The following is a 57,671-nucleotide window of genomic DNA, read 5'->3' as shown; positions in this document are numbered from 1 at the left end:
AATTAGGTCGTGAGTCTGATCGTATTGACGGTATGCGTGTGACCGATGAAGCCACTATGGAAGTGGTCGAAATGGTATTGGGCGGTAGCGTAAATAAATCGATTGTTAATTTAATTAATAAGCATGGTGGACGTGCGATTGGTTTAACTGGTCAAGATGGCAACCTATTACGTGCCCGTAAATTATTAATGGAAAAACAAGAAGAAGACGGTTCGATCAGACATATTGACTTAGGTATGGTCGGTGAAGTGACTGGAGTAAAAACAGATGTATTAGAGATGTTTACTCAAAGTGATTTTATTCCTGTTATCGCACCATTAGGTGTTGATGAAAAAGGCAATACCTACAACATTAATGCTGACTTAGTTGCTGGTAAAGTTGCGGAGGCATTAGGTGCGGAAAAATTAATTCTGCTGACTAATATTACTGGTGTGCTTGATGAAAACAAAAATCTTTTAACAGGTTTAAGCACCCAAGAAGTTGACCGTTTAATTGAAACTGGCGTGATTTATGGTGGAATGATTCCTAAAGTCGGTTGTGCGCTTGATGCAGTGAAAGGTGGTGTTGTCAGTGCTCATATTGTAGATGGCCGTGTACCACACGCGACATTACTTGAGATTTTTACAGATCACGGTGTAGGTACGCTTATCTCTAATCGTACAAATGCTTCTCACTAAAGTGAGTATTTTTATGAAAAGATCACGCTAAGTGGTCTTTTTTTATGTCATTTAATTTTGGTCATTTTTTTGTCATGAGCTTTGACTAGTGTAAGGGGTGTCACTAGGAGCGTTCATTATGCTGGAAAAATTTAATCAATATCGCCAAACCTGGACTTTACCTCTAAATCGTCATAAGACTACCAATCAAACACAATTTCGCTTTGAATGGGTTGATAATTTAAAAGAATTACAAGATGTACAACGGTTCCGTGCACAACAGTTTAGTAAGCAATTTGGCATTCATTTTGAAGATAATTTAGATCAAGATATTTACGATTTTAGTTGTGAGCATGCAGTATTACGTGAGAAATGGACGGGAGAGATCGTGGCTTATACACGACTTAAACTCTTCCAAGGCCATGAAATTGGACAAAGCTATAGTGCCCATGAGTTTGATATTGTTCCTCAGTTATCACACTTGCCAAACGTATTGGAAATAGGGCGTACCTGTGTGCATCCGCGCTTTCGTAATGGTAAGGCACTTTCTACGCTTTGGATGAACCTTGCACCTAAAGTGTTGTGGTCAATGCGTGCTAAATACTTGATGGGATGCGTGAGTATTCACCTTCAGGATAATTTGGCTAGAGCGTACTATACGCACCGCCAGATCCAGCAATTACCAGAAGCTAAAACCATCGATATTCGTTCTAAAAAGATTTATGAACCTGAATATCCAGAGTTTAGTTTTCCCCAAGACGAGCGCATGCCAAAACTGTTCCAAATGTATTTGAGTATGCAATCTAAACTGTCTAAAGAAGCTTTTTTCGATGATAAATTTAATTGTCTGGACTACTTTGTATTCTTAGAAGTGAATAAAATTGCTACTTCATTTGTAATGAACAAAATGGCTCAACGATAAAGATATCTTATATTTTGTAATAGCGAGCGCATATTGGGATTTACAAGCTATTTTACTCTCATGCACAATAGTGTGTATGGGGTAATGAAGCGAAAAGTTTAGAACAATATGTGCCAGCTATTAGGAATGAATTGTGCAACACCAACGGATATCACTTTTTCTTTCCGTGGTTTTTCACAGCGCGCAGGAATTACCTCTGACCATAGTGATGGCTTTGGTATCGCTTTTTTTGAAGACAAGGCATGCCGCTTATTTGTAGATAACCAGTCTGCGGTTGAATCGCCAATTGCCGACCTTATTCGTAATTATCCCATCAAATCACGCAATGTGATTGCGCATATTCGTAAGGCGACCCAAGGTAAAATTACACTGGAAAACTCACATCCATTTATTCGAGAGCTATGGGGACGTCATTGGATTTTTGCTCATAATGGCGATTTACATGATTTTGATCCACCTTTGAGCGGACGTTTTACACCTGTAGGTAATACAGATAGCGAAAGAGCATTTTGTTATTTATTAGACCAACTGGTAGAAGTATTTGGTTATGAAGAGCCAAGTCTTGAGCAAATATTTGAAGTATTAGAAAAGATTTCTCCGCAAATTGCAGAATATGGCACCTTTAATTTCTGTTTATCTAATGGTAAAGCTTTATTTAGTTATGCAATTACTAAATTGCATTGGTTAGTCCGAGAATATCCATTTAACAATGCGCATTTAATTGATTTAGATGTTGAAGTTGATTTTAGTCAAGTGACTACTCCAGAAGACCGAGTGGCAGTTATTACTACTGAGCCTTTAACCCATAATGAAAACTGGACAGCTTATCAACCGGGTGAAATGATTTTATTCCAAAATGGAATGCCTATAAAAAAAGCAATAACACATGTTGAAAGATTAATACGTGAAGAGAAAAATCCGGAACTTAAGCGTATTACTCGTGCAGATCAATATTAATTTTAACTAAAATAAATATAATTCTTTTAAAAACATATATTTTTATTTACTTAGCGATAAAGTATTTTGATTAAAAAATACTTTATCGTTTTAGTTGGTTAATATTAATTAATTTTATGTAAATCAATACCTTGGGGTTTAATTCATTTTTATTATATAAAGCCGACAAAATAGGTTTGTTTTTATTTATCCCCTTTAACTATAAAATGCGACTTATGCAACAGTCATTGAACATCATTGGGGGTGGTGTATGAAAATGAAATGGGCTTTAGAATATAATACCGGTATTGAAGTTATTGATGAGCAACATAAACGAATACTTGATTATATTAATCAGATTGATGATGTAAAAGATGATGAAGATAGACGTCGTATTAAAGATGTTTTAGATAATATTATCGATTATACGCAGTCTCATTTTACTTTTGAAGAAAGTTTACAAGAAGAAGCCGATTATAAATATAGAGTACCTCATAAACGTGTACATGATTTATTTATTAAAAAAATTGAGCTATATCGTGAACGTTTTGAAATGGGTCATACCATTGAAGCCGAATTACAAGAAATTTTGGCTAAATGGCTCATTAATCATATTCAACATGATGATGCCGATTATGTAGGAGCAGTAAAAGAAAATATGATGGGAATCATTAGAGAAAAGGAAAAGAAGAAAGGAAAAAACTGGTTCGCTCGTTTTTTCTCATAACTTTAACTAGAAAAACTCTAAATTATCGTTAGCGCGGCAAACTATCGTTTCGGTGGTTTGCTTTTTTTATGGCGCAAACTTTGATTTTCATGCATGAGACGGGCAAAATATCTATAGACTTTTTCAAGGAATGCATAATGCAGGACATACCTATGTCACGTTGGTTATCGCCTCTTATGGCGTTTTGCTTATCTTTTGTCATCATGGCTACTTTGGCCCCAACTATGGGCATCCAGATTGATCGTCAGCTCGATTTCTGGTTATTGTGGTTTGGTACAATGTTGTTATTGGCATTACCAGTTTGTTATTTGGAAATTGCTTTAGCAAAACGATCTAAAACGACCGCTTTACATGCGCTATCGAGTCTAACTCGTGAAGCAGATAGTTCATCTAAATGGCGTGTGGTTGGCTGGCTTGCTGTTGTTTTTATTCCTTTCTTAGCTGGTAATGTTTTGAGCACTGCAAGCAATATATTAGTTGCACAATTTGCTCCAAGTATTTCTGGGCAAATTATTTTTGCAGGCCTTGCTGTTGCTGCCTTAGTACTATCTTTTATTCCACGTCAAATTCTTATTTTATTAATGACTGTTGGAGTAATTGCTTCTATTGTGTTGGCAAACATGATGGGAACGACTTTACAACCTTGGCATTGGACCAATGTTGAGTTCAAAGAGTGGGGTAATGCAACTGTACTTGCTCTTGTAGCGAGCGGTTTGGGTTTAGGACTTTACTGGCAAAATACAGTGGGTACAGTTAAAGCAGAAGAAGGTGCAACTAAAACTGTGCTGCCAATTTGGTTGGCCCAGCTCATTGCTGTAATTGCTTTTGGCTTTTTTTCGCTTCAAGCTCAATTACCAGTCCTTACATGGATATTTACAGGTGTGATGACTTCTGCGCTATTTGTGCAATTGGCGCGAGAACAATTAGCTCAGCGTCAGCTCATGATTGTTTTACAATGGGTAATTCTTGTTGTTGCCATTGCAATTTGGGCAGTGCCTGAACTTCATCACTTATTTACGCTAATTCTTATGCTTTGGGGCTTACTCATTAGTTTGATCTATGCCATTTTTGCTGGCTGGATTATGAAAATTAGCCATTTGCGTAAATCAATGAATTTCAGCAACGAGCTTTTCTATAATTTATGGCGTATTGCTGTACGAATTGTTTTACCACTTTCAATTGTTCTGGCAATGGTTGCCGTAATTGGACAAAGTCTTTAATGGAACGTACTCAGCAAGTTTGGGTGGCTTTTGCCGCACCAGAACAACAGTTTCTCATTTCTATTCCATTTGTAGAGGGCATGAGTGCTTTGCAGGCAGTACAAGCAAGTGGTTTGTTAAATCAAGTTGAATTGCCAGAACCTCTTCAGCTCGGTGTTTTTGGAGTAAAAGTAGAAGCGGATACAGCATTACATGCGGGTGATCGAGTTGAGGTTTATAGACCTTTAACCATTAATCCAAAAGACATTCGCCGTAATCGTGCAGCGAAGAACCCTGTAGGCCGCTACATTAAAAGTAATCGCTTTAAGCAATCAGCTCAATAAGCAAAACCCCTCAAGTTTTTTCACTTGAGGGGTTTCTTTTTATTAGAAAAAACGATTATAGTGGCGGGGCAGTTAAAATCGCTTCTTTAGAAGCTGGTAAACCTGGTTGCGATTCTGGAATAGTCTCTAAACCTTCAATTTTAGTTACAGTTCCAGTACTATCAAAGTAAATTTTTAAATGCTGACCATGTGCTGCGGGGATTTTCGCTTTTTTAGCATATGTTCCCGGGATATAGTTGTAGATATAGTCCCAACGTTGTGGATTGAGAGGATCAGTCACTGTTGGGCTACCAAGCAAAAAGCGCACTTGCTGGAAATTCATGCCGACTTGTACTTGAGAGGCTTGAGCTTTAGTCAATGGAGTCCCTTGAGGAATATCAACCTTATATACACCAAAGATTGAACAACCAGCTAGGAGTGAAGTGACGAATAACGTCAGCACGAGTTTTTGCATTTTGCTACACTATCCCAATAAATTATGATGCATTTGATCAAAGGATAGATCATACTTCATCTAAATTCTATTGCCTATTCCAACTTGAGATTTGTTGAGAGACCTTTTTTCATGCCTATTTCCAATCAAGATTTGCGCAAAGCTGGACTTAAAGTTACCCTTCCACGAATTAAGATTTTGGAATTATTAGAAAATTCAAAACAACATCATCTTAGCGCTGAAGATATTTATAAGACTTTGTTAGAGCAAGGGGAAGATGTCGGCCTTGCGACAGTTTACCGTGTGTTAACACAATTTGAAGCTGCGGGCATTATTCAACGTCATCATTTTGAAAATAATCATTCTGTTTTCGAAATTATGCAAGAAGATCACCACGATCACTTAGTTTGCCAAAACTGTAACAAAGTTATTGAATTTACTAATGATGTTATCGAGAAAGAACAGCATGCTGTAGCAGACCAACATGGGTTTACCTTAACAGGTCACTCGTTAAATCTCTATGGTTACTGTAATGAACCTGAATGTAAGGATGCATTGCGCAAGAAATAATCGTTTTCACATAAAGAAAACAAATAAAAAAGGAAGGTTACGTTTAACCTTCCTTTTTTTATGAAGAAATTACTGGCGGTCAAAAGTCAAATGCTGTTTTTCTTCTGCAATTTGATCTGGACCTTCATTTGCAAGCTTAATCGTCAAACGTAAATCGTTTGGTGAGTCGGCATGTTTAAGCGCATCTTTATAAGTAATTTGACCTGTTTTATATAAGTCAAATAAAGCCTGATCAAAGGTTTGCATACCGAGTTCACGTGAGCGTTTCATTAAATCCTTAATTTCATGAATTTCACCTTTACGGATGTAGTCTGAAATTAATGGTGAGTTAATTAAAATCTCAATCGCCGCACGGCGTGAATTTCCATCTGGCGTTGGAATAAGCTGCTGTGCAATCATAGCTTTTAAATTAAGTGATAAGTCCATGTAGAGCTGGCTATGACGGTCACTTTCAAAGAAGTGAATAATACGGTCGAGTGCTTGGTTAGCGTTGTTGGCGTGCATTGTGGCTAATACAAGGTGACCTGTTTCAGCAAAGCCAATTGCGTAGTCCATTACTTCACGAGAGCGGATCTCACCAATTAAGATGACATCGGGTGCTTGTCTTAAAGTATTTTTCAAAGCAATTTCGAACGAGTCAGTATCAATACCGACCTCACGCTGAGTAATAATACAGCCCGCATGTTCGTGAATAAACTCAATCGGGTCTTCAATAGTAATGATATGACCTTTAGAGTTATGGTTACGATGGCTGATCATTGAAGCCAACGAAGTCGATTTACCAGTACCTGTTGCGCCTACAAAAATAATAATGCCGCGTTTGGTCATTGATAAATCTTTAAGCACAGAGGGTAACTGTAAGTCATCAATCGAAGGAATTTTCGTTTCAATTCGACGTAGAACCATGCCCGGCATGTCACGTTGCTGAAAAGCACTCACACGAAAACGTGCCGTTTTATCGCGGTTCATGATGGCAAAGTTACATTCACGAGTGTCCGCAAATTCTTTACGCTGCTTCTCACTCATAATCGAATGTAAGAGCTGTCCAATCACTTCGCCAGAAAGGCTATTCTTTGAAATGGGAACAATTTGACCATTAATTTTCATAGATGGTGCAACGCCATCTGTAATAAAAAGATCCGATGATTTTTTTTCAACCATCAGGTTGAGCAAGTCATTAAAATCCATAATTGTACTCTCGCTATTTTGTTATTTTTATAGGAATGATTCAGGCTGTTTTGCCGCAGTACGTGCAGTTTGTGTGCTAATTACACCACGTGACACTAGACCTTTTAAGCTTTGATCAAGCGTTGTCATGCCATAGTTAGCACCAGTTTGAATAGCTGAATACATTTGTGCGACTTTGTTTTCACGGATTAAGTTACGAATGGCAGGAATACCAATCATGATTTCATGTGCTGCCACACGACCGCCGCCGTTCTTTTTAAGCAGAGTTTGCGAAATAACGGCTTGCAAAGATTCAGACAGCATGGCACGTACCATGTCTTTTTCTTCGGCAGGGAATACGTCAATCACACGGTCAATGGTTTTAGCGGCAGATGTGGTGTGAAGTGTACCAAATACTAAGTGACCTGTTTCGGCAGCTGTAAGAGCTAAACGAATCGTTTCAAGGTCACGCATCTCACCGACCAAAATAATATCAGGGTCTTCACGCAGTGCTGAGCGAAGTGCTTCATTAAAGCCATGTGTATCACGATGTACTTCGCGTTGGTTAATGAGGCATTTTTTTGACTGGTGCACAAATTCGATAGGGTCTTCAACCGTTAAAATATGGTCATAACGGTTTTCATTAATGTAGTCCATCATCGCTGCAAGCGTGGTTGATTTACCTGAACCTGTTGGACCTGTTACCAGTACAATCCCGCGAGGATAGTCGCAAATGTCTTTAAAGATTTGACCTAAGCCTAAATCTTCCATGGTGAGTACTTTAGATGGAATGGTACGAAATACTGCGCCAGCACCACGGTTCTGGTTAAATGCGTTCACACGGAAACGTGCAACATTAGGTACTTCAAAAGAAAAGTCAGTTTCAAGCTTTTCTTCATAGTCACGGCGCTGTTTATCGTTCATGATGTCATAAACAAGGCGATGTACATCTTTATGTTCTAAGGCTGGTAAGTTAATACGACGAACTTCACCATCGACACGAATCATTGGTGGCATGCCAGCAGATAAATGCAAATCGGAAGCGCCATTTTTCACAGAGAAAGCGAGTAGCTCTGTAATATCCATAATTTCCCCAAGTAAATCAAAATATGTCATTATTTTGTAGAATAATATACGGCTTTCACCGAGGCTTACCAACACCTCGCTTTAGGTGAAAAGCAAAAAAGTTTTTTGAAAATGAGAACCTTGTCAATGAATTACCTGCAAGATGCGCGGCAGCACGTATTACAGCAAATTAAAACTGCTTGTGAGCATGCTCAGCGTGCGCCTGAAACTGTGCAACTTTTAGCCGTATCAAAAACACATCCAAGTGAAAGATTGCGTGAAATGTATGCAGCTGGGCAAAAGGCATTTGGCGAAAATTATTTACAAGAAGCTTTGGACAAAATTGAAGCTCTGCATGACTTAGATATTGAATGGCATTTTATTGGTCATGTTCAACGCAACAAAACTAAGCATTTGGCTGAAAAGTTTGATTGGGTGCATGGTGTAGATCGTTTGATTATTGCGGAGCGTTTGTCTAACCAGCGTGGTGATGAGCAAACTGCACTTAATATTTGTTTGCAAGTGAATATTGATGGGCAAGACAGTAAAGATGGCTGCGCACCAGAAGAAGTTGCTGAATTGGTTGCTCAAATTAGCCAATTACCAAAAATCAAACTACGTGGCTTAATGGTCATTCCGGCACCGGACAATACCGCTGCTTTTGCAGATGCTAAAAAGCTATTTGATGAGGTGAAAGGGCAACATGTTCATGCGCAAGACTGGGATACATTAAGCATGGGAATGTCGGGCGATTTAGACGCTGCAATTGCAGCAGGTTCAACCATGGTCCGTGTAGGTACAGCTTTGTTTGGTAAGCGTGACCCGATTGAGAAAAAATAACTTTTAAGCGTTAGTTAAATATTTTGTGGTGGAACTGTAATCAATTAATTTAAATTTAATTTTCCTCGCTTATAACCCAAATATTTTATATTTGAGTGCGTAATGTATGGATTTATTGCATGTTTTCATTCTGGCAATCATTCAGGGTTTTGCTGAATTATTGCCAGTCTCTAGTTCCGCACACGTTATTTTAGCTGAAAAGCTCATGGGGTATGATCCATCTGCACCTGATATGACTTTCTTACTTGTAATGTTACATACAGGTACGATGTTTGCAGTGATCGTCTACTTTTGGAAATCTTGGAAAAAGACCTATTTTTCTTCTTGGGAAAGTTTTAAAAAACAAGCCTTCTATATTATTTTGGCAACGCTTATTACAGGCGTGCTTGGTTTAGCGCTTCAATCTTTGATTAAACATGTGTTCTTCGGCGGTGCGAGCAGCTTCGAAATTGAGCACTTGTTTAGTAACTCTAAACTCATGGCGGCTGCGCTGATTTCGGCAGGTATCCTGATTATTTTATCTTCGCGTTTAGATCGCGGTCAGCAAGGTGAAATTAGTTTGCGGAGTGCTTCTATTATTGGGGCAGTGCAGGCGTTATGTTTACCTTTCCGTGGCTTTTCACGTTCTGGTGCAACCATTTCTACTGGTCTATTTTTAGGGGTATCACGTCAAAAGGCTGAAGAGTTCAGTTTTGCTTTGGCTGTGGTATTAACACCAGCAGTAATTTTAAAAGAATTATATCGTTTAGTTCACGCTCAAGGCTTACAAACTGTAGCTCATGGACAAGTGTTCCATTCGATGGTTCCAAGTTTATTGGGCATGTGCTTTAGCTTTGGTGCTGGCCTTTTAGCGCTAAAATGGTTGTCTTCATGGTTAGAACATGGCCGTTGGCATTTATTCGGTCTGTACTGTATTGGTTTCGCGATTGTCGTACTCTGTGTGAATTAATTTTTGATGTTTTAAAAATAAAAAATTAGTACAGGACAATACAAGAAAAAAGGGGCGTAAATAATACGCCCCTTTGTTATATAAGATTTATTAAATTTCAGATAGGAAATCTTGGTAAGTTAACCCACGACTTCAATGGTGCTCGCACCAGCACCAAGTGGTTTCACTTGTATTTGTACTGGAATACGCTCATGCATTTCTTGAATGTGTGAAATAAGAATGACCTGACGACCCTGATTTTGCAATTGGTCTAAAGCATTCATGACCATGTGCAAAGATGAGGCATCCAAAGTACCAAAACCTTCATCAATAAACAGTGATTCAATTTTCATTGAACCCGATGCCATATTGGCGATCGCCAATGATAAGGCCAGTGCAGTTAAGAATGACTCACCACCAGATAAAGAGGCAACTGAGCGAGTTTCCCCATCCATGTCGTGATCAATAATCGCAAGGCTTAAAGACTGATCTAGACGTTTAAGTGTATAGCGTTGAGAGAGCATGGACAGTTGCTGGTTGGCATGTTCAACTAAAATATCTAGGTGATATTGCTGAGCGTAGTCGCGGAACTCTTTACCTTTGGCATCACCGATCAAGCCTGAAATTTTGCTCCAGCGATGTTCTTCTTGCTGAATATTTTGAATTTGCTCGGCGTATTGTTGCTGTTTTGCAAGGTTTTGTTGGTGCACTTCAAGCTTAAGCTTCAGTCGATCACGTACTTCAAGCTGTGCTTTAAGCTCTGCAATATTGTCTTGAATGAGGCTAACAAGCTTTTCATGTTCAATATCTGGCTGAGTTTGTAAATGCTCGTTCAATTGCTCTTGCATGGTCTTAAGGGCAGATGAGGCTTCACTTAATAAACGCTCGGCATGATTAAGTCGGTTACGAATGTCTTGCTCTTGGGCTGAATTAATTTGCATGAGCGCTGTAAGATCAGATGCTTGAAAATCAGCATGGGCCTTTAACCAGTTTTGAATTTGCTCATCAACCTGCTGCTGATGTTGCGAGGTGTGTTGATGTTGATGCTTAAGCTGATCGAGCGCCTGTTTTTGCTGTTCAAAGTGCTGTCTGGTTTGTTCGAAACGCTGTTTAGCTTCATGATACGCGGTTTGTTGCTGCTGACGTTTAGCGTCGTGCTCAATTAACCATTCGTGCGGTTTAATATCAAAGCGACCTGTCATTTGTTGAATGAGTGATACCGCTTTTTCATTATTTTGTTGGCCTTTAAGCGTAATCTCTTTGAGATTTTGATCGATCTCATCAATTTGCTTGGTCATTTGTTCAAGGTTGGCAACTAACATTTTAAGGTCTTGTTGCTGTTGTTCAAAACGCTGTGAAAGCTGTTCTTGTTGTTCAAGTTGCTTGGCGCGTGCATCAAGAATAGTCCAAGTCTGCTTAGCCGTTTGGCTACTCGACTGCTGCCATGCGTGTTGTTCAGCTTCCGATAAACAATCAACAATATGCTGAACTTGTTGTTGCCATTGCTGCGCCGTATTAAGCAAACTTTCATTACGTTGAATCGTTTGAACGAGCTGATTATGTTGTTTAATGGCTTGGGTTAAACGTACGTTTTCTGAGTCAAATGAATTGACAGTAGTTTGCGCGGCTTGTCTGAGTTCATTAAGCGTTTGCAAGATTTGTTCAGGAGCTTGATTAAGCTCAATGTGTAATTGATTGAGGTTAAATGCTTGCTCAAGCTCTTGCTGCAAGCTTGATTGTTTGGCTGTAAGTTGAGTTAAGTACTTCTGAACTTGTTCAAGCTCGGCACTGCACTGGGTGAGGGCATGTTGCTGAGTTTGCCATGCATTAAATTTAGTTTGCTCTAGCGCTACTGCCTGTTGCTCTTGTTGTTGTTGCAAGTCGAATAAAGCTTTAGAGACTGCACTGTCATGAACACGATAGGGATGCTGTGTGCTTCCACACACTAAGCAAGCTTCGCCGTCTTTAAGATTGGCACGTAACTGCTCAATATTTTCTGTATGTAATAAACGCTGCTGTTGTAAAACGTGCTGTAACTTTTCACGTTCAGTTTTTGCTGTTTGGTACTCTTGCTCAGCTAACTGGCAAAGGGTTTTAAGTTGCTGCTCTTGCGCAGAGGTTTGAGTATGTTTTTCAGTGAATTGCTGAAGCTCAGCATAGAGCTCATGATAAATTTTTATTTTTTGCTGAATTAGATCTAACTGCATGATTTGGGCAAGTTTCTGATCTTTATCTTTACGCTGTTGCTCAAGTTTTAAATCAATTTGTTCAACTGTGCCTAGTAAGGCTGTCAGTTGTTCGAGTTCACTTTTAGCTTCCGATAGCTTTTGACGAGCAAGAGTAGGGTTTCCAAGCTGTTGTTCAACTGCTTCATAATTTTGAATAAATTGTCCAAGCTGATGTAGATGTGCTGAAAGGCCTTTATCCAATACAGCATATTGCTGAGTCTGAGTAAGCTGCTGTTGTAAATAAATTTTGTTCTGCTCAAGCTGTGCAATCTGCTGTTGCACAATGTTTTGCTGTTGTTGCAGTGGACTGAGTTTCTGCTCAAGTACATTTTTCTTTTCTTTGCACTTTTTATATTCATCGGCAATAAATGCGCGTTCTTGAATGGACTGTCGAACTTGATTTAAAGCTTGTTGATGCTGTTGCTCAAAATCGAGCGTGTGTTTGAGCTGTTTTTCTGCAAGTTGATATTGTTTTTGTTCCGTTTCAAAAACTTGTAGCAGGTCATTAAATTTGGTCTGAGCTTGCTGAATTTGTGGCTCAAGTTGTTGTAACGTTTGTAAGTTTTGAGCTTGCTGAAAAACTTGTGGGCGTATTTCAGAGAAAACTTCGAGTCGTTTTAATTGCTCGCGTTCACTAGTCAGTTGTTGATATTGATTTTGCTGAGTTTGAAACTGTTGCTGTTTAGCTTGAACTTCTTGCTCAAGTTTGGCTTTACGCTCAAACCATTGTTGTTGTTTGTCTAAGACATTTTTTTGTTGTTCTAACTGTTGATGGTTTTGCTCGGCTTGCTGATATTGCTCGGTAAATGCAGCAATCTCTTCATCAGACAAAATTTCAATGTGGCCTAAGAACTCTTCAAGCTGTTTACGCTGCTTTGCAATATCTGCTGTTTTACGAAAAGCCAGTTCACCAATTTTAGCAAAAATACTGGAGTTGGTTAGGTACTCAAGTAATTCACCACGTTCGCTATCTCGTGCTTTTAAAAATGCAGTGACTTCGGACTGCGCAAGTAATACGGCACGAGTAAACTGTTCAAATGAAAGCTGGGTAATTTGTTTAACTTTTTCATCAACTGCTTTGGCTTTGTCGGCAAGCACCACACCATCGGTTAGGCATTTTAAGTGGCGTTGTACGCTTTGTAATTTACCATTTGGGTTCTCGCGTGCACGTTTAATTTCCCAACGTGCCAAATAGCGTTTTTGATCTTGTGCGATAAAGCAAAGCTCAGCAAAACCATGTCCTGTACCACGGCGTAAGATAGTCAAAGGTGAGTTAGTGAGTAACTCAGAGCCATCAACATCTTTTAATTTGCCATCACTGTCTTTCAAGCGAGGTACCCGATTAAACAAAGCCAGACACATAGCATCTAAAATAGTCGACTTACCAGCCCCAGTTTTTCCCACAATCGCAATGAGACCTGCATGGGCCAGAGGTGCGCTTTCAAAATCAATAAAGTGTTCATCAGAAAGAGATGCCAGATTTTTTATTCGAATGGATAAAATTTTCATGACATATCCTTAAGGTGTTGCATCATTTTCAAGATTTTTTTGTGCTTCTTGTACCAGACTGAGAAAATCTTTTAAGACCGCATCATCGGCGCTGTAACCTTGTTTTTCCCAGATATTTTGAAAGAGTTTTTCTGGTGTTGGCGGTTCAAGAGCGATTTGCTGAGTGGTATTTGAATCGGTGGTGTCTTTATTCACATATTGACGTGAAATACGCACTAAGCGGTAGCGGTCAGGCGGTAGAGCCGCTTCAAACTGCTGACGTAGATTAGGTTGTGGCGGCGTTAAACTATAATATTCAATATCCACATATTCACGGTGGTCAATATTCTCAATCACGCCGCTTGGTAAGGCTTTGAGTTGTTGCAGCACTTCATTTAATTCACCACGAAGGCGGTGCAATTGTATACAACGTGGAATTTCTACAGCTTCAAATTGTAAACGGCTGTCTGTGTCTTGAGTCGGGTCAATTTTGACCTCAACCACTTGATGCTTATAGTTAATTTCACTAAAGGAAAGTGGAATGGGTGAACCGCTATAACGAATGTGCGGCTGACCTACTTTTTGTGGTTTATGTAAGTGCCCTAAAGCGACATAGTCAACAGCATCTTCAAATAATGTCGTTGAAAGCGCTTCTTCATTACCAATAATAATTGGGCGTTCAGAGTCGGACGTTTCCCCACCTTGCATATGGGCATGCGACATCAAAATAAGCGCTTGCTCTGGTGTCTTACGACGTTTGGCTTCGGCAATGAGTTGCTGGTGCAAATAGGCAATCGCATTTTTGCTGTTGGTGGTATGTTCGTTAAAGCCCGTAATTTCGGCCGAGCGTAAAAAAGGCAAGGCAAGGCACCACGCCACAATATCTTGATTTTTATTGTAAATAGGCAAAAGTAGTCGATCGAGATCTAGGGTTTTATCTTCATTCCAGCGAACCACGCCCACGGTTTTTGCATTGTATTTTTCTAAAAGTGGTTCGACCTGTTCAATACGGTAGCCTGAGTCATGGTTACCCGCAATCATGAGCGTTTGCATGTGCGGTGCAATGCGATGTGCATCTGCTAAAAATTGGTAGAGTTGCTTTTGTGCCTGAGAACCTGGGTTAATGACATCAAAAATATCGCCAGCAATGAGCAGGGCATGCGGTTGTTTTTCGTGAATTTGAGTGAGTAACCAGCTTAAAAATTGTTGGTGTTCGTAGTGGCGTGAATGATTATAAAAAAACTGCCCCAAATGCCAGTCAGAAGTATGTAGAAAATGTACGGACATAGAAACAGACATCAACCCAAAATAAACACAGATACGTTAGCATAAATTGGCAGAAGATTTTATCAAGACATTTTAAAGTGCTCGTTATTTAAGCCAGCCGTAAAACCTGAATTAAATTGTTCCTTTTAAACCCTGCTTTGTTACTATCAGGTCAAACCATGAACTTTGAGAATAAAATGACCATTCATGAATACCAAGTAAAAATACAGTGGGAAGGTAATACAGGTACAGGCACTTCATCTTATCGTTCATATAAACGAGACTTTAGTATTCAACATCCTCAAAAGGTCACGATTCAAGGTTCATCAGACCCTGCCTATTTAGGCGATGTGACTAGATGGAACCCCGAAGATTTATTGGTTGCTTCCGCCTCAGCTTGTCATAAGCTTTGGTATTTACACCTATGTGCAGTCAATCATATTCACGTACTGAGTTATGTCGATCATGCACTTGGATTTATGGAAGATACAGATCCAGTTAAACGTGGTCACTTTACCCAAATTACTTTAAGACCAGAGATTGTTTTAGAAAAAGGTGCTGACCAAGAGTTGGCTGCGAAACTGCATGAAGAAGCACATCATGAATGCATGATCGCCAATTCGGTAAATTTCCCAATTACATGTGAAGCCACTTTTAGCTTTGACGAATAATTAATATGAAATAGCCACCGATAAAAAAAGCGGTGGCTATACATTAAAAATAAATAGAGTTGTTAGATAAAATCTTTAAGCTGCATTTTCATCGGCTTGAAAAATACCAAAAACGTTGTGGTCTAAATCGACAAAGTAACCATGCCAAGCGCGACCAGGAATGGCGAATTTATCCATTGCGACAATACCGCCTTGGGCTAAAATTTTTTCAGCAACTTCATCGAAGTTTTCCACATGAATTGAACAGGTAAATGCATTGGTGCCATATTCCATTGGAGGCGTTTGAGCGGGACGTTTTAAAAGGCCGCCCATAATTGAAGGGGTTTCGATACGGTAGTATTCAATTGGTAAGTTTGGATCTAATTTAAATTGCCAGCCGAACACAGCTTGATAAAACTGCGAGTCGCGAGCAGGGTTTGAAGACTGGATTTCAAAATAGGCAATATTGTTCATATTATTTAAAACATATTTTTATGGTGTAAAAAGTATACGCATGGCTTTCATGGCTATGAAATAACGATTGTGTATGTTGAGCGTAAAATGAACGTGCTAGAAAATAAAAACCGACGATTCGAGTGATGAGAGAATCGTCGGTCAAAGACTTCATCAAGGGTTTGGCTGCTAACAAAACCTAATCTGAAGGAAGAAAGAGTCGTAATGAAAGGTCACCGAAACAATTTTGCGGATGCCGTGCAAAGGAAGTATTCGGTTGCTGCGACCTTGTTACTCTATATAACGTCAAGAGATTCGGATTGGTTGACAGAAAAATGAAAAAAAATCGAAAAAAATTTATAATTATTTTTTGAACCCATAAATTAGGCAAAAATATGACCAAATTACGTTCTTACTTTCTCTGGTTTTTTGCTATATGCATCATACTTACCTTAATTGTAGGCGTTGTTGCAGCACTATTGCCAGCGAGTGTAGGTGGTATTTTAACAGCCGTTCCATATTTAGGCGCAATGATTTTTGTCTTATTTAGATTTTTAAAGAAAGAACGCCGTGCTCCGACTGTACAAGAAAAAAAGAAATTTACTTTAGGCTTTACCCTGATTTTTTGGGGCTATAACTTATGCGGTGTTTTATTTGGTTTGTTTTTATTTTCAAGACAAGACCCTGAAATTTTGCAAAACTTTATGCTTTACCTCAAGCAGCCTCAGTTCTTAAGTATTATGGTCATTATGATTTTAATGCTGGCTATTCCGCTTTATTTAATTACCTACTGGTTTTATGGCAAACAGGCACAACGCATGGCTGACAAAATGTTGAATGTGCAATAGATCACTACAAAAACAGCTACGATTAAATATAAATGAGTTTTATATAATGAAATAAAACAGTTGTCCTCAGCTTAGGAGGAAATATGAATAAGAATGTATTAATCACGGGTGCTAGTGGTTTTATCGGAACGCACTTAATTAAGTTCCTATTACAAAAAAATTATAATGTGATTGCTGTTACACGGCAGGCTGGAAAGGAATCTGACCATCCTGCCTTGCAGTGGGTACAAAAGTTCGAAGATATTACGACCCGTCAAATTGACTATGTGGTGAATTTGGCTGGTGCAAATATTGGTGAGAAACGCTGGACCGAGTCACGTAAAAAACAACTCATCGAAAGCCGTGTAAACACGACCCGAAAATTGTATGCATGGCTCAAGCAATCTCAAATTTTTCCTGAAGTAATTGTTTCAGGTTCAGCGATTGGCTACTACGGTATAGACGATCAAGAAAAGTGGGCAGAGGCGTGCACTGAACAAAGTGCACCACAGGCTATTTTTATGTCCAAGCTTTGCCAAGAGTGGGAACAAGCAGCTTTAGCAGATACTCAGCAAAACACTAAAATTATTCGTTTAGGCGTAGTGTTTGGGCAGGGTGGTGGCATTTTGCCTAAAATGTTATTTCCGATTCGACTCAATTTAGTCGGTCAAATTGGTCATGGCCGTCAACCTGTGGTTTGGGTACACATTGAAGATGTGTTAAATGCCATCGAGTTTATATTTAAGCATCCTCAATCTGCTCAAACTCATAATGTGGTGGCACCAGAAAACGTGACTCAAAAGGTATTTGTTGAACAAGCAGCAGAGGTTTTAAATAAGAAACCAATATTATCAACACCAAGCACGGTTTTTCGCTGTTTGTTAGGGGAACAATCGCAATTGATCTTAAATGGGCAATACGTCAAACCCGCTGCCTTACAAGCAGAGGAATTTGAGTTTGCTTATCCTCAATTAAAAGCAGCTTTAGAGAATATACTCGCCTCAGGCTAAGATTTTATTTTGTAGGCGCTCTGGCGAATATGCTTTAGCATCAACTAATGTCGGTTGACCTAGCATAAGTTGACGGAGCAATTGTGCAGAGCCTGCGCCCATACAGAGACCATTTCTAAAATGACCAAAGTTTGCCCAGAGGTTATCCATTTCAGGCATTTTGCCAATATAGGGAACGCCATTTGGTGAGCTTGGTCTTAGGCCTGCCCAGCGCTGTACGATCGGGAAATCGGCCAGTTCAGGCACCATTTCTAAACACGCTTCTAAAATATTGTGCTGAGTCGTTTCGTCGGTAGAAGTGTCAAAGCCACGATGTGCCATGCTAGACCCACACACAATATGCCCGTCCATACGTGGAATCAAATACATGACTCGATTCATACACATGGTCGGTAGCCAGTGAGCAGGGGTTTTAAATAACAGCATTTGACCTTGAACAGGTTCGACTGGAATGTCGAGTTGCAATTGAGAGTTCCAGTAATGGCTCCAAGCGCCCGAAGTTATTACAAAATGGTCTGCTGTATATTTGCGACCATCTTCGGTTTGGAGCACCTGTATCACATCACCTTGTTGAATTAGTTTTTTAACAGCAGCGTGTTCAAAAAACTCAACATTTGGATGTTGTTTTAAATAACTAATGAGAGACTGTAATACGCGAGGGTTACGGATATTAGACAGTTCGGGGAAATAAATCGCTTCTTGAAACTGATCGGAAATATGTGGATTAACTTGTTCTAGGGCATCGCGCTGTAAATATTCACAGCGTTGCATCGGTTCTTGATGCTGCTCGGCGTAGGAAAGCCCCACGTCAAAATCTTCTTCATCAAAAATGAGCATGCCTGTGTCATGAATTTCAAAATCAATGCCTGTAACAGGGTAGAGTTTTTGGTTCCATGCTTGATAAGAGGCTTTGCCAAATTGAGCAAGTTGGTTCACTGCATGCACATAACGCCACGGGTACATCGGAGAAAGAATACCTCCGCCAGCCCAAGAGGCTGCTTGTCCCGCTTGTTGTTGATCAAAAATGCTGACTTTACAGCCTTGTTCAACCAACTCCAGCGCAGACATTAATCCACTTATGCCCGCGCCAATGATTGCAATATGCATGCAGTGTTATCCTTTCTTTCTCTGCGAACTTAGTTCATTTCCTTGAGTTTTTCAGCAGCGGTTTCTGCAAAGTAAGTCCAGATTCCGTCTGCACCAGCGCGGCGGCAGCACATGAGTGATTCTAAAATCACTGAATCTGATAACCAGCCATTTTGAATTGCGCCCGCTAACATGGCGTATTCGCCACTCACTTGATAAATAAATGTCGGAACACCAAAGGTATCTTTCACTTCACGTACTACATCCAGATATGGCATGCCCGGTTTTACAATCACCATGTCTGCGCCTTCTTGAATATCAAGCGCGATTTCATGTAATGCTTCGGCACGGTTGGCAAAGTCCATCTGGTAGTTATATTTATTACCACCTTTTAGGTTGGATGCAGAGCCAACAGCATCACGGAACGGGCCATAGAAGCTAGATGCATACTTTGCAGAGTAGGCCATGATGTTGGTGTAGATGTGACCATTGGCTTCTAAAGCCTGACGAATTGCGCCAATACGGCCATCCATCATGTCACTTGGTGCAATCACTTCGGCACCAGCTTCTGCGTGACTTAAGGCTTGTTTAATCAAGCATTCTACAGTCTCGTCATTGAGCACATAGCCTGTCTCATCAATAATGCCGTCTTGACCATGCGTGGTATATGGGTCGAGGGCACCATCGGTAATTAAAACCATTTCTGGTAATTCTTTTTTAAGCAAACGGCAAGTAGTTTGTACTAAACCATCTTCATGCCATGCAGCTTCTGCGGTCAGGCTTTTATCTTCTTGCGGGGTAACTGGAAAAAGAGCCAGTTTTGATACGCCCAATTCCAGAAGTCTTTCAGCTTTTTTCAGTAACAAATCTGCCGACAAACGCTGAATGTTTGGCATACTTGGAATATCTTGGGTCTGATTTTGTCCCGGTAATACAAATACTGGATAAATCAAGTGATTGGTAGTGAGCTGTGTTTCGCTGACCATCGCACGCAACTGGTCATTTTTACGGATACGGCGCATGCGAGTGGCTGGAAATGCAGGACGATTGAACGTATAAGTCATAACAATCTCGATGTTCGGTATTACACTAGGATAGGTTGGCGGATATTCCATTACTGTCAACCGACTGCTGTATTGTAGCCCCATAATGCTGGATTTGTACAAAATTATGGGTGTTTATCATGCTTTTAAATTTAGGCAATGTATGAGTGATGAAAAGAAAAATTGGACTGGGAACATCCATTTAGGTGCAAAAACTGATCTGACTGTGGTGCTCAACCAATTATGTAAGGCGTTTAATAGCTCTCCTTTTTTTAAGCATAGTGGAATGATTATGCGTGTGGTAGATGGCCACATTGAAGGCTATATCGAGATGCAACCCAACCTGATTGGTAATCTGGCATTTCAGATTTTGCATGGCGGCGTTGCTGCAACTTTGCTCGATAGTATTGGTGGAATTGTGGCAATGGAACATCTCTATCGCCGTTCGACTCCAGAAACTTTAACCGAAACCATTAAGCAAGTATCACGCTTGGCAACTGTCGATATGCGGGTAGATTATTTGGCTCCAGGACGCGGTAAGTATTTTATTGCACGTGCGGAAGTGTTACGTTTAGGTCGTAAGGGCTGCACTATGCGCATGACGATGGTCAATGATGAAGATAAAGCCATCGCAGCAGGGATTGCTTCATATGCCTATTAGTAGGCGATGAATTGAACCATTTTAAAGCGCCATGTGCGCTTTTTTTAGTGCTTAAAAAGCTGGAATTTTCATAAAAACTTTGAGATAAACATTAATTTAATTAGAACGAACGCATGAGTTATATTTTTTTATTCTCGTATTGTGAGGTTTTAGCGTTAAAATTGACTGCTTTGACAATGCGATATGTCTTGTTTATAGAAAAATAAAAACTCTATAACAAGGTGTAGTGCGAGATTGATGGCAAAGCCAACTCATCTTTAGGAACATACCATGACTGATGCACAAAGCAATGTACAAGAAACAGTGCCAACAACATCTGCCTCGGATGACAACAACCAAAACAAGCGCAAAAAATTTCTTGGTTTTTTTGCGCTCATTTTATTGATCGCCGCTATTTTGTATGCAATTTGGGCATTATTTTTAAATCACTCTGTAAGTACAGATAATGCCTATGTCGGTGCAGAAACCGCGCAAATTACCTCAATGGTGAGCGGTCAGGTCGCTCAGGTTTTGGTAAATGATACTCAAACAGTTCATCGGGGTGATGTGCTGGTTCGTATTGATGAACGTGATGCCAAAATTGCATTGGCTCAAGCTGAGGCAGAACTTGCTAAAGCAAAACGCCAATACAAACAGACTGCGGCAAACAGTAGTTCTTTAAACTCCCAAGTTGTGGTTCGTGCTGACGAAATTAACAGTGCCAAAGCACAAGTTGCACAAGCACAGGCCGACTACGATAAAGCTGCTTTAGAACTCAACCGCCGTACGCAGCTTGCTGCCTCTGGAGCGGTATCTAAAGAAGAACTCACCAAGGCACAAAGTGCGGTTGAAACAGCTAAAGCAGGGCTAGAGCTTGCTAAAGCTGGTTTAGCACAAGCGTCTTCAAGCCGTAAAGCTGCTGAAAGTACTTTAGCTGCTAACGAAGCATTAATTCAGGGTGTAAGCGAAACATCGACTCCGGATGTACAAGTTGCGCAGGCCCATGTTGAACAAGCACAGCTTGATTTAGAGCGTACCGTCATTCGTGCGCCAGTTGATGGTGTTATTACGCGCCGCAATATTCAAGTTGGTCAACGTGTTGCACCGGGTACGAGCATGATGATGATTGTGCCGCTGAACGAGTTATATGTAGATGCGAACTTTAAAGAAAGTCAGTTGAAAAAAGTCCGTCCGGGTCAACCAGTGACACTGACTTCAGATTTATACGGTGATGACGTTGAATACCACGGCAAAGTGGTAGGCTTCTCTGGTGGTACAGGCTCTGCCTTTGCCTTAATTCCGGCTCAAAACGCAACAGGTAACTGGATTAAAGTAGTTCAACGCTTACCGGTTCGTATTGCACTTGACCCGAAAGAACTTGCTGAACACCCACTGCGTGTTGGCTTGTCGATGGAAGCAAAAGTCGACTTATCTGCGAAGTAAACGCTTATGAAAACGCAAACACCTTTTGCCGAGTTAAGCGGTGGTCGTTTACTACTGGCAGCGTTTGTTATTGCCTTGTCGAACTTTATGGTCGTGCTTGATACGACCATTGCCAACGTATCTGTACCACATATTACCGGTAATCTTGCTGTTTCAAGTACACAAGGGACATGGGTTGTTACGTCCTATGCAGTTGCAGAAGCGATTTGTGTACCTTTAACGGGCTGGCTGGCAGGCCGCTTTGGAACGGTGCGGGTCTTTATCTTTGGTTTAATTGGCTTTACGGTCTTTTCTTTCCTATGCGGTTTGGCAACATCGTTAGAAATGTTGGTGTTTTTCCGTATTGGGCAGGGCCTTTGTGGTGGTCCACTTATGCCACTCAGCCAAACCTTGCTTATGCGTATTTTCCCTCAAGAAAAGCATGCGCAGGCAATGGGCCTATGGGCAATGACCACAGTCGTTGGGCCAATTTTAGGACCAATTTTGGGTGGTCTGATTAGTGACAACCTGTCTTGGCACTGGATTTTCTTTATTAATTTACCTGTCGGTATTGTCTGTGTATTAGCAGCAATGCGCTTGTTAAGAGTAGCCGAAACAGAAACCATTTCTTTAAAAATTGATACGGTTGGTTTAGGACTGTTGGTACTTTGGATTGGTGCGCTACAACTCATGCTCGACTTAGGGCACGAACGCGACTGGTTTAATAGTACCAGCATTGTGGTGTTAGGCTTAGCTGCCGCCATTGGCTTTGTGGTGTTCCTGATATGGGAACTCACCGACAAGCACCCCGTGGTGGATGTCAAAGTCTTTAGGCATAGGGGCTTTGCCATATCGGTACTGGCCTTGTCACTCGGCTTTGGTGCGTTCTTTGGCAGTATTGTATTGATACCGCAGTGGCTGCAAATGAACCTTTCTTACACCGCCACGTGGGCCGGATATTTAACCGCAACCATGGGCTTTGGTAGTTTGACCATGTCACCGATTGTGGCAAAGCTTTCGACCAAACATGACCCACGCGCACTGGCAAGTTTCGGTTTGATTTTGCTGGGTATAGTGACCTTGATGCGGGCATTCTGGACCACAGATGCCGACTTTATGTCACTGGCTTGGCCCCAAATCTTGCAAGGTTTTGCTGTACCGTTCTTCTTTATTCCACTCTCCAACATTGCGCTTGGTTCAGTACTCCAGCAAGAAATTGCATCTGCTGCGGGTCTCATGAACTTCTTAAGAACCATGGCAGGGGCGATTGGTGCTTCAATTGCAGTGACAGTCTGGGACGACCACGCTAAAGTTGCTCGTAGTGAAATGGTATCAAACCTGAACCCAACTGAAGTACAAAACAACCTTCTGCAAAATGGTTTTACGACTGACTCGACCTTAGGAATCATTTCTAACCTTGTCGATAAAGAAGCCATTACCATGTCGGCAAACCATGTATTTTTGCTGTTTGCGATCGTGTTTGTTTTTGCGGGATTAGTGATTTGGCTGTGTCCAAAACCCAAACAGGTCAGCGGCATGCCTTCTCACTAAACATAAAAAAGCATCTCTTCGGAGGTGCTTTTTTTAGGCTTACTAAAAAATGAGTGAATTTATAAATAGCAGATTTCGTTTACATTTAAAGAAATAAAACATGCCAGAATTGGGCAAATCAGTTATAAAAGAATGTGATATCAAGCAAGGAGGCACAACACAGGGCACAGCGTAAATAGCCTTAATCATTTAATATTATTAAAATCTTATTTTTATCAAAGATTAAAAAAACTTAATACCTGAAAACAAAGAAGCTTGCATGGCAATTGCATGGATAGGCAGGCGTATATATTGGAGTTATCACGTGAATAAAAGATATTCATTTTTGTTCAGTAGTTTATTAGCAGTCGGTTTATTACAAGGATGTGGAGATGACTCCTCGTCAGATCAGCCCAAGGATGATTCAAATACAACCCCACCCAATTTAATTGTTGATAATGACCCGACCAGTTGTAGCAAACTAGCCCAAGACGGTTCAAGCGTAGTGGTCGGTTCAAACCAAAATGGTGACCCCGCCGCGCCAGAAGGTGCATCGGGTTATAGACTCGGTAACACTGTTAAATACGTAGATAAATATATGGTGGTGGCAAATACACCACTCGCGGTAAAAGCTGGCTGTGATGTTTTAAGAGCAGGTGGTAGTGCAGTCGATGCAGCCGTAGCGGTACAAGCGGTGTTAGGTTTAGTCGAGCCACAATCGAGTACCATTGCTGGTAGTGGCTTTATGATGTATTACGATGCCAAAACCAAACAAGTCACGGCTTATGATGGCCGCGAAACCGCACCTGCCGCAGCCAACGAATATTATTTAATTCGCCAAGATATATATGATCCAAATTCACCAGCACCTGTGCCAAGTGCGCGCCGTAGTGGTCGCTCGATTGGCGTGCCGGGTGTGATGCGTTTGCTTGAACAAGCACAAAAAGAACATGGCAAACTCAAATGGAACCAGCTTTTTGGTGAAGCGATTGGATTGGCTGACAACGGATTCCGTATTCCGGGCCGCTTGGCAGATGCAATTGCAAGTAATGCAAGCAGCTTAGCACTCGATGCAAATGCAATGGCAACCTATTTCTACCCAGATGGTTCACCACGTAAAGTCGGTGAGACCATGACCAATAAAGCCTATGCAAAAACCCTAGAAGCCCTTGCCACGCAAGGCGCAAATGCACTGCATACTGGCCCGATTGCCCAAGCCATTGTGGCAAAAGCAGGCCAAACACTAGGGGACGATCCAGCAAGAACTCCAATTACCCCAAGTTTAATGACTTTGCAGGATTTATCGAACTATCAGGTTAAAAAACGCGACCCGATTTGTACGACGTATCGTGAGCGTTACTATGTTTGTACCATGCCGCCTCCATCTTCGGGAGGGATTGCGGTTGCGCAAACGCTGGGTATTTTAGAAAACTTTGATATGTCGCTTTACCCACCTAAAAACCCTGAAAATGAAGGCGGTGTGCCCGATGTGATGGGCGTGCATTTAGTGTCTGAGGCAGAGCGTTTGGCCTACGCTGACCGCGATAAATATGTGGCAGATACCGACTTTGTCGCTTTACCAGCGCAGGGTATTGCAAGCTTTATTGATAAAAACTACCTGAAACAACGTGCAGCACTGATTAACCCGAACCAAAGTATGGGCGTTGCACCAGCGGGTAATTTCAATCCAGCTTCGGGAGTTGACACCACTGTTGAACACGGTACAACTCAGTTCACGATTGTAGATGCCTATGGCAATGTGGTTTCAATGACATCGACTGTTGAATCGAGCATGGGCTCATTCCATATGGTCGATGGTTTCTTGCTGTCGAACCAGTTAACTGACTTTAGTGCGAACCCTTATGACAGCACTGGGGCACTGGTTGCTAACCGTGTAGAAGGAGGCAAACGCCCACGGAGTACCATGGCGCCAACAATAGTGTTTAAAGGCACTACGCCAGATGAGTTTTATATGACAACAGGTTCACCAGGTGGCGGTACGATCATTCAATATGTGGTTAAAACTTTGGTGGGTGCGCTGGACTGGAACTTAAATGCACAGCAGGCTACCTCGCTTGTTAACTTTGGTGCGACCAATAGTAAAAACACCAATGTAGACAGCTCAAATGTACAGCTTTCTTTAGTTGATCTGATTGAAGGCTTAAAAGCAAAAGGGCATGGCATTTCTAACACTGCGCAAACCAGCGGTATTTCAACGATTATGAAAGTAAATATAAATAATCAAAGTAAATATGCAGGTGGGGTAGACCCACGCCGTGAAGGTATTGTGTTAGGCAATGGAGCCTTATAGACCACACTTTAAAAAAGCTGTCATTTTTGGCAGCTTTTTTTATATGGCCCTTGAAAAAAACAAAAGACACTCAATTATGTAAATATGTTCATCAGTAGCAGACTGTTGATAAAATGCACAGTATTTTATTTTAGTTATGCTATGATGTTCAGACATTCATGGGGATGTTATTGGCTTCGACGCTGGTGATGAAACTCATAGATGCATGCCGAGAGCGCATTTTCTCTCGTAAATCAAATTTGCATATTTTAGTCGCAAACGACGAAACTTACGCTCTAGCTGCCTAAGGGCAGTTTGTCCGCTTCCTAGAATACTTGTGGTTTAGGAACCCGACCGTAGCGCACGCACACAAGTCCGTATAGAGTCAAGCCTCGGGGCTTTATACCAAACTTAGAGGATCGCAACTTGTACCCTGTTCGTCGGGTCACAAGGTGTTAAAACAATAGACGATATCTAAGCATGTAGTATTCTCGAGCGTAGTGCTGGCGGACGCGGGTTCAACTCCCGCCATCTCCACCAAGATTCGTGAAAAGCCCTGAAACGTAAGTTTCGGGGCTTTTTATTGATTGTTTTATTAGTTATGGGCTTAAAATATAGAATTATCCAGCTTGGATTAGATTTATTCATCCCAATTTAATATGGAAAAAAGTACATTTAGCATTGTATGCACATACGAACTCATCTGATAAAAATGAAGGTGATGTAATACGGTGACGTACAATGAAGCAATCTATTAAAGAAAAATTTACAGATGGTTTGCCAGTAAATTCTTACTGAATCATCCAAACGATATCGTCAGTTTCTTAAAAGTTTATTTTTCTTGGAGTAAACCATAGGGAAGGGCAGTTCGTGGTAATAGATAGAGTCCCTTTTAGTAACATGAGCCCTATGATAAGCCAACCAATGTTTTCTCATGATCGTAGCAGTATAGTTTGTCAAAATATTTAGAGAATTTTAACTCTATTTAAAACATTAAATTAATTCTAAAAGCTATGTTTTAAACCGAAGACTATCTATTACAATGATCTCAATTCTTAAATTTTATTGACCTGCTTTATAGTCTGAAGCAAGTTAAAATTTCACTTGTAGGTAAAAAATGCCACTAACTTTGAGCCAATTAGAAAACCATCTTTTTAAAGCCGCAGATATTTTGCGTGGAAAGATGGATGCTTCTGAATTTAAAGAATATATTTTTGGTATGTTGTTTATTAAACGCTGTTCAGATGTTTTTGAAGAAAGTAGAGAGCGTTTGATCAGAGAGTTTATTGAAGCGGGTCATTCTGAAGAGGAGGCTCAAGAAGCGGCTAAACTTAAGGAATTTTATAAAGAAGAAGGATCTTTTTGGGTGCCTGAAGAGTCACGTTATGATTTTCTCGTAAAACATGCGCATAACAACGTTGGCGATTATCTCAACAAAGCCCTCGGTGGTCTTGAGGTGAATAATGTAAGTCTAGAAGATGTTTTAGAACATATCGACTTCAATAGAAAAATCGGTAAAAGCCGAATTAAGGACATCAATTTACGACAGCTTATTTCACACTTTGCGACGTATCGTCTAAGAAATGAAGACTTTGAATTCCCTGATTTACTCGGGGCGGCATACGAATACCTGATTGGTGAGTTCGCAGATTCTGCAGGTAAAAAGGGCGGTGAATTCTATACACCTCGTTCAGTTGTTCGATTGATGGTACGGATGATGCGTCCTCAACAACATCATCATGTTTATGATCCATGTTGCGGTTCTGGCGGGATGCTCATTCATGCAAAAGAGTATATGGATGAACATGGTCAGGATGGACGTAAAGCGAATCTGTATGGACAAGAGGCCAATGGTACAGTTTGGTCTATTGCTAAAATGAATATGCTGTTACATGGTATTAGTTCAGCAGACTTGCAAAATGATGACACACTTGAACATCCTCGCCACTTAAAAAATGGTGAACTACGTCGTTTTGACCGGATTTTGACTAACCCCCCATTTTCGATCCCATGGGGCAGTAAAGATAAAAATGAAAAAGGGGAAATTGCTTGGAAGCCTGATTTTTCAGATGTACGTTTCCCTTATGGTGAGGTGAAATTAGGCTCTAAAAAGGCGGATTTAATGTTTGTGCAGCACATGTTGGCTGTTTGTGCAGATGAAGGGTTAGTTGCTACCGTTTTGCCACACGGGGTGTTATTCCGTATTGGCGAAGAAAAGACGATTCGTCAGGGCATTATTGATGATGATTTATTAGAAGCTGTCATCGGTATTGCACCAAACTTGTTTTATGGTACAGGTATTCCAGCATGTATCTTAATTTTACGTCAGCGTAAAAATGATGCGTCTGAGCGTATTAGTGGAAAACCGCAAAATCGACAAGGCAAAGTATTATTTATTAATGCTGATCGTGAATATTTTGAAGGCCGTGCTCAAAACTATCTTTTACCTGAACATATCGAAAAAATTGCTTCAACTTATGAAAATTTCTCTGAGTTGGATAACTTCTCTAAAATTGTTGATTATCAAGAGATTGTAGATAATGACTACAACCTTAATATTCGTCGCTATGTGGATAACACGCCTGAACCAGAGCCTCAGGATGTTCGAGCACATTTAGCCGGTGGAATTCCTAAGCGTGAAGTTTCAAATAAAGCGCCTTTATTCCAAGCACATGGTCTATATGCATCGGCTTTGTTTGTTGAACGTGATGAAAAGTACTATGACTTTTTATCTGAGATGCAATCAAAAGCAGAGTTTAAATCTTTAATCTCGCAACAAGCTTCAGTCTTGGCGAGAGAAGCAGAAATTAAAGCATCATTTGAAAAGTGGTGGTCAGAAAACGCAAGCTCCATCACAACATTGGTTGGTGAGAAAAGCTTTGTAAATGTCCGTCAGCAATTACTTGAAAGTTTTAGTCAAACTTTGAATCAAGTAGGTATGCTCGATAACTTCCAAGTTAAAGGGATGATTGCAGGTTTTTGGTATCAAGCAAAATATGATTTCTTGACCTTAATGGCACGAGGTTCAAGTGGCGTAGTGGATGCTTGGCGTACAGGTATCGTGACTGCACTTAAGGACAAGACTCGTAAAGAAAGTCCACTTGAGCATAAGCTAGTAAAATTCCTAATGGGGGATTTTGTTGATGACTTAGAACAGTTGAATGCGAAGAAGACTGAGCTTGAAGGTCAGTTAGCTGCTTTAGAAGGTACAGAGTCAGATGAGGAAGAAAGTGAGTTTGATCAAGTTTCGATTAAAGACTTGAAAGAGCAGAAGAAGACAAAAGAGGCTCAAATTAAGCCACTCAAGCAATCTGTGAGAGCCCTTGAAAAAGAGCGTAAAGCTTTAAACGTACAATTGAAAAAACTGCAAAAAGATGCATTGCTAAATCAGGATATAATTGCAAGCATTGATGCACAAATTCAAGCGATTGATAATCAGGCAAGCAAATTGCATAGTCAAATCCAAGTGATTGAAAATGAGCTTAAACCAGTCTATGACGCCTTAGAAGCTTATGCTGCTGTTGAAGCTGAGTTAAAAGAAGCAAAACAAGCTGTGTCTGAAAAAGAAGCACAATTTGTCGAGCACTTAAATCAAGCAGTTGATGGTTTAGATGAGGATCAAGCAGCAACTTTAATTTTGAATATTTTGCATAACGATATGACTCAAATTTTAAATCGTTATATCAATATTCAACGTCAGGCTGTGGTGCAATGTTTTGAAATTTGGTGGGATAAATACAAAGTTACCTTAAATGAAATTGAACAAGAGCGAGAGAAAGTCGCATCTGAATTATCAGGTTTTTTAAAGGAGCTTGGTTATGTTTGATCAATTTCCCAAGGTGAAACTCTCAGAAATTTGTTCCATTAATATTGGTGGCACACCTGCTAGAGAAGTTGCTAAGTTTTGGGCTGAGTCCCATGATGGTGTGGCATGGGTTTCTATTGCGGATATGAAACAGAAATATATATCTAAAACCAAAGAGTATATTTCTAAGACCGGAGCTCTTAGCAGTAATGTTAAATTAATTCCTGCGGGCTCATTATTAATGAGCTTTAAACTTACCGTTGGCAAAGTAGCGATAAATACAGTAGACCTCTACTGTAATGAAGCGATTGCTTTTTTTAAACCATTAAATGATTCAGTTTCATTGGAGTGGCTTTTACATGTTTTGCCATTAGTTACTGCTAATACAGTAACTGATACTGCGGTGAAAGGTGCAACGCTTAATAAAGAGAAGATTAATAATCTAGATATTCCTTTGCCTGAAATCGCTGTTCAAAGAAAAATAGTAAAAGTTCTAGATACTTTAGATTTAGAGATAGAGCAGACCAAGGGTGTAATTGGCAAGTTAGAAAATTCTAAAGCAGGTCTTTTAAAAGACTTGCTAACTCGTGGTGTAGACTCACATGGAAAACTTCGCCCAAGTTATGAAGATGCACCGGATCTTTATCAAGAGACCGAATTAGGATTTATTCCGAAAGAGTGGGGTATTGTTAAATTAGAGGACATCGCTGACGTTAGTCGTGGTAAGTTTACACATAGGCCTAGAAATGATCCGGCATTCTTTAATGGAGCTTATCCATTTATCCAAACAGGCGATGTTTCTAGAGCGAAAGGGGGGATTGTTGAAACATATTCGCAAACCTTGAGTTACAAGGGAACAAAAGTTAGTCAGGAGTTTCCAAAAGGTACAATCGCTGTGACTATTGCAGCAAATATTGCTGATACCGCTATATTAGGTAGAGCTATGTATTTCCCTGACAGTGTTGTTGGTGTTGTTCCTTTTGACATGAGCGTATCCCGATTTATTGAACTCTGCATACGATCTAACAAAAAAAGTCTTGATGCAAAAGCTCCTCAAAGTGCTCAAAAAAATATTAACTTGCAGGATCTAAGACCATTACTTATTGTTAATCCGCCTAAAGAGGAACAACTGAATATAATCAATATTTATGAGGCTTTAGAAAATAGGCTTAACAATGATTCACATTCGTTAAATAAATTATTAATGCAAAAAGTAGGGCTACTAAAAGATTTACTTCAAAATTAAAGTATGGAATGAATAAGTGAGCAGAGAATATTTAGATGTAGAGCTTCCATTGATTGATCAGTTAAGAGGGTTAGGCTGGTCACATTATATTAATGGTAGTGTAGAAGATCCAAAAGTAACATTACGTAAGAATTTTACTGAAGTTTATCTTAAACCAATCTTGCGTACAAAATTACGTGAAATTAATCTGCGTGATGGCAAAGAATGGCTAGATAAAGAGCGGATTGATGACACGGTTAAAGCTTTACAGCTAAATGCTAAAAACAAACTTTTAGAACTCAACAAACAGGTAACTGAAAATTTGTTACTGAAGGGACATGAAGTTGATGGATTAGATGGATGGAATGGTGGGCGTAGCCAAATCATTCAGTTCTTTGATTGGGAAAATATTAACAACAACCAATTCACAATTGTTCGCCAATTCCGAGTAGATTGTCCACCAGGATACGATAAGGGTAAAGGTTATATCATTCCTGATATTGTTCTATTTGTGAATGGTCTGCCATTAGTCGTGATTGAGTGTAAATCCCCTACTGTTCAAGAGCCTATCATTCAAGCGATTGATCAATTAAGACGCTATACCAATCAACGGTTTGAATCGGGTGAAGTGCATGATAAAGAAGGTAATGAAAATCTTTTTATTACCAATCAATTACTCATCGCTACAAGCTTTGATGAAGCTAGAGTGTCTACAATCGGTGGGGTAGCTGAGCATTACTTGCCTTGGAAAACCACCTATCCAGAAAAAGAAGAAGCGATCTGTGAAAAAATAGGTGTTACGCAATTAAGTGAACAGCAACGCTTAGTGCAAGGAATTCTTGAGCCGAAAAATTTACTCGACCTTGTTCGACACTTTGTCATTAATCAAACTGAAAACGGTCGATTAATTAAAATTGCACCTCGTTATCAGCAATACAGAGCAGTGAATAAAGCCGTAGAAAGATTAAAAAATGGTGATACAAGAGCAATTGATGGCGAGCATGATAAACGTGGTGGCATTATTTGGCATACGCAGGGTTCAGGTAAGTCTTTAACCATGGTTTTTTTGGTGCGCAAAATGCGTTCCGATTACCATTTACAGACGTTTAAAATTGTCATGGTCACAGATCGTAAGCAATTGCAAAAGCAATTAGCTGCGACCTCTATTTTAACGGGTGAAAAAGTTTATGTAGCTAAAGATGCTAAAACAGTGAATAAGCTGATTGAGAGTACAACGCCAGATATTGTCTTTGCAATGATTCAAAAATATCAGGATCAAGATCCGAAAGTTGATGAAAAAATGGCTTTAAATCAATTGACCAGTACGACGAAGCAATCATCAAGAGTTAGAAATGCCAATGAAAATATTCTTATTTTGATTGATGAGGCGCATCGAACTCAAGCAGGTGATTTACATGCCAATCTCATGGCTGCTTTACCAAATGCAGCGAGAATTGGTTTTACAGGTACGCCTATTATCATGGGTAAAAAGAAATATACATATGATATTTTTGGTGAGTTCATTGACCGTTATACAATTAAAGAAGCAGAAGAAGATGGTGCGATTGTGCCAATCCTCTATGAGGGGCGTACTGCAAAAGGTACATTAAAAGACGGTGCAACTTTAGATGAGCTTTTCGAAGACCTTTTTGCTGAGAAGTCAAAAGAAGAGCTAGAAGAGATCAAAAAGAAATACGCAACAAAAGGGGATATCAGTGAAGCGCCATTGCTTATTGAAGATAAAGCTTACGATATGCTGTGTCATTACTTGACGCATATTATGTCGAATGGTCTAAAAGCACAGGTTGTGGTATACAGTCGCTTGGCAGCAATCCGTTATGTTGAAGCACTAAATAAAGCAAAAGCAAAACTACTTAAACAATCTAGTTTAATCTCGGAAGCAGATAAGAAAATTTCTGATGAAGAGTTAGTACAAAAACCATTGAAAAAGCAGGCATTAATTCAAGCTTATCGCCAAAAAGATTTACTAGAAAAAATCGATTTTGCTGCTATTATTTCTGCTGATAATAATGATGATCCAGCGTGGAAAGAGTGGACTGATCATAAGGCGCAAGAAACAAGAATTGAAAATTTTAAAAAACCACTGATTCATTCAAATCCTGAGAAAGTTCATCATTTGAGTTTCATTATAGTCAAGTCAATGCTACTGACTGGTTTTGATGCCCCAATTGAAGGTGTACTTTATTTAGATCGTTCGATTCAGGAAGCTGAACTACTTCAAGCCGTGGCACGTGTTAACAGGACTGGCTTCGGTAAAAAAGCAGGTTTAGTTGTGGACTATTATGGCGTTGCTGAACATTTAAAAGAAGCTTTATCACAATATAGCCAAACGGATATTGAAGGAGCATTAACAAGTATTAAAGACATCTTGCCAAGTTTAAGAGATGCTTATGCTCGTGTGATGAAATGTTTCACGACACATGGTTTAGATATTTACAGTGATTTAAACGAATGTATACATTTACTAGAGAATGAAAAACTTAGGGCTGAATTTACGGTTAAGCTAAAGAAAATGTTAGCTTTACTTGATATTGTTTTACCACGACCTGAGGGCTTAGAGTTTGTAAAAGGAGCAAAACAGCTTGCTTATATCTATGCTCGAGCACGTAATCAATACCAAATGAACAGTACGCCAATTGGTAAAGATGTAGGTGCGAAGGTAAGACAATTAATTGATGATCATGTCATTGGTATGGGTGTAGATCCAAAGATACCACCAATAACATTATTAGATGCTGGCTTTAGTGACTATCTAGAGCAAATTGAAAAGCAAGCAGGTAAGCGAGCGAAAGCATCTGCAATGCAACATGCGGTGCGTGCTCATGCAACTCAAAATATGGATAAAGATCCTGTTAAATATGCAAAATTAAGTGAGTATGTTGAAGAAATTCTAAAAAATATGCACGAGCATTGGGAAGAGCAAATCAAGGTATTCCAAAAAATTATGGATCAAGAAATTACACAGCAAGCTTTTGATTTTGAAGATGAAAATCAGCCTGAAATGTCTGAAGAATACAAGCCATTTTATAATGTGGTTGTGGATGAACTATTTAAAGATATTAAGTTAACTGAAGAACAGCAATCTCAGATCTGTGGTGCTGTTCATGAGTTAGTTGATATGATTGCTGACGAATTAACAGAGACATTTTGGGAGTCGCATAAAGCTGCTACGCGAGAATCATTGAAGTCTAGGATCGTACAAGATTTATTTAAATCGAAACTGGTACCTATAGGGAAGACCTCATTGATTGCGAATAAAATTATGGATATTGCTCAAGCAAACCATGAAGCTTTATTAAACTTATGATGAAGACAAAGATTGGCGAATTTGAAATTGAGATTAAACACAGCAGAATTAGAAATTCGATGTGTTTAACCGTAGAGAGAGATGGATCTATTTCGCTGTCTCAACCTCTTGAGGCTACTGAACAAGAGGTAGAAGAATTCGTCAAATCTAAATCTTTTTGGTTATATACAAAGTTGGCTGAAAAAGAAGAATTGAGACACAAAGCCATACCTAAAAAACAATTCGTTAATGGTGAAGGTTTTTTATATTTGGGTCGTAGTTATCGGCTTAAGATAGATAAAAACGTCGAGTTACCAGTTCAACTTAAACAAGGACGATTTGTCATGTCATCAAATAACATGGATGATGCTCAAACCTACTTGATTAAATGGTATAAGAAAAAAGCAAAAAAATGGTTAGAAGCAAGATTTGAGGATTTTAAAAATCAGATCATTGTTCAGCCTGAGAATATTCATATTCGAGATCTAGGGTATCGTTGGGGATCTTGTAGTAGAAATAAAGATTTATATTTTCATTGGAAGATTATCTTGCTGCCTAAATCATTGATTGATTATGTGTTAGTACATGAGCTTATGCATTTAATTGAACCTGAACATAATGAAGCTTTTTGGAAATTAGTTTCTTTAATTTTATCTGACTATGAAGAGCGCAAAAATAAATTAGATAAAATCGGAGTTGAAACGGATTACTTGTTTTAGTGTCAATATACTATGAATAAGCTATTTACTCAGTAAATATAGGTGGGAAGACAGATATTTTTCTTTCATTACTTAAAAAGTTTTTTATTTTTAAAATTTAATGGTTAAGAGAATTCGCAGTATAAAATTTTATTTTTGCACTAAATTATAATTAATATTATCTATTACAGCACAAATTAAAATGGATATTCTAAACAGTCATAAGCTTTTGAGGGTTATTGAAAATATGTGAAAACATACTCTGAAATTTGGGGAAATTTCAAATGATGATTACTTCGCTGGGGAGCCGTTCATGAAAAAGGTAATCATTTATTTTTAAATAATTTATAAGATTTGGTTAGATCAAATGAACAATTTAATAACAAGATATTTACATAATCTGGGGTCGTGGCATGAAGTTGCGCTGACAGTGACTAAAGCGATAGTTGCAATAGGAGGGTTGTGCTTAGTTGCTTATCTTTTAACAATTGGCTATATCCCATCGGAAATTAGCTTTGGTGATACACTCATTTTTTTTCTGATTTTTGCAGCATTTTCTATTGTCTATATCGCATTCTGCATGATGCTATTTTTCTTTGGTATCTCTTTAATGCCAGTGACTTATTTCATCTTAAGTGTGGTTGATAGATATTTGCCATCTCATGTAAAAATCGGACAAAAACTTCCATTTCCAAAGATTAGTATTATCACATTCGGAGTATCTGTTTACCTCCTATACATTATTCGTGGTTTATTTTTACTAGATTGGAAAATTAATGCTTATATTGGTATTACTGTAAGTCTAATCTCTTTATTTTATTATGCTTTTTACGTTAATCAGAAGAGGGTCAAAGAGTTCCGTTTAAAATTTGAAAATTTAGAAGATATTATTAATGATTCCAAAGCGAGTGAAAATCTAAAAACTTTTGCAGAAGCAAAGTTAAAGCAATTAGAAATATGGATTAAGAACGCTATACAATCAGCTATTTTTCTTATTCTGACTCCACTAATTTTCATGTTTTTGATTGGAGATGTAGGCAAAATTTTCTTAAATTACACTATGCAAAATACTGGTGTGAGAATGGAAAAAGCAACGTTATATATTAAGACACCTTATGCAAACTTAATTGAATTACCCAAAATCACCACTAAAGAACTAAGCCAAAACCAAATTTTTATTTTTAAGGATATGAAAGTTCCATTTCAAGGAATCGGCAAAAACACTTTAGTCTCTTACAAAGTGAAAGATATTGAAAAGCAGATTGTGATTCCTAATGAATATATTACTGTAGAGCGAACTCAGAAGGTCGATAAGTAAAGTTATATATTAGTCATTATGAGTCAGTTAGCTTTGCCCAAGGCCCTGTGCCACAACAGAACCTTAAGTGTTTGCATCGACTTAGAGTAGAACTCCATTGCAGCTACTCTTACTTTAACTTTAGACGAGTAACCATCCCATCAAAATTCTCAATAATAAGCCACTTATGATAAGTGGCTTATTATTGATCCATTATTTACGGCAATCGTCAGGTCCTAATTCATCTTTAGTATAGGAAGAACTTATTTTTTTCACCCAAGCTTGCTCTTTAGAATTAAGCCAAGCATAAATATCTTTATAGTTATTTTGTTCTTCAGGCGAGATTACATCTTTTGTTTCACGAGCGAATTTCGCCATCCAGCAGATTTTATTTAGCTTACTAGTGTTCAAACTTTCTTCAATAACATAACCATTCCCAGCACCTTCCTCAAAAGCTTTTAACGCATTTGCTTTTGTTAATGTTGCATAAACTAATGATTTAGTTACATCACTATTTTTTTCTTGAAGAGCATATCTATACACTCGGTAATCTGTAGTTATTACACTGACTGCGCCACGCCCTGCATTAACTAAAGCTTCTCTATCGTTATTTACTTGCGTATTCGCACAACCATTAATGAAAAGCATAAACAGAGGGACACAAATAAATTTAATATAAATTCTGTTTGCAAACATTATGCTGATCTCCGGAGTATTTTCTGAATTATTTATATTATTTGAGTCATTTTTGAAGAATGTATGTTAAATCAATTTAGAAAAAGCCCTGCATAATCAGGGCTTTTTTCTAGTTTACTTTAATTTTTTACATTCAATATCATTTAACGGGGAGTCAGTTTTCATTATGATTTTTTCAATTTTCGGTTGAAGGGCCAAAGCCTCTTTAGATAGTTCTTTAGCTTCAGCAGAAACTTTGTTCCCGTTTTTTTCTTTCAATTTTATATATTTTTCGATGTATTTATTACTTACACATAATGAATCTAAAGCATCAATTGATATCTTACTTTTTTTGCCTGAAGCCATTAAATCTAGGTCATCATTAAGCTTTAAATTTAAAGAATCGTATGTTGTATTTACTGCATGCATTAAAAAAGTGGCATAACTTAGCAATTGATCATTAGTTTCAGTTACCTTGTCAGCTTCATTGTATGCGGCTTTATATAAGAACTTTGTGTAATAAAGCTGATTAAACTGAGCATATAGAGATGCTTCGCTTGCTTGGGTTACATCAGCTTCAGTAATTACATCCTTCTTGGGCGTATTTGCTTGGCTACACGCTACTGTCAAAAGAGACATTAAAATAATACAAAGTTTAGACTTCACAATTAATCACCCATTTTTCTCATTTCAGACAACGGTCGCACATAACCATATTCAGCAACAGCAAGATTATAAGCCTGTCTATTCCATTTTTTTCGATTACCGAAGACTACTTCATACATTACTTGATCTATGTAAAAAGGACCTCTATTAAGTTTGACTGCTTCAGCAAGTCCTACATATCTGGCTTTATCAAATAAACCCATACCAGTAGGAGCAAGTTTTACAATTTCTGGTATATCTTTATAGTTAGCAGCAGCTCTGATTTCAAACACATCCTTAGCAAGTTCAAATAGGGCTTTACCTGCTCGACTTGTTGCGACATCTCTTATGTAAGATGCAAAACGTAGGTACATCAGTGTATGAAAGTATTCTGTATAAATTAAACCAGGTGTAGCTTTTTCAATTTCACGTAAGTCGAACTGCAAACCAAAATGCAAAGCCATGTCATATTCAAAGGGTTGCCTTTCTTTAACATGGTCCCAATGGGCTTGTTTCATTCCAAACGTGTAAGGAACTATTTTTTTTACAGGTACTAAGTTTTGCCAACCTTCACACGCTGTTAGATAACCTTCATCTTTTGAGACGCACATGTTGGTTGTGCTTTTAAGATCAATTTCAACATTTGCGGGTTTAGTATCATAGTTTGAATGAAAAATTATTCGACCTAAATTTGTGTTTATTTCTCTTTGAGAGCCAGCCATAAAAACTTCCAATAATTCTAAATAGGTTCAATTGGCTTCGATAAGTCCACTAAAATTACTTCTACAGATTCGGCTGTATAGTTGCTTTCATAAAGCGCCGTTAATCCGCTTTTATCAGTGTAGCCTTGTACAAGCAGTTGTCCTTTATCTTTACTATAAATTTCATACATAAGTTCAGTGAGTGGCTTTTTAGTCTCATCATCAACAAGCTTAAATTGAATTTTATGAATGTCTTTCGACTTGTCTTCTACAAAGCTATCTTGAGTTTGAGTTTTACTCGCTTGTGAACCTTGAGCAGAACCACCACCATTATCTTGAACAACTAAGTTTTGTTGAGGTAGTAATTTACAGCCACAGGAAAGAGAGTCGTTAACGCGGGCAGCAGCTTTCCCAAAAATTTGCATATATGGGTCGCCAGAAACAATCGTTGCGACAATTTTATGGGTGGGACAAGTAGCTTTGTCACCGACACAAGCAACAGGAATACCGTCGATTAGGAACATACTGTTCCCCGAAATTACTTGACCACCGCCACTAGTGGGACAGCCTATTGTTATATATGGTGTTGCCAAACTTATTCCTTCTTATCTTTATGAAGTTCTAAAAGCATACCAAATAGAGGGTAGACAATACTGTATATTTTTATTGTTCAGTAGAGTTAACTTATTCCCCCAAGGCCCCCGTGCCACAACAGAACTTTAATTTTTTGCGCTGATTTAAAGTCATCCACCATTGCGACACAGAGATAAGGGAGCTAAGCGAAACGCTTAGCCCATGTCGTTTTTATCGCACCGCCGCATCACACTAAAAAAAGTAGGGGCAAAGTCCTGTGGGAGAGCAGGACTTTGCAAACTGACATGTTCTAGACCTTGCATGAGCTGAGGCGAATACACTTGTTCAAGCCGTTGGTATATACAGTCGCAACTCGCGAGGGTGTGTCCACCAGACAGGCAAATTTTTTCAAAATCCTGCTGAGTGTGAATGTCGCAACCAGAAACGCTGTAATCACTTACAACAAGGCCTAAAACCAAAATAGTTTTATAAAATTTCATATTATTCTCGTGATGATTTTGGGATATCTCAATGAGAAAAAATAAACCGCTATATTCTAAGTTTTAAAATCATTTTTTAGGATGTAGTTAATCCGCCTATAAAATAAGGAAAATAAAATGATTAAAATTTTAAAATAAAAATAATTTATAAATTAAAAACTTTAGATAATAGAAAACCTAAGTTTTAAATAAATAAAAAGTTTATAGAGGATAGGGGATAAGTTTATATAGTGGCATGGTCAACTCCTTAGAATGTATGGAGTCCTACCACCGAAAATCACCGTCAATTGATTTAGGTGGTAGAACGAGAAGGGGTTGACAGACTGGGTATACAAACCAGCACGCGCAAGCGCGTCCCCCTCCCGTCCTACCGCAACGGTAAGGGGGAGGTGCAGGTTGCGCACAAGTCTCATACTCAGGAGAGAATGTACCTGATACGCTGTATACTCGGTCTGTCAAAACCGACTGGCAATGTAGGCCAGCGAGACCATAATAATCATAAGTTTTTAATAGGTCAATTCAATTTAAATAAAATATTATAAAAATTTTAATTATAATTTTATATTTTAATTAAACTCAAAAGTTAGGTCATTAAAATGAGTAAATTAATAGTTATAATAAAGTTAAACTAAACCATTATATAAATTTTAAAATGCATGAAGGTGGCTTATAAATATAAGGTTCAGGCCTTTGTCTTTATAAAGTTAATTATTTATTTTCTCTATAAAAATGAGTATTCTATTTCGAAATTAAAGGATTTGATGATATGAAAAGATTACTTTTATGTGGGATAATTGCGTTTTGTACTACATTACATGCTAAAAATTTAACTTCAATTAATGATATCTATAAATTAAAAGATAAACAATTTGAAGACTGTAAGGTTAGTGGTTTTAGTCTGCTTAAGTTAGATAAAGACTTCATTGTTGGTCTCAATGCTAGGCTAAAACCTTTTGGAGCTTTAAAAGCTGATAATTTTGATATGAGTGAATGCCTAGCAAAAAGAAATTTACAGAACAATGTGATAACGACATTTTTTTGGCAAAAGAATAATGAAATTTTGGAACAACATATACAAAGTTATATTGCTTATGACCGTTTTAATAAAAATATGCTGGTTGTTTTATTAGATAATGATTTAAATACTTATATCTTAGGTAACCGCGATCAATATCTTATCGATGCATTAAAGAACAGTAGAGAACCAGATGATGGAATCTTTAATAGTATTAACTGGAATTCTAGTAGATCTTTTAGAGAACTTGGGCTAAGCAAAGGAGTTCCAAGTAAAGATGATTTAATCGAAATGGAAAATCAGAGATATGCCATCGAAAAAAAAGGATTATTGTGTAGAGCTGCATTTGATATTGCTGATTACGTTATGAAAGCGCGCCAAAATGGGATAAGTAAAACAAATCAGTTAGAAACACTCCGTCAGAATCCTCATAAGGACAATGATTACACCAAATATGAATTCTCTTTAATAGATAAAGCCTATGATGAACCTGCTTATAAAACAAATATAGAAAAATTTGCAGTGACTAAGAGATTTGCTTATAAAACATTTTTTGACTGCCACAAAAGCATATCTAGCTTAATTCCATAAGCGGAAAGGCGGTTTTTAAAGCTAAGCGTTGAGCTTAGCTTGAACTTAAAATGTATAACGGTAATTAATAAATACACGCTGCTGATCCCAATCTTTCCGAGACATGCCATTTATTTTTTCACCTAAGTTTGCATTTTCAAACTTTGACTCATAATGCAAAAATGAATAACGTACATCTAAGTTTTTCACCCACGGCAAGGCATAACTCACCGTAAAGTCAAAGTAACGCTCTTTACCTTCAATATCACTACTGATGTTACTTTGGTGCGCGCCAAAACCATAAATATACTTCGCTTCGGTTTTTAAACCTTTCACATAGTCTTTCCAGTTATATTTCAAGCGAAGGGCAACGGCGGTTTCATCGTTATTGGTAAAATCTGGGCCAATGGTCGCAGAGGTCGGAAACGGGTTGGTGCCGTGGTCTTGCGTTAAAACCGAGTTGCGGTCAGAGTGCACGGCAAAGTTATCTTCAATCCAAAAACCATCAAACTTTGAAACGGCAATACCACCTTCTAGATTATTCTTGGCCACATTTACATCGACAAAATAACCATTGCCACGGTTGTTAATGTCTTGGCCTTTGACACAGTCCAGCTCGGTTTCGGCACCGCATTTAAACAGCTTGCCATCGTCACGCGAGAAAAAAGCCCCTGTGTTAAATGTCCACACAAGCCCATGCAGGGGTAACTTATATTGAGCAATCGCCCCATACTTTTTTAAATAATCTTTGCTATTTAAATATTCGGCATTCAAGCTCCAGTTTTTGTACTGATACTTAGCTCCAAGCAAGCCGACATAATCAATTCGCTCGTCATTTTCAGTCACCAGTTTTTCAAATGAGTCCATGCTGCGCGGTTTCCAGCGGTCATAGTAAGCCATGTAAGTTTGTAGCTGATCATTCAGTTGGAACTGACCACTCGCACCCGAAAAAGTATCGGGTACTGCGCGGTTATTGGTGCTTTTAAGCAACAGCGAGTCTTGCAACTGGCGGCCTAATTTAATTTCGCCTTTATCACCGAGTTTTGCTTTGAGGTAGAGCTGTCCTAACGTCGCAAAGTTTTGATCGAGCTTGCCATTATTTTCAACCTCTAAAAGCTGAGCGCTCGGCTTGCCTGAGTCAAATAACTTGGTGACTGCATAGAGTGAGCCATCTACCCCAAGCCAGTCCCACATGTAAGGTGACTGATAATTTAACTCAAGCCCTAAGGCACTTTGTTCATATTCACTCGATGAAGGCGAAGGGTTTGCAAGCGTGGGGTGGGCGGTGCCTTTATCGTTCCAGTAACGAGTGTTAAGTTTTAATTCTAACTTGCCAAATTCTTGAGGAAGCTCTGCATAAGCGTTGCTTACGCTGCCTAAACCAATACAGCCCCATAGCAAATATTTATTCATTTTAAATTCCTTTTTTAAGCATGAATAAGCCCTTTGCCTAACGCTGGGTTAGGCAAGCTTTTTATGAAATGGATGAATTAAGGAGAGAGTTTTTCGAGCACTTGGCCTTTGGTTTCAATGGCAAACAAGAAGGTCACTAGCCCACCAATCAGCGCCACGACGGCAAGCACACTAAACACATATTGAATGCCGTAACCACCAACCACTAGGCCGACCATAACAGGCCCAATTGCAGAGCCGGCACGTAACCAAGCGGTACTAAAACCAATGCCCATCGCACGCAGGCGAGTAGGGTAAAGTTCGGCAGCGTAAAGGTATAAAGAGAATGAAATGGTTTGCAAAATGGCATAGCTAATCGTTGCGAAAATTACAACTTCCATCGCCGATTTTGCGCCTAAAACCGAGAGACTCATGAGTGGAATAATTGCCAAGAAGAATGCTGCACTGTACCAAGGACGGCGGCCGACTTTATCAATCATTAACGCGCAGATAATAGAGGCAATAACACCTACGCCAGAGGTAATCCAGCCATAACCTAAACTGGTTTGAAGCGACAGACCAAAGTGTTGTTTGTAAAGAGATGGCAGCCAAGTCACCATGGCATTGTTTACCATGTACACGCAAAACCACATGCCCCACAGGGTAAAGGTACGTTTGCGGTAGATGCCACGGAACAGCTCGCGCCAGTCGGTTTTTGCCATGCCTTGCGGGTTAATCTCTTTAACCACAGGTTCAGGCAAAGTTTTACCGCTTTTAATGGCACCGTCTTCAAAGCTTTTAACCACTTGATCGGCTTCTTTAAAACGACCTTTTGAAGCTAGCCAGCGTGGTGACTCAGGCAAGAAAAACCGTAAAGGAATCACCAGTAAAGATGGAATTAAGCCCACAATAAACATGACTTTCCAGCCGTAAATTGGCATCAGGAAAAAAGCTGCCATGCCAGCAAACATAAGACCGAGTGGGAACAAAACCTCGTAGAGCAAGAAAAACTTACCGCGCTTTTCTGCACCAATAAACTCATTAATATAGGCACTCGCAACAGGCACTTCGCCACCTGTTCCAACGCCTTGCAAGAAACGGAAAATTAACAGTGACATTCCGCTCCACGCAAACAGACAAGAAATATCCATTGCTACAAACAGTAAAATGGTAAAAGACAGCACTTTTAAGCGACCGACTTTTTCGGCAAGAGAACCAAAAAAGATCGCACCGACCAGTTGCCCGACATAACCCGCGGCAATGATCGCACCGACATAGGCAGGCGTGAGGTGCCATTCGGTAATGAGTTGGGGTAAAGCAAAGGCAATTGCTAGAACAGTATAAGCGTCAAAAAAGGTCGCTATACCAATGGTAATTCGCATAAATTGCATTCGACCAGTGACGGGTAGCCGTTCAAGTCTTGCAATAATTTCCGCATTTTTTTGATGATGACTAATTTGTTCTACATCCGCTAGATTTGTCATCTTCTATCTCCTTATCTACTACATTCCTCGTAGTTTTTTTGTTCTATTTCGCACTACCTGTTCACCACAGTTTGCATGCTTTTTATTATTGTTTTTAAGAGACATGCCCGATGTTTGGCCTCAGGCAGCGTACAGGAAAAAAAGGCTAGCGTACATGCTAGCCCGAATAGAATTTAAGCAACGGCTTGGGTTAAATCGACCTTGCCAATTCCGGCTTGACGCATCGCATCATGAATTTCTTGCTCAGCACCATCTGCCAGTGGAAGCAGAGGCGAACGCACAGTGGCATGGTCCAAAATTCCGCGAGCAACCAATGCATGTTTAAGCGCGACCGTACCTTCCATGTGTGAACCGCGGTGATAGACATTGCGAGTCACTGGTAATAATTGGTCGTGAATGGCACGAGCTTTGGCGTAATCTTTAGCTTTACCTGCTTTAATCATTTCAATTAAAAGTTCAGGGGCAATGTTGCCGTAGCCAACTAAAGCGCCGTCTACATCAAACATGGTGTGAAGCAAATATTCATCATGGCATGTCAACACCTGTAAGTCCGGACGTTCACGGCGAATAATCGGAATTTCGACATCCCAGCGGCGCATGTTACGCACACCATTTTTCATGGCAAACACACCTGGCTGTGCAGAAATATCGAGTAGAGTCTCTAAGTCATAAGTGGCCTTAGTCGCATCTGGATATTGGAATAAAATAGATGGCAAACCACTTTCTTCATAAATTGCTTTATAACGGTCTTGCGGTGCGCCTTTTTGATAGCCAAAACGCAACCAGCCATGTGAAGGGTAAATCAAACCTGCCGAAGCACCCGCACTCACTGCACGTTTTGCTTCTTCTGCTGCAACCGAAGTACCTTCGAGTGTAATCCCTGCGATTACCGGAATTTTGTCATCTACCGATTTAACAAAGCTTTCAATGACCTGCATTTGTTCTTTTTGCGACAAGAATGTTCCTTCACCTGCATGCCCAAGAACAACCAAGCCTTTCACACCATCAATACTACCTAACCATGAACCTAAACGTTGAATTGCATTATGGTCTACTTGTCCGTCACGGGTAAAAGGAGTCACAGGTGCTGGGGTTAATCCACGTAAATCTAAACTCATAATCGTACTTCCTATACAGTGTAATTAAATATTCTCTGGTTCTTAATCTGACTTAAATCGTGTTGTAGAGAACATGATTGGAGTATAGAAATAGGTGAGCTATATAGGAATTACCAATTCTTGAATTTCAGTTATACTGAAAATGTATAGCTCAAAATACTGCCTATTTACGATTTAGGAAGAATCGATGAATTATGAATTATGGAAAATATTTTTAGACGCGGTGGAGCTGGGTAGCTTAAGCAAAGTCGCCATGCTGCATAACACCAACCAACCGCAAATCAGTCGGCAAATGAACGAGCTTGAAGCCCAATGTGGTGGTCGTTTATTTAACCGAACTGGACGCGGCGTCGAACTCACCGATTTAGGCCAGCATTTACTTCCTAAAATTCGTTCATGGCTAAACGTAACCGACCAACTTAATAATGAAATTTTGCACTCGACCGATACCCCAATTGGTACGGTGCGCATTGCCAGTTTGCCGTCTACTGCTCATCCATTGTTATCGACCCTCTATAAAGTGCTTCAAGAGAAATATCCCCTAATTAAACTTTCAGTGCGTGAAGGGCAAGGGGTGCATTTAGAAAAATGGCTGGAAGACGGCAGCGTCGATTTAGCTATTCTCTATCGGTTTAACCCAACGCCTAAACAGGGCGATGTGTACCTTACCGAAGCCGATACCTATTTGGTCGGCTGCGAAGGTGATGCGCTCACTCAGGCCAATGAAGTCTATTTTAAAGAAGTAAGTCAGTTACCACTGGTCACGTTTTGCAGGCCAAGTAACTGGCGAAACTTTTTAGACCACATGGCTTATGAAAATGGGGTAGAGCTGAATATTGTGTTTGAAGCCGACTCGATTAGTTTACAAACGCATTTGGTTTCCGAGTCTCGCATGTACACCATGTTGGGGCCGCAAGCGTTAAAGAAGGCCAGCCAATACACCTCAATTCAAGCCGCAAAAATTATTAACCCCGAGCTAAAGCGCTATATTTCTTTGTCTATTTCTAAGCACGGCTATTTAACGCCTGCGTGTAAGGCAGTGATGGAAGAAATTAGGAATTTGGCCGATTTACTTTAATCAAATCGTAACTTTATGACTGATACTGTTGCATGGTACACATCATAATTGTTGCTATTTTGAAGACAGTGTTGCGACATTAAACAGTCTATGTTTTTACATGCTTTTTTGTTTTTATAAATGCTTTAGCTTTGATTTGTTTTTAAATATTTAAAACATCTTTGTAGTGAATTTAATGACTTTAAAATAACAGGATGCTGTTTATGCCAGAGACCTCAATTCAACAAGAGACACAAAGTACATGGGCACTATGTCGAGATCCTGTTTTACTGACTATGGTTGGTGGGGCAATTGATACCATTGGCTTTATTGCGTTATTTGGTTTTTTTACCGCGCATGTAACGGGTAACTTGGTGTTGGCAGGAGCGGCTTTGGTGAAGGGCGGTACAGGTATCTGGATTAAACTTGCTGCTATTCCATTGTTTATTTTGACGGTGGTGATTACCAAACTTTTAATTGACCGTAGTCAGACCAAACACAAAACGCTGTCTTATTTATTTTTGTTTGAAGCTATTTTCCTGTGTGCCTTTATGGTTGCTGGGCTTTATTTTGAGCCATTTAAAAATGCCGATGCGATTACCGTTGCTATCACAGGTGGACTCGGTTTAATTGCTTTAGCTATTCGTAATACTTCAAGTAAAACCCTCATTAAAAATATTAGCCCAAGTACCATGATGACAGGCAATACCACCCAGCTTGGGATTGATATTGCCAACTTGCTTAAAAATAATAATGAGGCCAATCGGGCAAGTTTGCTTAAAAGCGCCAGTATTGTGATTGGCTTTGTGATTGGTGCTTTTATGGGGGCTGTGCTTTATGTCTATTTTGACTTTTGGAGTGTAGCGCCGTTTATTTTACCTATCCTTTATTTTTCTTATTTGGCTTCACAGCAGAAGTTTAAACAAGCTTAAACAGAGCTGTTAAAAGAGCCTGAATTTAAAAAAAATCGGGCTTTTATTTTTTTAATAAAGCACCATTGAAGCTGAGCTGAAATTGTTCGTTCACAGCTTTACAGGCATAATGACGAATGGGGAAATACATTCGATAAAGGAATGCACAATGACAAAATCCGGCCATTATTTAGTGCTTGCAATAATGGGACTGCTCAGCGGTTGTCAGGTCATTCATTTAAAAGAAAGTAACTTAAGTAGCGCTTTAAAAAGTAAAAATGAAAGTATTTTGACTGACAATACTTTAAGCCATCAAACCCAAAACTTGCTGTATTTGGTCAAAGAAAATGAAAAGTCTTGTCTGCAAAATTTTGATGATTGTTTAAAGAAAATTCAGGGGCTGTCTGAAAATAGCAGCCGAGAAGAACGTTATGCTGCGCTGAGTGAAATTTACTTAGCCAAAGCTTTAGACGTTGGGCGTAGCAGTCAGTGTAATGTTGGCACTAAAAATAATAGCTGTGTCGAGCAAGAGTTAGCACTGTTTGATAAAAGCTTACGTTATAGCTATGTCTATTTGTTTGACTCTGAGGAGTCGCCGTTCGATCGGGTATTTGACCATCGGCAAAATCAGGTGCGTATTTTTTATAATGTGGCTTTGTCAAAGCTCATGACCACGTATTTTAATCATTTAAATACGCTTCATTTTCCACCTTTACTAAAAGCAGATGGGCATGAGTACCAAGTCAACTTTGATCATGCCGTAGATGTACAAAACATTGAAGTCGATACCTTTCGCTCTAGCTATAACATGAACTTTTCAGGGTTTAATACTGTCAACCGTAAGGATGGTTTAGGAGCCGAGTTTATCGTGGGGCGTAAGGAGCATGATGTAAATCATGGTTTCATTTTAGACCCCGATGCTTTTTACGCTCACCAGAGTAATGCCAACATACATTTACCACGCTTCTTTCCAGTAACTGCCATTGCCTATCCAAAACAAAAGGCCACAGCCGATCAAGTCATTGCTGGGGCAGATTTGGAAATTGCCATGTTTGATCCATATCGACAAGACCGTGTAAAAGTTGAAGGTGTGGACTATCCACTTACTGCAAACTATTCGGCGCCTTATGGGCTGTGGCTGTCGAAATATAATTTAGGGGCAGCGGGTTATTGGTCTTTAATTAATAAAGAAACCAATTTGATTATGCCGCATTTATATATGCTGGAACCTTTTAACCCGAATAAAAAAATCATTGTGTTTATTCATGGCTTGGCAAGTAGCCCAGAGGCTTGGGTGAGCCTAACCAATGACATTATGGGAGATGCCGAATTAAGACAAAACTATCAAGTTTGGCAGGTGTTTTATTCAACCAATATGCCGATTTTTGAAAGTCGTTTTCAGATTTACTCTTTGCTGAATCAGGCTTTTCAAAATGTTGCCAAAGACAGCTATGCTGCTCATGATGCCGTGTTGGTTGGGCATAGTATGGGCGGAGTGATCAGTCGTTTATTAGTAAGCGATGCTGATGTTTCAGAGCAAGCCATGCAAAAAATGAATGAAGCTCAGCTCAATCGTTTAAAAGAAAATCCTGTTATTCGAGAGCGCTTTCAGTTCAAAGCTTTACCTTATTTTAAGCGCGTAGTTTTTGTTTCGGCGCCGCATCATGGTACTGACTATGCTGATCGATGGTTTACCCAAATTGCTCGTCGTGTCATTCGTTTGCCTGCTGACTTTTTTATTGCGGTCGAAATGAGAGATGAGAAAAACACAAAGCTCAAAAAAGGTTTAATTGAAAATGGAGCGAGTAATTTAAGTCGCTCTTCTAGCTTTATGCAACTTACGCAAGCCATTCAGCCATCGTCCAATGTGGTCTATCACTCGATTATGGGCAATATAAATGGCACCACAGATAAGTCAAAAATGAGTGATGGGATTGTACCGTATCAAAGTTCACATTTAGGTGGGGAGCAGTCGGAGTTGATTATTAAAGGTGGGCATTCAATACAAACTAGCCCTGAGGCAATTTTAGAATTACGTCGTATTTTAAGGTTGCATTTAAAGCAGTCGCAGCTTTCAAAATAGAATTTTTGTTTTTAGAAAACCACTGCTGACAGACTCAACAGTGGTTGAAGTGATTAATTAAGCTGGTTTTGTTTGAGCGATTTTTTATGCTCAAAGTAGCTGATTGAAAAAATAACCAAGCCAATCAAATACAACACGCCAGACAACAGCAGCAAGTCTAAGCCTGCCGCGTAGAGCAACCAAAGTGCATAGATTGAAGCAACACTTGCAATCGCAATATGCGGCGTGCGTTTATGGCGAATCGATTCTTTAAGATAAAAAGCCGACACCAGAAAATAAGGCAACAAAATCATCACCGATGAAATCAGTAAAAGCTGAGTGTAGTTTTTATTGAAAAAATACACAGCAATGAGGGAGCCTTGTACCACAATAGTAGTGAGCCAAAGTGATGAAATCGGTACATTGTTCTGATTATTCTTTAAAAATAATTTCGGGAATGCACCATTTTTTGCGGCTAAAAATGGAATTTCGGTTGCAAATAACGTCCAGCTTAAATAAGACGATGAAACTGAAATAATCAGCCCGATAGTAATAATGATGGTACCCGGTAAGCCGATCAATTGCTGCAAAATAGTCGCCATAGATGGATTATGCATGCCTGCAAGGGCTTCACGACTTGCCACACCATAAGCCAATACGGTCACCATGACGTAAAAACTTAACGCCAGTAACACACCTAAAATGGTGGCTTTACCAATGTCATGACGTTTTTTTGCACGCGATGATAAAACCACAGCACCTTCAATACCCGTAAATACCCAAAGGGTAATCAGCATCAGGTCTTTGACTTGCTGCCAAAGTGGAACTTTTAAAGAGAAGTCATTTAAGTTGAGTTTGAATAAATCAAACTTAAAGGCAATGAAAGTAAAGAAGATGAAAACCACCATTGGAATAATTTTGGCAATGGTCGCCAGCAAATTTACAACAGCGGCTTCTTTAATGCCTCGGCTCACTAACCAATGCACCAGCCATACAAAAATGCTTGAGCCAATCAGAGAGTAGAGCGTGTTACCTTCACCAAAAATAATATGGTCTTTGCTGTCGGTAAACATGCCAACGCCTGAAAAGGCAATGACCACATAGCCGACAATACCAATGGTGGTACATAACCAATAACCCCACGCCGAGCAAAACCCGATGAGATCTCCAAATCCTTCCCGTGCATAGTTATAAATACCGCCGTCTAGATCTGGTCGTTGACGCGTTAAATGTAACAATGACAGGGCTAAGAAAATAATGCCGACCCCAGTAATGAGCCATGCAACAAGAAGGGCAGAGCCGTTGGCAACTTGAGCCATATTTTGGGGAAGGCTAAATACGCCAGACCCCACCATAGAACTAAATACCAGCGCTGTAAGAGACAACAATCCGATTTTGGCAGCAGACATGGTATTTATTCTTTAAAAAATTGAGAAAGTTCAGCAATGTGTTCTGGTCCAATACCACAGCAACCACCAACCAGACTTGCACCTGCTTGCTGCCACTGTTTAGCAAAACCAAGATAAGCTGGAGCATCTAAGTCTTTACGAATTTCATCTAAGCCATCATTGGCTGTAGCGCTGTCATCTTGTGGTGGGAAAGCGTTGGCATAGGCGCCAATTTGTACAGACTCTGGAATGAGTCCTTTAATTTCATTAATGGCTTGCAAGATCACTTCAGGTTGGCAGCAGTTAAACAATACTGCTTTGGCATTTGATTGCTTGATGAAATCAGCCACTTGCTGCATGTTTTCGCCTGAACGAAGTAACGCTTGTTCTTGTTTAATTTCATCTCGCAGCGTAAATGAAACCCAATAGTCCTTACCATCTTGTGGTAATAGCGCGTGTACTGTTTCAACTTCTTTTAAGCAAGACTGAGTTTCAGCGAGCCAAAAGTCTACTTCCGGTGCCAATGTGTTAATAATTGGCTCAGCTAGGTTTTTAGCTTGTTCTGGTTGGAACAAGTCTGCACGGTAAGAACCAAATAACGGTGGTAAGCAGCCTGCGATTTTGACATTTTTGCCGCTTTCTTTAACTGCATTTTTCGCTTGTTCGATGGCAACTTTAATTAAACGTACGCCGTTAGTTTCAAAGCGTTCCTGACCAATGTGAAATGGTACAACAGCATAGTTATTAGTCGTAATAACTTCTGAACCAGCATTAATAAAATCGAGATGAACTTCTTTTACTGTTTCTGGTGCTTCAATAAGTGCTAAAGCAGACCATTCTGGTTGACGAAATGGAGCACCACGACGGGCCAATTCACGGCCTAAACCGCCATCTAAAATTTTCATAAATTACAACATAAAGGGAGAAAAATAATTCAGCTAATCTAACGCGTAGATGAATTCTATTCAATCACTAATATGCTCGATATATTTCAAAAAAAATGAGATGGTTATGAAAATTTTTTCTTAAAAGGAATTCTGTAAATGCTGTTCAGTTTTACTGATGAACTTCACATGAAAATGAGCGTGTATTGGTTGGCAAACATAGAATGAAAACGATCTTACAAAGCGCCATATTGTTGCCAGCTTTCGCCTGTATGCTGTGTTTTATAATAGGCTTGAAGTTGTTTAAGCTGTGAAAAATGTATACCTGACCAAATTAATAAACTAATGAATAATAAGACTTTATATAAGCTACGAACTTTATTGAAGCGAGCAAAAGCTAACATAACAAAGAACAATGCAGGTAAAAATATAAAGAACTGGAGAGGTGAGAAAAATAAATGAGTACTACTGAAATATAACGCGACTGCACTTAGCAGCACATTTAAAACTGAACAGATTTTCTGGTACTTGCCGAGCTTAAATGCATAGGCAGTTATAATAAATAATACGGCTGAGCTGACGTAAATAGCTGTACCACCAATCATCCACATATAAAACCCGCTTAACAAAAGATAAGCCAGTAGCAAAACAAGTACGAGCTTAAAACAAAATGACAAGAGGCGAGGTGATACGTTTAAAGGCGTCATAGCGAATCTATATCTCAACTTAGGTCTTAAAAAAACAAAAGGACGAATCGAGATTCATCCTTTTGATATTTTACTTATACATCGTCAAACTTAGTTTGCTTTTGCAACAGGGGCAGCAGCAGATTCATCGTTTGCAGCTTTGAATGGAGATGTATAGTTCAAGCCAAGCGTAGAACTTGTGTACTGACGAACTTTGTCGAGTAACACAGGGTCTTTGCTCAAGTCTTGCTTATAAGAAACCACGATTTCATGAAGCTTCTGATTCCACTTACCTTCAGTTTGCTGAGGGAAAGCTTTTTCAAGTAAGTTAAGCATGATGTATGGAGAAGTCGAAGCACCCGGAGATGCACCTAACAACGCAGTTACAGCACCGTCTTTAGAAGCAAAGATTTCTGTACCGAATTGAAGTGTTGCTGGTTTACCCGGTTCTTTCTTGATGATCTGAACACGTTGACCACCTTGGCTTAAACGCCAATCTTCAGCTTTCGCATCTGGGTAGTATTTACGAAGTTCATTTAGACGGTCTTGGTCTGACATCATCACTTGGCTCACCAAGTATTTAACAAGATCAAGGTTTTCCAAGCCAACAGTGGTCATTGGTAAAATGTTGTTTTTGTTGGTTGATGCAAGCAAATCAAGCTGTGAACCATTTTTCAGGAACTTGTTTGAATACGTTGCAAATGGTCCAAACAATACATATTTTTTACCGTCGATATAACGTGTATCAATATGTGGTACAGACATTGGAGGTGCACCAAGTTCAGCACGACCATATACTTTTGCGGTATGTTGAGCAGTAATTGCTGGGTTATCAGTAATTAAGAACTCACCACCTACAGGGAAGCCAGCATATTGTTTCGCTTCTGGTAAACCAGTAAGTTGCAATAATTTAACCGCTGCACCACCTGCACCGATAAATACAAAACGTGTTTTAACGTGATCTGTTTTACCAGTTTTTAAATCTTTGAAAGTTACAGTCCAAGTTTTGTCATCATTTTGGCTGATGCCAGAAACTTCGGTTGAAGTCTGTAATTTGAAATTTGGGTTTTGGCTTAAGTGTTTCACTAACTGATTCGTGATTGAACCGTAGTTTACGTCTGAACCAACTTCCATACGCGTCGCTGCAACTTTTTGAGTTGGGTCACGATCGTTCATCACCAAAGGCGCCCATTGCTTAATCACAGCTGGGTCTTCAGTAAATTTCATACCTTTGAACAACGGGCTTTGAATCATGGCAGCATAACGTTTTTCTAAGAACTGAACGTTATCGCCCCAAACGAAAGCAATGTGCGGAACAGGGTTAATGAATGATTTTGGTTCAGCTAAAACGCCTTGTTTTACCTGATATGACCAGAACTGTTTTGCTACTTCAAACTGAGAAGCAACTTTTTCAGCTTTGGCAATTTCCATCTTACCGTTTTTCTCTTCGGTATAGTTCATTTCCATAAAGCCAGAGTGGCCTGTTCCGGCATTGTTAAAGCCGTTTGAACTTTCTTGAGCAACTTGGTCAAGACGCTCATACATACGAATTTGCCAATTCGGTTCAAGCTCAGTGAAGTAAGTACCGAGAGTGGCACTCATGATGCCGCCGCCAACAAGAACGGCATCAACAACTGGCTCATCTTTTGCAGTTTGCACTTGTTTTGACGCAATCGGTCTAAACAAGAAAACAATACCTGCAATTAAAATAATAATGATTAATACCAGAAGGTATTTCAAAAACTTTTTCATGCAAGGGGAACCTTAAAATAAGTTATTTGAGTCACTTAAGGTGTGAGGAAACCTAGACAGCGTATCCAGACAAAACGGATATAAATGCGAAAGTAAAATTCTCCAAAACAGAGAACTTTAAAAAAAGAAAAATTACTTGGGATTATCGCAAACACTCTATATTTTAGACTAATTTTGCATTGACAAGACAATTTTTATAATAAATGGAGTTCATCAAAATCATAAATATGATTTATATTTAATCAAATTAAGCTTTTATAAGATTATTTTTTTGCTGATATTTTTATATAAGCATTTGAAAATTATTAATTTAGATAATTATGGTTAAAATTAAACCACTTGATGGTAATTTGCCTATAAAAATAGATTAATTTTTATTTCATGCCATATTTGTGTAAATGTTTAGCTTATAGCCGCTTATTTTTTGTCATACATAGTTCTTATTAATGTTTATGCAGTACCTATTAAATTAAGGGCATATTTCTGTATAAGAAATATGCCCTTAACGGTTTTATGACGCGACATAGAACGGTGCAGTTGAACGTGGTAATGCTTCACGTCCACGAATTTGGTCTGCAATTTTCTCGGCAATCATAATAGTGGTTGCATTTAAGTTACCCGTAATAATGAGCGGCATAATTGATGCATCAACTACACGTAAACCATTCATACCGTGTACACGGCCTTGACCATCTACAACAGCCATCTCATCTTCACCCATCTTACAGCTACAAGACGGGTGGTAAGCCGTTTCTGCGTGGTTACGAACAAAGTCATCAAGCTCTGCATCACTTAGCAAATGTTTACCCGGACTAATTTCTTCACCACGATATGGATCAAGCGCAGGTTGCTGCATGATTTCACGTGTAATACGAATTGCATCGCGGAACTCACGCCAGTCTTGCTCAGTTGACATGTAGTTAAACAAGATACTTGGATGTGCAAACGGATCTTTCGATTTAAGTTTGATACGACCACGTGAAGGCGAGCGCATTGAGCCTACGTGTGCTTGGAAACCGTGTTCTTTTACTGCATTACTACCGTTGTAGTTAATAGCTACTGGCAAGAAATGGTACTGAATGTTTGGCCACTTGAACTCATCGGAACTACGGATAAATCCACCCGCTTCAAACTGGTTACTTGCGCCAATACCTGTACCGTTAAATAACCACTCAGCACCAATGGCTGGTTGGTTATACCATTTTAAAGCAGGGTATAAAGAAACGGGTTGCTTACATTTATACTGTAAGTACATTTCCAAGTGGTCTTGCAAGTTTTCACCTACACCTGGCAAATCATGAACCACATCAATATCCATTGATTTTAAGAAGGTACTTTGACCTACGCCTGAGCGTTGTAAAATTTGCGGTGACGCAATTGCACCTGCGCAAAGTAATACTTCGCGTTTAACCAAAGCACGCTGTAAGTTGTTTTGGTCGGCACCAATAATGTATTCAACACCAATGGCTTGTTTTTGATTAAACAAGATTTTATTGGTTGTGGCGTGGGTCAAAATAGTCAGGTTTGGACGACCTTTTGCCATATCTAAATAACCACGTGCAGTACTTGAGCGGCGGCCTTTAGGCGTAACTGTACGGTCCATTGGACCAAAGCCTTCTTGCTGGTAACCATTTAAGTCATCAGTACGTGGGTAACCTGCTTGTACACCTGCTTCAACCATGGCATGGAACAGCACATTGTTGCCATTTTTTGGCGTAGCAACGGACACAGGGCCATTGCCACCATGATAGTCATTTTCACCAATGTCACGCGTTTCGGCTTTTTTGTAGTAAGGCAAACAGTCGGCATAGGTCCAGTTTTCAAGGCCTTTATGAGTTGCCCATTGTTCTAAATCCATTGCGTTACCACGGATATAGCACATGCCATTAATTAAAGATGAGCCACCTAAACCTTTACCACGACCACATTCCATACGGCGGTTGTTCATATGTGGTTCAGGGTCAGTTAAATAAGCCCAGTTATAGCGGCGACCTTGAAGAGGGTAGGCCAAAGCTGCTGGCATTTGTGTACGGAAATCTAAGCGATAATCTGGTCCACCTGCTTCTAAGAGTAAAACGGTGGTATCTTTGTCTTCGGTAAGACGCGCAGCGAGTACATTTCCGGCAGATCCTGCGCCAATAATAATGTAATCATATTCTTTAATATTCATAGCTATCCTTTTTTTACTAACAGTTTGCCTGAGCAATCTATAAAGACTGCTCGGCATATGTGATTTAGGTTGAAGGTTTTAGAGCGATTGCGGCATTAAAAAATGCTTTGATAATCGCCAAGTTCAACTTGAATAGATTTGATACGGGTATAGTGCCCAAGCGTGGTTAAGCCATTTTCACGGCCTACACCAGATTGTTTGTAGCCACCGACTGGCATCTCGGCAGGTGATTCACCCCACGTGTTAATCCAGCAAATACCGGCTTCAATTTGGTGAATAATGCGATGAGCGCGGCTAATATCTTGAGTGACCACACCGGCAGCTAAACCAAAGGTCGTGTCGTTGGCACGACGGATAACTTCTTCTTCGGTTTCATAGCTTAAGATGCTCATGACAGGTCCAAAAATTTCTTCTTGAACAATGGCCATCTGGTCAGTGCAATCGCTAAATACAGTCGGTAGTACATAAGCACCTTTCGCAAGTTCGCCTTCGGTCGCACGACCACCACCGATTAACACTTTAGCGCCTTGTTGTTTGCCTGACTCAATGAGAGACAACACTTTTTCCATATGCGGGAAGCTGGTGAGCGGACCGAAGTTTGTGTCTTCAGCCATTGGGTCACCTATGCGAATACGTTTTACACGCTCTACTACGACTTTTTCAAAGTCAGCTAAACGTGATTTTGGAACAAATACACGGGTGCCGTTGGTACATACTTGACCTGAACTAAAGAAGTTCGCCATAACCGCAATATCTGCTGCACGGTTCAGGTCAGCATCTTCACAAATAATGAGTGGTGACTTCCCACCAAGCTCCATGGTCACTTCTTTAAGTGTAGAGCCAGCAGCGCTTGCCATGACTTTTTTGCCAGTTTCCACACCACCAGTGAATGAGATTTTTTCAATTACAGGATGTTCAGTGAGCCACTGACCAATTTCACGACCAGCACCTTGCACCACGTTAAACACGCCGTCTGGTAAGCCAGCTTCTGTATAGATTTCTGCAAGTTTAAATGCAGTAAGTGGGGTTGTTTCACTTGGCTTGAAAATCATGGCATTACCCGCAGCAAGGGCAGGGGCAGATTTCCATAAAGCGATTTGAATTGGATAGTTCCAAGCCCCAATACCGGCAACCACGCCTAAAGGTTCACGGCGTGTATAAAAGAAACTTGATTCGCGAAGTGGAACTTGTTCACCTTGAATGGCTGTTGCAAGTCCTGCGTAGTATTCGAGTACATCTGCGCCAGTCACAATATCGACTGTAGATGTTTCACTAAAAGCTTTACCTGTGTCGAGTGTTTCAAGACGGGCAAGCTCATCATTACGTTCACGAAGAATGTCGACAGCACGACGTAAAATACGTGAACGTTCCATGGCAGTCATGGCAGCCCAGATTTTTTGTCCTTGTTGGGCACTTTTTACAGCAGCTTCAATATCTTGTTCAGAAGCTTGTTGAAGAGTCGCGATTGTCTCGCCGTTGGCAGGGTTAATACTATTAAATGTTTTACCACTGGTTGCTTCAACGTAGCGTCCATGGATATACAGTTGATAAGCTTGTACATCACTCATTTTGTCTCTCCTGCAAAGGCTTGTTCGCAAATTGCAATTGCGTTTTTACATAATCGTAAGCAATAGAACGGGCCAGTTCGCTGTCAAATTCGTTATGACGGCTTAAACTGCCGCGTAGCCATAATCCATCAATCAATGCTGCCAACCCTCTTGCGGCAACACTGGCCTGTTGTTCATCTATTAACTTGAGGAAATAAAACTTCAAGTTAGAGTACAGGCGTTGATCATTAATCTTTTGCAAACGGCTCAGGTCCGGTACATGCATACTTGCAGACCAAAAGTCTAACCAGACCCGCATTGCTTTTTCATTTACCTGACTAATGTCAAAGTTAGAGTCAATAATTGCCTTAATTTGGCTTTCCGGATGCGAATCTGCTTCTGCTCTGTATTGTTCGGTTTTCCGACGCAAAACATTTAGCATTTCTTGCATACAAGTATTTATTAACCCTTGTTTGTCGCCAAAATAGT

Annotated in this window: 48 protein-coding genes and 1 other RNA gene (2 of these 49 running past the window's edge); 26 read left to right on the top strand and 23 right to left on the bottom strand. The window is 39.6% G+C overall.

Annotated elements, in window-relative coordinates; translation table 11 throughout:
• The 6 genes from argB to MSG95_RS07005 form a co-directional block, all read left to right on the top strand.
• On the top strand, window positions 1-677 hold the 3' portion of the coding sequence (gene argB / locus MSG95_RS07030) for an acetylglutamate kinase (protein ID WP_004703301.1). Its footprint begins 232 nt before the window's first position; the window shows 677 of its 909 coding nt (coding positions 233-909); the start codon falls outside the window, past its left edge; its stop codon occupies window positions 675-677.
• Between the two features lie 118 nt (window positions 678-795).
• The gene (locus MSG95_RS07025; RefSeq protein ID WP_324624841.1) at window positions 796-1,578 is read left to right on the top strand and encodes a GNAT family N-acetyltransferase; all 783 of its coding nucleotides are present in this window, start codon (window positions 796-798) and stop codon (window positions 1,576-1,578) included.
• A gap of 108 nt (window positions 1,579-1,686) precedes the next feature.
• Entirely contained in the window at window positions 1,687-2,535 is an 849-nt protein-coding gene (locus MSG95_RS07020) for a class II glutamine amidotransferase (RefSeq protein WP_019456827.1), read from the top strand.
• 250 nt (window positions 2,536-2,785) lie between these two features.
• Window positions 2,786-3,241: a bacteriohemerythrin gene (locus MSG95_RS07015; protein ID WP_004703295.1), complete on the top strand. Its 456-nt coding sequence runs from the start codon at window positions 2,786-2,788 to the stop codon at window positions 3,239-3,241.
• Between the two features lie 152 nt (window positions 3,242-3,393).
• Window positions 3,394-4,461, top strand: a complete 1,068-nt coding sequence (locus MSG95_RS07010) for a hypothetical protein (protein ID WP_324624842.1) — start codon at window positions 3,394-3,396, stop codon at window positions 4,459-4,461.
• Window positions 4,461-4,784: an RnfH family protein gene (locus MSG95_RS07005; RefSeq protein WP_019456825.1), complete on the top strand. Its 324-nt coding sequence runs from the start codon at window positions 4,461-4,463 to the stop codon at window positions 4,782-4,784. Before MSG95_RS07010 ends, MSG95_RS07005 begins: the two co-directional genes overlap by 1 nt.
• Before the next feature lie 55 nt (window positions 4,785-4,839).
• On the opposite strand, the gene MSG95_RS07000 is transcribed toward MSG95_RS07005, so the two are convergent.
• The gene (locus tag MSG95_RS07000; RefSeq protein WP_004703289.1) at window positions 4,840-5,238 is read right to left on the bottom strand and encodes an outer membrane protein assembly factor BamE; all 399 of its coding nucleotides are present in this window, start codon (window positions 5,236-5,238) and stop codon (window positions 4,840-4,842) included.
• A 111-nt stretch (window positions 5,239-5,349) separates the two neighbouring features.
• Between MSG95_RS07000 and fur the strand changes: the two genes are divergently transcribed.
• Complete coding sequence (gene fur, locus MSG95_RS06995; protein WP_324624843.1) at window positions 5,350-5,787, top strand: ferric iron uptake transcriptional regulator; 438 nt, start codon at window positions 5,350-5,352, stop codon at window positions 5,785-5,787.
• A gap of 69 nt (window positions 5,788-5,856) precedes the next feature.
• Here fur and MSG95_RS06990 read toward each other — a convergent pair whose 3' ends face one another.
• Window positions 5,857-6,975 (bottom strand): PilT/PilU family type 4a pilus ATPase, encoded by a 1,119-nt coding sequence (locus tag MSG95_RS06990; protein WP_004703285.1) that lies wholly within the window; start codon window positions 6,973-6,975, stop codon window positions 5,857-5,859.
• A gap of 27 nt (window positions 6,976-7,002) precedes the next feature.
• Window positions 7,003-8,040 carry a type IV pilus twitching motility protein PilT gene (locus MSG95_RS06985; RefSeq protein ID WP_324624844.1) on the bottom strand — a complete coding sequence of 346 codons (1,038 nt, stop codon included), beginning with the start codon at window positions 8,038-8,040 and terminating at the stop codon, window positions 7,003-7,005.
• A gap of 126 nt (window positions 8,041-8,166) precedes the next feature.
• On the opposite strand from MSG95_RS06985, the gene MSG95_RS06980 reads away from it, so the two are divergent.
• Both MSG95_RS06980 and MSG95_RS06975 read left to right on the top strand, forming a co-directional pair.
• On the top strand, window positions 8,167-8,859 hold the full coding sequence (locus MSG95_RS06980) for a YggS family pyridoxal phosphate-dependent enzyme (RefSeq protein ID WP_324624845.1): 693 nt from the start codon (window positions 8,167-8,169) through the stop codon (window positions 8,857-8,859).
• A gap of 106 nt (window positions 8,860-8,965) precedes the next feature.
• Window positions 8,966-9,808, top strand: coding sequence for an undecaprenyl-diphosphate phosphatase (locus tag MSG95_RS06975; protein ID WP_324624846.1), 843 nt, complete (start codon window positions 8,966-8,968; stop codon window positions 9,806-9,808).
• Window positions 9,809-9,927: 119 nt separating this feature from the next.
• Here the strand turns inward: MSG95_RS06975 and MSG95_RS06970 are convergent, their stop codons facing one another.
• The gene (locus MSG95_RS06970) at window positions 9,928-13,524 is read right to left on the bottom strand and encodes an AAA family ATPase (RefSeq protein WP_324624847.1); all 3,597 of its coding nucleotides are present in this window, start codon (window positions 13,522-13,524) and stop codon (window positions 9,928-9,930) included.
• 9 nt (window positions 13,525-13,533) lie between these two features.
• Complete coding sequence (locus tag MSG95_RS06965; protein WP_324624848.1) at window positions 13,534-14,802, bottom strand: exonuclease SbcCD subunit D; 1,269 nt, start codon at window positions 14,800-14,802, stop codon at window positions 13,534-13,536.
• Between the two features lie 164 nt (window positions 14,803-14,966).
• Here MSG95_RS06965 and MSG95_RS06960 point away from each other — a divergent pair, with 164 nt between their 5' ends.
• Complete coding sequence (locus MSG95_RS06960) at window positions 14,967-15,440, top strand: OsmC family protein (RefSeq protein WP_324624869.1); 474 nt, start codon at window positions 14,967-14,969, stop codon at window positions 15,438-15,440.
• A gap of 75 nt (window positions 15,441-15,515) precedes the next feature.
• Here MSG95_RS06960 and MSG95_RS06955 read toward each other — a convergent pair whose 3' ends face one another.
• On the bottom strand, window positions 15,516-15,893 hold the full coding sequence (locus MSG95_RS06955) for a VOC family protein (protein WP_324624849.1): 378 nt from the start codon (window positions 15,891-15,893) through the stop codon (window positions 15,516-15,518).
• Window positions 15,894-16,267: 374 nt separating this feature from the next.
• On the opposite strand from MSG95_RS06955, the gene MSG95_RS06950 reads away from it, so the two are divergent.
• A complete protein-coding gene (locus MSG95_RS06950) occupies window positions 16,268-16,720 on the top strand; it encodes an ABZJ_00895 family protein (protein ID WP_049066316.1) in 453 nt (150 codons plus the stop codon).
• An 83-nt stretch (window positions 16,721-16,803) separates the two neighbouring features.
• Window positions 16,804-17,709, top strand: a complete 906-nt coding sequence (locus tag MSG95_RS06945; protein WP_324624850.1) for a TIGR01777 family oxidoreductase — start codon at window positions 16,804-16,806, stop codon at window positions 17,707-17,709.
• Here MSG95_RS06945 and MSG95_RS06940 read toward each other — a convergent pair.
• Both MSG95_RS06940 and hemB read right to left on the bottom strand, forming a co-directional pair.
• The gene (locus tag MSG95_RS06940) at window positions 17,701-18,816 is read right to left on the bottom strand and encodes an NAD(P)/FAD-dependent oxidoreductase (protein ID WP_324624851.1); all 1,116 of its coding nucleotides are present in this window, start codon (window positions 18,814-18,816) and stop codon (window positions 17,701-17,703) included. The genes MSG95_RS06945 and MSG95_RS06940 overlap by 9 nt on opposite strands.
• A 29-nt stretch (window positions 18,817-18,845) precedes the next feature.
• Complete coding sequence (gene hemB, locus MSG95_RS06935; RefSeq protein WP_004794101.1) at window positions 18,846-19,859, bottom strand: porphobilinogen synthase; 1,014 nt, start codon at window positions 19,857-19,859, stop codon at window positions 18,846-18,848.
• Window positions 19,860-20,001: 142 nt separating this feature from the next.
• On the opposite strand from hemB, the gene MSG95_RS06930 reads away from it, so the two are divergent.
• From MSG95_RS06930 to MSG95_RS06885, 10 genes are all read left to right on the top strand, one after another.
• A complete protein-coding gene (locus tag MSG95_RS06930) occupies window positions 20,002-20,499 on the top strand; it encodes a thioesterase family protein (protein ID WP_004703260.1) in 498 nt (165 codons plus the stop codon).
• Window positions 20,500-20,769: 270 nt separating this feature from the next.
• Complete coding sequence (locus MSG95_RS06925) at window positions 20,770-21,921, top strand: EmrA/EmrK family multidrug efflux transporter periplasmic adaptor subunit (RefSeq protein ID WP_019456813.1); 1,152 nt, start codon at window positions 20,770-20,772, stop codon at window positions 21,919-21,921.
• Window positions 21,922-21,927: 6 nt separating this feature from the next.
• Entirely contained in the window at window positions 21,928-23,451 is a 1,524-nt protein-coding gene (locus tag MSG95_RS06920) for a DHA2 family efflux MFS transporter permease subunit (RefSeq protein WP_324624852.1), read from the top strand.
• 304 nt (window positions 23,452-23,755) lie between these two features.
• A complete protein-coding gene (gene ggt, locus MSG95_RS06915) occupies window positions 23,756-25,741 on the top strand; it encodes a gamma-glutamyltransferase (RefSeq protein WP_324624853.1) in 1,986 nt (661 codons plus the stop codon).
• Window positions 25,742-25,901: 160 nt separating this feature from the next.
• Window positions 25,902-26,260, top strand: a transfer-messenger RNA (tmRNA) gene (gene ssrA, locus MSG95_RS06910).
• A gap of 577 nt (window positions 26,261-26,837) precedes the next feature.
• A complete protein-coding gene (locus MSG95_RS06905) occupies window positions 26,838-29,546 on the top strand; it encodes a type I restriction-modification system subunit M (protein WP_324624855.1) in 2,709 nt (902 codons plus the stop codon).
• Window positions 29,539-30,771 carry a restriction endonuclease subunit S gene (locus tag MSG95_RS06900; protein ID WP_324624856.1) on the top strand — a complete coding sequence of 411 codons (1,233 nt, stop codon included), beginning with the start codon at window positions 29,539-29,541 and terminating at the stop codon, window positions 30,769-30,771. Before MSG95_RS06905 ends, MSG95_RS06900 begins: the two co-directional genes overlap by 8 nt.
• 16 nt (window positions 30,772-30,787) lie before the next feature.
• Entirely contained in the window at window positions 30,788-34,078 is a 3,291-nt protein-coding gene (locus MSG95_RS06895; RefSeq protein WP_324644998.1) for an HsdR family type I site-specific deoxyribonuclease, read from the top strand.
• Window positions 34,075-34,776 carry a SprT family zinc-dependent metalloprotease gene (locus tag MSG95_RS06890; protein ID WP_324624858.1) on the top strand — a complete coding sequence of 234 codons (702 nt, stop codon included), beginning with the start codon at window positions 34,075-34,077 and terminating at the stop codon, window positions 34,774-34,776. Before MSG95_RS06895 ends, MSG95_RS06890 begins: the two co-directional genes overlap by 4 nt.
• 346 nt (window positions 34,777-35,122) lie before the next feature.
• Window positions 35,123-36,073 carry a hypothetical protein gene (locus MSG95_RS06885; protein WP_324624859.1) on the top strand — a complete coding sequence of 317 codons (951 nt, stop codon included), beginning with the start codon at window positions 35,123-35,125 and terminating at the stop codon, window positions 36,071-36,073.
• A gap of 192 nt (window positions 36,074-36,265) precedes the next feature.
• Here MSG95_RS06885 and MSG95_RS06880 read toward each other — a convergent pair whose 3' ends face one another.
• From MSG95_RS06880 to MSG95_RS06860, 5 genes are all read right to left on the bottom strand, one after another.
• Window positions 36,266-36,748: a hypothetical protein gene (locus MSG95_RS06880; protein ID WP_324624860.1), complete on the bottom strand. Its 483-nt coding sequence runs from the start codon at window positions 36,746-36,748 to the stop codon at window positions 36,266-36,268.
• 114 nt (window positions 36,749-36,862) lie between these two features.
• Window positions 36,863-37,393 carry a hypothetical protein gene (locus tag MSG95_RS06875; RefSeq protein ID WP_324624861.1) on the bottom strand — a complete coding sequence of 177 codons (531 nt, stop codon included), beginning with the start codon at window positions 37,391-37,393 and terminating at the stop codon, window positions 36,863-36,865.
• 2 nt (window positions 37,394-37,395) lie between these two features.
• Window positions 37,396-38,094: a hypothetical protein gene (locus tag MSG95_RS06870; protein ID WP_324624862.1), complete on the bottom strand. Its 699-nt coding sequence runs from the start codon at window positions 38,092-38,094 to the stop codon at window positions 37,396-37,398.
• A 17-nt stretch (window positions 38,095-38,111) separates the two neighbouring features.
• On the bottom strand, window positions 38,112-38,666 hold the full coding sequence (locus tag MSG95_RS06865; protein ID WP_324624863.1) for a PAAR domain-containing protein: 555 nt from the start codon (window positions 38,664-38,666) through the stop codon (window positions 38,112-38,114).
• A gap of 195 nt (window positions 38,667-38,861) precedes the next feature.
• Window positions 38,862-39,146 carry a hypothetical protein gene (locus MSG95_RS06860; protein ID WP_324624864.1) on the bottom strand — a complete coding sequence of 95 codons (285 nt, stop codon included), beginning with the start codon at window positions 39,144-39,146 and terminating at the stop codon, window positions 38,862-38,864.
• Between the two features lie 766 nt (window positions 39,147-39,912).
• Between MSG95_RS06860 and MSG95_RS06855 the strand changes: the two genes are divergently transcribed.
• On the top strand, window positions 39,913-40,752 hold the full coding sequence (locus MSG95_RS06855; protein ID WP_324624865.1) for a hypothetical protein: 840 nt from the start codon (window positions 39,913-39,915) through the stop codon (window positions 40,750-40,752).
• Window positions 40,753-40,797: 45 nt separating this feature from the next.
• Here the strand turns inward: MSG95_RS06855 and MSG95_RS06850 are convergent, their stop codons facing one another.
• The 3 genes from MSG95_RS06850 to MSG95_RS06840 form a co-directional block, all read right to left on the bottom strand.
• A complete protein-coding gene (locus MSG95_RS06850) occupies window positions 40,798-42,144 on the bottom strand; it encodes an OprD family outer membrane porin (RefSeq protein WP_324624866.1) in 1,347 nt (448 codons plus the stop codon).
• Window positions 42,145-42,221: 77 nt separating this feature from the next.
• Window positions 42,222-43,607 (bottom strand): MFS transporter, encoded by a 1,386-nt coding sequence (locus MSG95_RS06845; protein WP_049066037.1) that lies wholly within the window; start codon window positions 43,605-43,607, stop codon window positions 42,222-42,224.
• Between the two features lie 173 nt (window positions 43,608-43,780).
• Window positions 43,781-44,725: a dihydrodipicolinate synthase family protein gene (locus tag MSG95_RS06840; RefSeq protein ID WP_000050879.1), complete on the bottom strand. Its 945-nt coding sequence runs from the start codon at window positions 44,723-44,725 to the stop codon at window positions 43,781-43,783.
• A gap of 187 nt (window positions 44,726-44,912) precedes the next feature.
• On the opposite strand from MSG95_RS06840, the gene MSG95_RS06835 reads away from it, so the two are divergent.
• From MSG95_RS06835 to MSG95_RS06825, 3 genes are all read left to right on the top strand, one after another.
• Entirely contained in the window at window positions 44,913-45,803 is an 891-nt protein-coding gene (locus MSG95_RS06835) for a LysR family transcriptional regulator (protein WP_324624867.1), read from the top strand.
• Window positions 45,804-46,006: 203 nt separating this feature from the next.
• Window positions 46,007-46,714, top strand: a complete 708-nt coding sequence (locus MSG95_RS06830; RefSeq protein WP_324624868.1) for a YoaK family protein — start codon at window positions 46,007-46,009, stop codon at window positions 46,712-46,714.
• Between the two features lie 148 nt (window positions 46,715-46,862).
• A complete protein-coding gene (locus MSG95_RS06825; protein ID WP_324624933.1) occupies window positions 46,863-48,776 on the top strand; it encodes a lipase family alpha/beta hydrolase in 1,914 nt (637 codons plus the stop codon).
• A 53-nt stretch (window positions 48,777-48,829) separates the two neighbouring features.
• Here the strand turns inward: MSG95_RS06825 and MSG95_RS06820 are convergent, their stop codons facing one another.
• The 7 genes from MSG95_RS06820 to betI form a co-directional block, all read right to left on the bottom strand.
• Complete coding sequence (locus MSG95_RS06820) at window positions 48,830-50,164, bottom strand: basic amino acid/polyamine antiporter (RefSeq protein WP_324624932.1); 1,335 nt, start codon at window positions 50,162-50,164, stop codon at window positions 48,830-48,832.
• Window positions 50,165-50,169: 5 nt separating this feature from the next.
• Complete coding sequence (locus tag MSG95_RS06815; RefSeq protein WP_324624931.1) at window positions 50,170-51,048, bottom strand: homocysteine S-methyltransferase family protein; 879 nt, start codon at window positions 51,046-51,048, stop codon at window positions 50,170-50,172.
• 215 nt (window positions 51,049-51,263) lie between these two features.
• Window positions 51,264-51,734, bottom strand: a complete 471-nt coding sequence (locus tag MSG95_RS06810) for a hypothetical protein (protein WP_324624930.1) — start codon at window positions 51,732-51,734, stop codon at window positions 51,264-51,266.
• 90 nt (window positions 51,735-51,824) lie between these two features.
• Complete coding sequence (gene mqo / locus MSG95_RS06805; RefSeq protein ID WP_019456938.1) at window positions 51,825-53,465, bottom strand: malate dehydrogenase (quinone); 1,641 nt, start codon at window positions 53,463-53,465, stop codon at window positions 51,825-51,827.
• A 511-nt stretch (window positions 53,466-53,976) separates the two neighbouring features.
• On the bottom strand, window positions 53,977-55,635 hold the full coding sequence (betA, locus tag MSG95_RS06800; protein WP_324624929.1) for a choline dehydrogenase: 1,659 nt from the start codon (window positions 55,633-55,635) through the stop codon (window positions 53,977-53,979).
• Window positions 55,636-55,730: 95 nt separating this feature from the next.
• Window positions 55,731-57,203: a betaine-aldehyde dehydrogenase gene (betB, locus tag MSG95_RS06795; RefSeq protein ID WP_324624928.1), complete on the bottom strand. Its 1,473-nt coding sequence runs from the start codon at window positions 57,201-57,203 to the stop codon at window positions 55,731-55,733.
• On the bottom strand, window positions 57,196-57,671 hold the 3' portion of the coding sequence (gene betI, locus MSG95_RS06790) for a transcriptional regulator BetI (protein ID WP_004703204.1). 148 nt of this gene lie beyond the right edge of the window; only the last 476 of its 624 coding nucleotides appear in the window; its start codon lies off the right edge, out of view — the gene reads right to left on this strand; its stop codon occupies window positions 57,196-57,198. Before betI ends, betB begins: the two co-directional genes overlap by 8 nt.

Origin of the sequence: Acinetobacter sp. IK23 (assembly GCF_035615275.1) — a bacterium.
Classification (GTDB): Bacteria; Pseudomonadota; Gammaproteobacteria; order Pseudomonadales; family Moraxellaceae; genus Acinetobacter; species Acinetobacter seifertii.
The sequence above is the reverse complement of the archived record's forward strand: the minus strand, read 5'-3'. Positions and strand labels throughout refer to the sequence as shown.

Coding starts and splice junctions, on each gene's coding strand:
- MSG95_RS07025 (WP_324624841.1), top strand. CDS start 796: ATGCTGGAAAAATTTAATCAATATCGCCAAACCTGGACTTTACCTCTA.
- MSG95_RS07020 (WP_019456827.1), top strand. CDS start 1,687: ATGTGCCAGCTATTAGGAATGAATTGTGCAACACCAACGGATATCACT.
- MSG95_RS07015 (WP_004703295.1), top strand. CDS start 2,786: ATGAAAATGAAATGGGCTTTAGAATATAATACCGGTATTGAAGTTATT.
- MSG95_RS07010 (WP_324624842.1), top strand. CDS start 3,394: ATGTCACGTTGGTTATCGCCTCTTATGGCGTTTTGCTTATCTTTTGTC.
- MSG95_RS07005 (WP_019456825.1), top strand. CDS start 4,461: ATGGAACGTACTCAGCAAGTTTGGGTGGCTTTTGCCGCACCAGAACAA.
- MSG95_RS07000 (WP_004703289.1), bottom strand. CDS start 5,238: ATGCAAAAACTCGTGCTGACGTTATTCGTCACTTCACTCCTAGCTGGT.
- fur (WP_324624843.1), top strand. CDS start 5,350: ATGCCTATTTCCAATCAAGATTTGCGCAAAGCTGGACTTAAAGTTACC.
- MSG95_RS06990 (WP_004703285.1), bottom strand. CDS start 6,975: ATGGATTTTAATGACTTGCTCAACCTGATGGTTGAAAAAAAATCATCG.
- MSG95_RS06985 (WP_324624844.1), bottom strand. CDS start 8,040: ATGGATATTACAGAGCTACTCGCTTTCTCTGTGAAAAATGGCGCTTCC.
- MSG95_RS06980 (WP_324624845.1), top strand. CDS start 8,167: ATGAATTACCTGCAAGATGCGCGGCAGCACGTATTACAGCAAATTAAA.
- MSG95_RS06975 (WP_324624846.1), top strand. CDS start 8,966: ATGGATTTATTGCATGTTTTCATTCTGGCAATCATTCAGGGTTTTGCT.
- MSG95_RS06970 (WP_324624847.1), bottom strand. CDS start 13,524: ATGAAAATTTTATCCATTCGAATAAAAAATCTGGCATCTCTTTCTGAT.
- MSG95_RS06965 (WP_324624848.1), bottom strand. CDS start 14,802: ATGTCTGTTTCTATGTCCGTACATTTTCTACATACTTCTGACTGGCAT.
- MSG95_RS06960 (WP_324624869.1), top strand. CDS start 14,967: ATGACCATTCATGAATACCAAGTAAAAATACAGTGGGAAGGTAATACA.
- MSG95_RS06955 (WP_324624849.1), bottom strand. CDS start 15,893: ATGAACAATATTGCCTATTTTGAAATCCAGTCTTCAAACCCTGCTCGC.
- MSG95_RS06950 (WP_049066316.1), top strand. CDS start 16,268: ATGACCAAATTACGTTCTTACTTTCTCTGGTTTTTTGCTATATGCATC.
- MSG95_RS06945 (WP_324624850.1), top strand. CDS start 16,804: ATGAATAAGAATGTATTAATCACGGGTGCTAGTGGTTTTATCGGAACG.
- MSG95_RS06940 (WP_324624851.1), bottom strand. CDS start 18,816: ATGCATATTGCAATCATTGGCGCGGGCATAAGTGGATTAATGTCTGCG.
- hemB (WP_004794101.1), bottom strand. CDS start 19,859: ATGACTTATACGTTCAATCGTCCTGCATTTCCAGCCACTCGCATGCGC.
- MSG95_RS06930 (WP_004703260.1), top strand. CDS start 20,002: ATGAGTGATGAAAAGAAAAATTGGACTGGGAACATCCATTTAGGTGCA.
- MSG95_RS06925 (WP_019456813.1), top strand. CDS start 20,770: ATGACTGATGCACAAAGCAATGTACAAGAAACAGTGCCAACAACATCT.
- MSG95_RS06920 (WP_324624852.1), top strand. CDS start 21,928: ATGAAAACGCAAACACCTTTTGCCGAGTTAAGCGGTGGTCGTTTACTA.
- MSG95_RS06905 (WP_324624855.1), top strand. CDS start 26,838: ATGCCACTAACTTTGAGCCAATTAGAAAACCATCTTTTTAAAGCCGCA.
- MSG95_RS06900 (WP_324624856.1), top strand. CDS start 29,539: ATGTTTGATCAATTTCCCAAGGTGAAACTCTCAGAAATTTGTTCCATT.
- MSG95_RS06890 (WP_324624858.1), top strand. CDS start 34,075: ATGATGAAGACAAAGATTGGCGAATTTGAAATTGAGATTAAACACAGC.
- MSG95_RS06885 (WP_324624859.1), top strand. CDS start 35,123: ATGAACAATTTAATAACAAGATATTTACATAATCTGGGGTCGTGGCAT.
- MSG95_RS06880 (WP_324624860.1), bottom strand. CDS start 36,748: ATGTTTGCAAACAGAATTTATATTAAATTTATTTGTGTCCCTCTGTTT.
- MSG95_RS06870 (WP_324624862.1), bottom strand. CDS start 38,094: ATGGCTGGCTCTCAAAGAGAAATAAACACAAATTTAGGTCGAATAATT.
- MSG95_RS06860 (WP_324624864.1), bottom strand. CDS start 39,146: ATGAAATTTTATAAAACTATTTTGGTTTTAGGCCTTGTTGTAAGTGAT.
- MSG95_RS06855 (WP_324624865.1), top strand. CDS start 39,913: ATGAAAAGATTACTTTTATGTGGGATAATTGCGTTTTGTACTACATTA.
- MSG95_RS06850 (WP_324624866.1), bottom strand. CDS start 42,144: ATGAATAAATATTTGCTATGGGGCTGTATTGGTTTAGGCAGCGTAAGC.
- MSG95_RS06845 (WP_049066037.1), bottom strand. CDS start 43,607: ATGACAAATCTAGCGGATGTAGAACAAATTAGTCATCATCAAAAAAAT.
- MSG95_RS06840 (WP_000050879.1), bottom strand. CDS start 44,725: ATGAGTTTAGATTTACGTGGATTAACCCCAGCACCTGTGACTCCTTTT.
- MSG95_RS06835 (WP_324624867.1), top strand. CDS start 44,913: ATGAATTATGAATTATGGAAAATATTTTTAGACGCGGTGGAGCTGGGT.
- MSG95_RS06830 (WP_324624868.1), top strand. CDS start 46,007: ATGCCAGAGACCTCAATTCAACAAGAGACACAAAGTACATGGGCACTA.
- MSG95_RS06825 (WP_324624933.1), top strand. CDS start 46,863: ATGACAAAATCCGGCCATTATTTAGTGCTTGCAATAATGGGACTGCTC.
- MSG95_RS06820 (WP_324624932.1), bottom strand. CDS start 50,164: ATGTCTGCTGCCAAAATCGGATTGTTGTCTCTTACAGCGCTGGTATTT.
- MSG95_RS06815 (WP_324624931.1), bottom strand. CDS start 51,048: ATGAAAATTTTAGATGGCGGTTTAGGCCGTGAATTGGCCCGTCGTGGT.
- MSG95_RS06810 (WP_324624930.1), bottom strand. CDS start 51,734: ATGACGCCTTTAAACGTATCACCTCGCCTCTTGTCATTTTGTTTTAAG.
- mqo (WP_019456938.1), bottom strand. CDS start 53,465: ATGAAAAAGTTTTTGAAATACCTTCTGGTATTAATCATTATTATTTTA.
- betA (WP_324624929.1), bottom strand. CDS start 55,635: ATGAATATTAAAGAATATGATTACATTATTATTGGCGCAGGATCTGCC.
- betB (WP_324624928.1), bottom strand. CDS start 57,203: ATGAGTGATGTACAAGCTTATCAACTGTATATCCATGGACGCTACGTT.